At 71.5% G+C, this 56089-nt stretch carries 53 protein-coding genes and 2 pseudogenes (1 of these 55 cut by a window edge); 21 read left to right on the top strand and 34 right to left on the bottom strand.

Features of this window, described 5'->3' with window-relative positions; genetic code table 11:
• From ACWEOZ_RS19920 to ACWEOZ_RS19895, 6 genes are all read left to right on the top strand, one after another.
• A protein-coding gene (locus ACWEOZ_RS19920) for a UbiA family prenyltransferase (protein ID WP_451912151.1) crosses the window boundary here: on the top strand, positions 1-457 show its 3' portion. The gene continues 380 nt to the left of window position 1, outside the view; 457 of the gene's 837 nt are visible here — the last part of the coding sequence; its start codon lies beyond the left edge, outside the window; its stop codon occupies positions 455-457.
• 81 nt (positions 458-538) lie between these two features.
• On the top strand, positions 539-1306 hold the full coding sequence (locus tag ACWEOZ_RS19915) for a hypothetical protein (RefSeq protein ID WP_451912150.1): 768 nt from the start codon (positions 539-541) through the stop codon (positions 1304-1306).
• A gap of 39 nt (positions 1307-1345) precedes the next feature.
• Positions 1346-2767 (top strand): DNA repair protein RadA, encoded by a 1422-nt coding sequence (gene radA, locus ACWEOZ_RS19910; RefSeq protein ID WP_451912149.1) that lies wholly within the window; start codon positions 1346-1348, stop codon positions 2765-2767.
• Positions 2768-2867: 100 nt separating this feature from the next.
• Positions 2868-4052: a DNA integrity scanning diadenylate cyclase DisA gene (disA, locus tag ACWEOZ_RS19905; protein WP_433722811.1), complete on the top strand. Its 1185-nt coding sequence runs from the start codon at positions 2868-2870 to the stop codon at positions 4050-4052.
• Between the two features lie 13 nt (positions 4053-4065).
• A complete protein-coding gene (locus ACWEOZ_RS19900; protein WP_451912148.1) occupies positions 4066-4497 on the top strand; it encodes a DUF6924 domain-containing protein in 432 nt (143 codons plus the stop codon).
• On the top strand, positions 4494-5021 hold the full coding sequence (locus ACWEOZ_RS19895) for a GNAT family N-acetyltransferase (protein ID WP_451912147.1): 528 nt from the start codon (positions 4494-4496) through the stop codon (positions 5019-5021). The genes ACWEOZ_RS19900 and ACWEOZ_RS19895 overlap by 4 nt, the downstream gene beginning before the upstream one ends.
• A gap of 193 nt (positions 5022-5214) precedes the next feature.
• Here ACWEOZ_RS19895 and ACWEOZ_RS19890 read toward each other — a convergent pair whose 3' ends face one another.
• The 3 genes from ACWEOZ_RS19890 to ACWEOZ_RS19880 form a co-directional block, all read right to left on the bottom strand.
• Complete coding sequence (locus ACWEOZ_RS19890) at positions 5215-5988, bottom strand: adhesin (protein ID WP_451912146.1); 774 nt, start codon at positions 5986-5988, stop codon at positions 5215-5217.
• Positions 5989-6069: 81 nt separating this feature from the next.
• Positions 6070-6621, bottom strand: a complete 552-nt coding sequence (locus ACWEOZ_RS19885) for a peptide deformylase (RefSeq protein ID WP_451912145.1) — start codon at positions 6619-6621, stop codon at positions 6070-6072.
• Complete coding sequence (locus ACWEOZ_RS19880) at positions 6618-7121, bottom strand: glycine cleavage system protein R (protein ID WP_451912144.1); 504 nt, start codon at positions 7119-7121, stop codon at positions 6618-6620. The genes ACWEOZ_RS19885 and ACWEOZ_RS19880 overlap by 4 nt, the downstream gene beginning before the upstream one ends.
• 25 nt (positions 7122-7146) lie before the next feature.
• On the opposite strand from ACWEOZ_RS19880, the gene ACWEOZ_RS19875 reads away from it, so the two are divergent.
• Positions 7147-8049: an A/G-specific adenine glycosylase gene (locus ACWEOZ_RS19875; protein WP_451912143.1), complete on the top strand. Its 903-nt coding sequence runs from the start codon at positions 7147-7149 to the stop codon at positions 8047-8049.
• 19 nt (positions 8050-8068) lie between these two features.
• On the opposite strand, the gene ACWEOZ_RS19870 is transcribed toward ACWEOZ_RS19875, so the two are convergent.
• From ACWEOZ_RS19870 to ACWEOZ_RS19820, 11 genes are all read right to left on the bottom strand, one after another.
• Complete coding sequence (locus ACWEOZ_RS19870; RefSeq protein WP_451912142.1) at positions 8069-8638, bottom strand: DUF4291 domain-containing protein; 570 nt, start codon at positions 8636-8638, stop codon at positions 8069-8071.
• 97 nt (positions 8639-8735) lie between these two features.
• A complete protein-coding gene (locus ACWEOZ_RS19865) occupies positions 8736-11258 on the bottom strand; it encodes an ATP-dependent Clp protease ATP-binding subunit (RefSeq protein ID WP_360546070.1) in 2523 nt (840 codons plus the stop codon).
• Positions 11259-11612: 354 nt separating this feature from the next.
• Positions 11613-11966: a histone-like nucleoid-structuring protein Lsr2 gene (locus tag ACWEOZ_RS19860; RefSeq protein WP_212987871.1), complete on the bottom strand. Its 354-nt coding sequence runs from the start codon at positions 11964-11966 to the stop codon at positions 11613-11615.
• Between the two features lie 133 nt (positions 11967-12099).
• Complete coding sequence (gene lysS / locus ACWEOZ_RS19855; RefSeq protein WP_451912141.1) at positions 12100-13608, bottom strand: lysine--tRNA ligase; 1509 nt, start codon at positions 13606-13608, stop codon at positions 12100-12102.
• 52 nt (positions 13609-13660) lie between these two features.
• Positions 13661-14419 carry a type III pantothenate kinase gene (locus ACWEOZ_RS19850; RefSeq protein WP_212987869.1) on the bottom strand — a complete coding sequence of 253 codons (759 nt, stop codon included), beginning with the start codon at positions 14417-14419 and terminating at the stop codon, positions 13661-13663.
• A 117-nt stretch (positions 14420-14536) separates the two neighbouring features.
• Positions 14537-15400 carry a carboxylating nicotinate-nucleotide diphosphorylase gene (gene nadC / locus ACWEOZ_RS19845; RefSeq protein WP_451912140.1) on the bottom strand — a complete coding sequence of 288 codons (864 nt, stop codon included), beginning with the start codon at positions 15398-15400 and terminating at the stop codon, positions 14537-14539.
• Complete coding sequence (locus ACWEOZ_RS19840) at positions 15397-17043, bottom strand: L-aspartate oxidase (protein ID WP_451912139.1); 1647 nt, start codon at positions 17041-17043, stop codon at positions 15397-15399. The genes nadC and ACWEOZ_RS19840 overlap by 4 nt, the downstream gene beginning before the upstream one ends.
• A 62-nt stretch (positions 17044-17105) precedes the next feature.
• Positions 17106-18041 (bottom strand): septum formation family protein, encoded by a 936-nt coding sequence (locus ACWEOZ_RS19835; protein WP_451912138.1) that lies wholly within the window; start codon positions 18039-18041, stop codon positions 17106-17108.
• A gap of 89 nt (positions 18042-18130) precedes the next feature.
• On the bottom strand, positions 18131-18559 hold the full coding sequence (panD, locus tag ACWEOZ_RS19830) for an aspartate 1-decarboxylase (protein WP_451912137.1): 429 nt from the start codon (positions 18557-18559) through the stop codon (positions 18131-18133).
• Positions 18556-19392: a pantoate--beta-alanine ligase gene (panC, locus tag ACWEOZ_RS19825; RefSeq protein ID WP_451912136.1), complete on the bottom strand. Its 837-nt coding sequence runs from the start codon at positions 19390-19392 to the stop codon at positions 18556-18558. The genes panD and panC overlap by 4 nt, the downstream gene beginning before the upstream one ends.
• Positions 19389-20276: a Rossmann-like and DUF2520 domain-containing protein gene (locus ACWEOZ_RS19820; RefSeq protein WP_451912135.1), complete on the bottom strand. Its 888-nt coding sequence runs from the start codon at positions 20274-20276 to the stop codon at positions 19389-19391. Before ACWEOZ_RS19820 ends, panC begins: the two co-directional genes overlap by 4 nt.
• 147 nt (positions 20277-20423) lie before the next feature.
• Between ACWEOZ_RS19820 and ACWEOZ_RS19815 the strand changes: the two genes are divergently transcribed.
• Positions 20424-21401 carry an SAM-dependent methyltransferase gene (locus ACWEOZ_RS19815; RefSeq protein ID WP_451912243.1) on the top strand — a complete coding sequence of 326 codons (978 nt, stop codon included), beginning with the start codon at positions 20424-20426 and terminating at the stop codon, positions 21399-21401.
• Positions 21398-22540 (top strand): NADH-quinone oxidoreductase subunit D-related protein, encoded by a 1143-nt coding sequence (locus ACWEOZ_RS19810; RefSeq protein ID WP_433722839.1) that lies wholly within the window; start codon positions 21398-21400, stop codon positions 22538-22540. The genes ACWEOZ_RS19815 and ACWEOZ_RS19810 overlap by 4 nt, the downstream gene beginning before the upstream one ends.
• A gap of 4 nt (positions 22541-22544) precedes the next feature.
• Here ACWEOZ_RS19810 and ACWEOZ_RS19805 read toward each other — a convergent pair whose 3' ends face one another.
• The 4 genes from ACWEOZ_RS19805 to ACWEOZ_RS19790 form a co-directional block, all read right to left on the bottom strand.
• Positions 22545-23576, bottom strand: coding sequence for a hypothetical protein (locus ACWEOZ_RS19805; RefSeq protein WP_451912134.1), 1032 nt, complete (start codon positions 23574-23576; stop codon positions 22545-22547).
• A gap of 1233 nt (positions 23577-24809) precedes the next feature.
• Entirely contained in the window at positions 24810-25808 is a 999-nt protein-coding gene (locus ACWEOZ_RS19800) for a glycine betaine ABC transporter substrate-binding protein (RefSeq protein WP_451912133.1), read from the bottom strand.
• Between the two features lie 162 nt (positions 25809-25970).
• Positions 25971-26687: an ABC transporter permease gene (locus tag ACWEOZ_RS19795; RefSeq protein ID WP_451912132.1), complete on the bottom strand. Its 717-nt coding sequence runs from the start codon at positions 26685-26687 to the stop codon at positions 25971-25973.
• Positions 26684-27424, bottom strand: coding sequence for an ABC transporter permease (locus ACWEOZ_RS19790; protein ID WP_451912131.1), 741 nt, complete (start codon positions 27422-27424; stop codon positions 26684-26686). Before ACWEOZ_RS19790 ends, ACWEOZ_RS19795 begins: the two co-directional genes overlap by 4 nt.
• Before the next feature lie 2 nt (positions 27425-27426).
• Between ACWEOZ_RS19790 and ACWEOZ_RS19785 the strand changes: the two genes are divergently transcribed.
• Positions 27427-28440, top strand: coding sequence for an ABC transporter ATP-binding protein (locus ACWEOZ_RS19785; protein WP_451912130.1), 1014 nt, complete (start codon positions 27427-27429; stop codon positions 28438-28440).
• A 181-nt stretch (positions 28441-28621) separates the two neighbouring features.
• Here ACWEOZ_RS19785 and ACWEOZ_RS19780 read toward each other — a convergent pair whose 3' ends face one another.
• The 7 genes from ACWEOZ_RS19780 to folP form a co-directional block, all read right to left on the bottom strand.
• On the bottom strand, positions 28622-29113 hold the full coding sequence (locus ACWEOZ_RS19780; RefSeq protein WP_451912129.1) for a hypothetical protein: 492 nt from the start codon (positions 29111-29113) through the stop codon (positions 28622-28624).
• Between the two features lie 79 nt (positions 29114-29192).
• A complete protein-coding gene (locus tag ACWEOZ_RS19775) occupies positions 29193-29477 on the bottom strand; it encodes a hypothetical protein (RefSeq protein WP_360546100.1) in 285 nt (94 codons plus the stop codon).
• Positions 29478-29508: 31 nt separating this feature from the next.
• Complete coding sequence (locus ACWEOZ_RS19770; RefSeq protein ID WP_451912128.1) at positions 29509-30771, bottom strand: ABC transporter permease; 1263 nt, start codon at positions 30769-30771, stop codon at positions 29509-29511.
• Positions 30772-30847: 76 nt separating this feature from the next.
• On the bottom strand, positions 30848-31327 hold the full coding sequence (locus ACWEOZ_RS19765) for a DUF3180 domain-containing protein (RefSeq protein WP_451912242.1): 480 nt from the start codon (positions 31325-31327) through the stop codon (positions 30848-30850).
• Positions 31328-31362: 35 nt separating this feature from the next.
• Positions 31363-31890 (bottom strand): 2-amino-4-hydroxy-6-hydroxymethyldihydropteridine diphosphokinase, encoded by a 528-nt coding sequence (gene folK / locus ACWEOZ_RS19760; RefSeq protein ID WP_451912127.1) that lies wholly within the window; start codon positions 31888-31890, stop codon positions 31363-31365.
• Positions 31887-32246 (bottom strand): dihydroneopterin aldolase, encoded by a 360-nt coding sequence (folB, locus tag ACWEOZ_RS19755; protein WP_451912126.1) that lies wholly within the window; start codon positions 32244-32246, stop codon positions 31887-31889. Before folB ends, folK begins: the two co-directional genes overlap by 4 nt.
• Complete coding sequence (gene folP / locus ACWEOZ_RS19750) at positions 32243-33076, bottom strand: dihydropteroate synthase (protein WP_451912241.1); 834 nt, start codon at positions 33074-33076, stop codon at positions 32243-32245. Before folP ends, folB begins: the two co-directional genes overlap by 4 nt.
• Before the next feature lie 389 nt (positions 33077-33465).
• Between folP and ACWEOZ_RS19745 the strand changes: the two genes are divergently transcribed.
• From ACWEOZ_RS19745 to ACWEOZ_RS19715, 7 genes and pseudogenes are all read left to right on the top strand, one after another.
• Entirely contained in the window at positions 33466-33759 is a 294-nt protein-coding gene (locus tag ACWEOZ_RS19745; RefSeq protein WP_451912125.1) for a hypothetical protein, read from the top strand.
• Between the two features lie 16 nt (positions 33760-33775).
• Positions 33776-34138, top strand: a complete 363-nt coding sequence (locus tag ACWEOZ_RS19740) for a hypothetical protein (RefSeq protein ID WP_203768762.1) — start codon at positions 33776-33778, stop codon at positions 34136-34138.
• Between the two features lie 1435 nt (positions 34139-35573).
• Positions 35574-38132, top strand: a pseudogene (locus ACWEOZ_RS19735) (ATP-binding protein); the annotation flags it as partial.
• A gap of 1 nt (position 38133) precedes the next feature.
• Positions 38134-40089, top strand: coding sequence for an MFS transporter (locus ACWEOZ_RS19730; protein WP_451912124.1), 1956 nt, complete (start codon positions 38134-38136; stop codon positions 40087-40089).
• 15 nt (positions 40090-40104) lie between these two features.
• Complete coding sequence (locus ACWEOZ_RS19725) at positions 40105-40647, top strand: hypothetical protein (protein WP_451912123.1); 543 nt, start codon at positions 40105-40107, stop codon at positions 40645-40647.
• The gene (locus ACWEOZ_RS19720; protein ID WP_451912122.1) at positions 40644-41792 is read left to right on the top strand and encodes a M23 family metallopeptidase; all 1149 of its coding nucleotides are present in this window, start codon (positions 40644-40646) and stop codon (positions 41790-41792) included. The genes ACWEOZ_RS19725 and ACWEOZ_RS19720 overlap by 4 nt, the downstream gene beginning before the upstream one ends.
• 11 nt (positions 41793-41803) lie before the next feature.
• The gene (locus tag ACWEOZ_RS19715; RefSeq protein ID WP_451912121.1) at positions 41804-42388 is read left to right on the top strand and encodes a hypothetical protein; all 585 of its coding nucleotides are present in this window, start codon (positions 41804-41806) and stop codon (positions 42386-42388) included.
• Positions 42389-42392: 4 nt separating this feature from the next.
• Here ACWEOZ_RS19715 and ACWEOZ_RS19710 read toward each other — a convergent pair whose 3' ends face one another.
• The gene (locus ACWEOZ_RS19710; protein ID WP_451912120.1) at positions 42393-42917 is read right to left on the bottom strand and encodes a hypothetical protein; all 525 of its coding nucleotides are present in this window, start codon (positions 42915-42917) and stop codon (positions 42393-42395) included.
• Positions 42918-43072: 155 nt separating this feature from the next.
• On the opposite strand from ACWEOZ_RS19710, the gene ACWEOZ_RS19705 reads away from it, so the two are divergent.
• From ACWEOZ_RS19705 to ACWEOZ_RS19695, 3 genes are all read left to right on the top strand, one after another.
• The gene (locus ACWEOZ_RS19705) at positions 43073-45658 is read left to right on the top strand and encodes an FtsK/SpoIIIE domain-containing protein (protein ID WP_451912119.1); all 2586 of its coding nucleotides are present in this window, start codon (positions 43073-43075) and stop codon (positions 45656-45658) included.
• Between the two features lie 86 nt (positions 45659-45744).
• Entirely contained in the window at positions 45745-46425 is a 681-nt protein-coding gene (locus ACWEOZ_RS19700) for a hypothetical protein (RefSeq protein ID WP_451912118.1), read from the top strand.
• A gap of 12 nt (positions 46426-46437) precedes the next feature.
• On the top strand, positions 46438-46698 hold the full coding sequence (locus ACWEOZ_RS19695) for a hypothetical protein (protein WP_212987844.1): 261 nt from the start codon (positions 46438-46440) through the stop codon (positions 46696-46698).
• Positions 46699-46701: 3 nt separating this feature from the next.
• Here ACWEOZ_RS19695 and ACWEOZ_RS19690 read toward each other — a convergent pair whose 3' ends face one another.
• The 7 genes from ACWEOZ_RS19690 to dacB all read right to left on the bottom strand — a co-directional run bounded on the left by ACWEOZ_RS19690 (position 46702) and on the right by dacB (position 54456).
• Positions 46702-47103, bottom strand: a complete 402-nt coding sequence (locus ACWEOZ_RS19690; protein ID WP_451912117.1) for a RidA family protein — start codon at positions 47101-47103, stop codon at positions 46702-46704.
• A 28-nt stretch (positions 47104-47131) separates the two neighbouring features.
• Complete coding sequence (gene folE / locus ACWEOZ_RS19685; RefSeq protein ID WP_451912240.1) at positions 47132-47803, bottom strand: GTP cyclohydrolase I FolE; 672 nt, start codon at positions 47801-47803, stop codon at positions 47132-47134.
• The gene (gene ftsH, locus ACWEOZ_RS19680; protein ID WP_451912116.1) at positions 47800-49833 is read right to left on the bottom strand and encodes an ATP-dependent zinc metalloprotease FtsH; all 2034 of its coding nucleotides are present in this window, start codon (positions 49831-49833) and stop codon (positions 47800-47802) included. Before ftsH ends, folE begins: the two co-directional genes overlap by 4 nt.
• Before the next feature lie 381 nt (positions 49834-50214).
• Complete coding sequence (gene hpt / locus ACWEOZ_RS19675) at positions 50215-50790, bottom strand: hypoxanthine phosphoribosyltransferase (protein ID WP_360827483.1); 576 nt, start codon at positions 50788-50790, stop codon at positions 50215-50217.
• A 127-nt stretch (positions 50791-50917) separates the two neighbouring features.
• Positions 50918-51892 (bottom strand): tRNA lysidine(34) synthetase TilS, encoded by a 975-nt coding sequence (tilS, locus tag ACWEOZ_RS19670; protein WP_451912115.1) that lies wholly within the window; start codon positions 51890-51892, stop codon positions 50918-50920.
• Positions 51893-51903: 11 nt separating this feature from the next.
• Positions 51904-52962: a zinc-dependent metalloprotease gene (locus ACWEOZ_RS19665; protein WP_212987840.1), complete on the bottom strand. Its 1059-nt coding sequence runs from the start codon at positions 52960-52962 to the stop codon at positions 51904-51906.
• A 60-nt stretch (positions 52963-53022) separates the two neighbouring features.
• Positions 53023-54456: a D-alanyl-D-alanine carboxypeptidase/D-alanyl-D-alanine endopeptidase gene (dacB, locus tag ACWEOZ_RS19660; protein WP_451912114.1), complete on the bottom strand. Its 1434-nt coding sequence runs from the start codon at positions 54454-54456 to the stop codon at positions 53023-53025.
• Positions 54457-54972: 516 nt separating this feature from the next.
• On the opposite strand from dacB, the gene ACWEOZ_RS19655 reads away from it, so the two are divergent.
• Complete coding sequence (locus tag ACWEOZ_RS19655; RefSeq protein WP_023562899.1) at positions 54973-55476, top strand: inorganic diphosphatase; 504 nt, start codon at positions 54973-54975, stop codon at positions 55474-55476.
• A 59-nt stretch (positions 55477-55535) separates the two neighbouring features.
• On the opposite strand, the pseudogene ACWEOZ_RS19650 reads toward ACWEOZ_RS19655, so the two are convergent.
• A pseudogene (locus tag ACWEOZ_RS19650) lies at positions 55536-56089 on the bottom strand (type VII secretion integral membrane protein EccD); the annotation flags it as partial.

Here is a 56089-nt window from a genome sequence, read left to right as displayed (position 1 = left end):
GCTGTCCGTCCTGCCGTATCTGGTGGCTTTCGGGCTGATGCCCGCCTTCGTGGTGCTCGCCCTGCCCGGGCATCCCTGGCCGCCGGCCTGGCTGGTCGCCGCCGGCGCGCTGCTCGGCGGCGGGGCGCACTTCGCCAACGTGCTGCCCGACCTCGCCGACGACGCCGCGACTGGCGTCGTCGGGCTGCCGCACCGCCTCGGCGCGACCGGATCCCAGTTCGCGGCGGCGGGTCTGCTGCTGGCCGCGACCCTCACCCTGGTCTTCGGACCGGACGGGCCGCCGTCGTGGCCGGGCCTCGCGGTCGCCGCGGCCGCCGTCGTGGTCCTGCCGCTGGGCTGGTACGCGGGTCAGCAGGCCCTCCGCCGTGGCACCCGGCAGGTCGCCATGTTTCGATCGGTCATCGTGGTGGCACTCCTGGACGTCGTGCTGCTCGTGTTCAGCGGCCGGGTGGTGTGAATGGACGGGTCGCCGTACGCGCCGGATCCACGCCCTCTAGGCTGATCCGCGGAGCATTCTCGAGTTTCTTGGAGGACTGTGATGCGCTCGCCGGGAACCCGCCGCGCCGCTGTGGCCACGGGTGTCGCCACGCTGGCCGCCATCGCACTCGCCGGCTGCAGCGCCGGCCAGGTCGCCGAGACCTCTGTCAAGAACCCGTCGGTCTACGGCGTGAACTCACAGAACTCCGATGCCTCGGTCTACATCCGCAACCTCGCGGTCGCGTACGACGGCACCACCGGTTACCCGGCCGGTGCCACCGCACCCCTGCAGCTGGGCCTCTACAACCAGACCCGGCAGGCCATCACCGTCCTGATCAGCAGCCAGCCGGCCACCGCCGCCACGGAGAAGGACGCCGTCGTCTCCGCGCGGTCCGTCGGCCTCGTCGGCGGCGCCTCGACCGCCCCCTCCGCGCCGTCGACGGCCATCCCGGAGCCGTCCGGCAGCCGGCCCTCGGACACCGAGGACGACCAGAACAGCAACCAGATCCCCAGCCCGGACCCGAGCACCAACCCGAGCCCGGGCGAGGCGCCCTCGACCGCGCCCACCCCGGCGGGGGCCACGGCGCGGCCGGCCCGGATCGAGATCGGACCGCTCGGCGCGGCCACCTTCCTGCCCGCGGACGCCGAGAAGCTGCAGGCCATCGGCCTGAGCGGCAAGCTCGTCCCGGGTCAGTCGATCAACCTGGTGTTCGAGTTCAGCAACGGCGCGCAGCCGCTGGTCCTGCAGGCGCCGATGGCCATCCCGCTGAGCCCGGCGTCGCGGGCGCCCGGCCTCGCTCCCGAGGAGAATCTCGGCGAAGGGGAGTAAGTCCCCGCTTTGTCATACCGGCGGGCTAGCGTGACTGGTGTGACGACTTCCCGCACTCCGTCCCGCGCCCGCTCTGAGCCGCGGCCTGCCTATCAGTGCGACGCGTGCGGGCACCAGCCGCCCAAGTGGCTGGGCCGCTGCCCCGAGTGCAACGAGTGGGGCTCGATCATCGAGTCCACCTTGACCGGTCCCGTGGTGTCCGGCCGGGTGGTCAGTTCGCGGATGCCGTCCGAGCCGGCCCGTCCCATCAAGACCATCAGTGCCGCCCCGGCCAAGGCCGTGCCCAGCGGCGTGAGCGAGCTCGACCGGGTGCTCGGCGGCGGTCTGGTGCCGGGCGCGGTGGTGCTGCTGGCCGGCGAGCCCGGCGTCGGCAAGTCGACCCTGCTGCTCGACGTCGCCCAGCAGTGGGCCGCCGGCACCAACACCCCCTCGCTGGTGGTCAGCGGCGAGGAGTCGGTCAGCCAGGTGCGGCTGCGCGCCGAGCGGCTCGGCGCGCTGCACGACAATCTCTATCTCGCCTCCGAGAGCGACCTCGGCGCGGTCCTCGGCCACCTCGACGCGGTCAAGCCCGGCCTGCTGATCATCGACTCGGTGCAGACCATCTCCGCCCCGGGCACCGAGGGCGTGCCCGGCGGTGTCACCCAGGTCCGCGCCGTCACCGCGGCGCTGGTGAGCATCGCCAAGGAGCGCGGGGTGGCCACCGTGCTGGTCGGGCACGTCACCAAGGACGGCTCGGTCGCCGGGCCGCGGGTGCTCGAGCACCTGGTCGACGTGGTGCTGCACTTCGAGGGCGACAAGCACTCGTCGCTGCGCCTGGTCCGCGGCGTGAAGAACCGCTACGGCCCGGCCGACGAGGTGGGCTGCTTCGAGATGCACGAGACCGGCATCGTCAGCCTCGCCGACCCGTCCGGGCTGTTCCTCACCCGCTACAACGAGCCGGTCCCGGGCACCTGCGTCACCGTGGCGATGGAGGGCCGCCGGGCGATGGTCACCGAGGTGCAGGCCTTGATCGGCGCCCAGGTGCAGGGCTCGCCCCGGCGCACCGTCTCCGGGCTCGACAGCGCCCGGCTGGCCATGGTGCTGGCGGTGCTGCAGCGCCGGATGGAAAAGATCAAGCTGCATGACCGGGAGGTCTTCGCGGCCACCGTCGGCGGCATCCGGGTCACCGAGCCGTCGGCCGACCTGGCGATGGCCCTGGCGGTGGCCTCCGGCGCGCTCAACCTGGCGATGGCCCCGCACCTGGTGGCGATCGGCGAGGTCGGGCTGACCGGCGAGGTCCGCCGGGTCGGCGCGATCGGGCGGCGGCTGGCCGAGGCGGCCCGGCTGGGCTTCCGGTTCGCTCTGGTCCCACCCGGGTACGGCACCGGCGAGGGCGACAGCCCACCCAAGGGCATGCGCGTCGTCGAGGTGGGCGACCTGCAGACCGCGGTGCAGTGGGCAGCCCGGGCGTCCGCCGAATGAGCCGCGCCGCACGCTCACCGGCAGTGACCGTCGATCACGCTCTGGAGCCCCGGCCGAACCGCGGCTCGTTGACCTGGATACGAGTCCGTAGAATGTACAGGTGCCGCTCGACCGCGATGCCTCATCAAACCGCCATGCCAATGGCGCTGCTGCCGGCGTCAACGGTTCGGCAGCCCGTCCGATGACCCCGACGACGCCCGGCCTGACCGGCGGTGGAGTCAGCGGAGATCCGCTGCGCGCCAACCTCGCCCTGATGGCTCCGGGCACCGCCCTGCGCGACGGCCTCGAGCGCATCCTGCGCGGCCGCACCGGCGCGCTGATCGTGCTCGGTTACGACGCGGTGGTCGAGCAGATCTGCACCGGCGGTTTCCCGCTCGACGTGGAGTTCTCCGCGACCCGCCTGCGCGAGCTGTGCAAGATGGACGGCGCGGTGGTGCTCTCCAGCGACGGCACCCGCATCGTCCGGGCCGCCGTGCACCTGATGCCCGACCCGGGCATCCACTCCGAGGAGTCGGGCACCCGGCACCGCACCGCCGAGCGGGTCGCCAAGCAGTCCGGCTTCCCGGTGATCTCGGTCAGCCAGTCGATGCACATCATCGGGCTGTATGTGAACGGCCAGCGGCACGTTCTGGACGACTCCGCGGCCATCCTGTCGCGCGCCAACCAGGCCCTGGCCACCCTCGAGCGCTACAAGCTGCGCCTCGACGAGGTCTCCGGCACGCTCTCCGCGCTGGAGATCGAAGACCTGGTCACCGTCCGCGACGCGGTGGCGGTCGTGCAGCGCCTCGAAATGGTCCGCCGCATCGCCGACGAGATCTCCGGCTACGTGGTCGAGCTGGGCACCGACGGCCGCCTGCTGGCCCTGCAGCTCGACGAGCTGATGGCCGGCGTCGACTCCGACCGCACGCTGGTCATCCGGGACTACCTGCCGACCGGGCGCAAGGCCCGCACGCTGGACGAGGCCCTGGTCGAGCTCGACCTGCTGACCGCCACCGAGATGATCGACCTGGTCGCGGTGGCCAAGGCGATCGGCTACGCGGGCGCCTCCGACGCCCTGGACGCGGCCGTGAGCCCCCGCGGCTTCCGCCTGCTGGCCAAGGTGCCCCGCCTGCCGGCCCAGATCGTCGAGCGTCTCGTCGACCACTTCGGCAGCCTGCAACGCCTGCTCGGCGCCACGGTCGAAGACCTGCAGGCGGTGGAAGGGGTGGGCGACGCGCGCGCCCGCGGAGTCCGCGAGGGCCTGTCCCGCCTGGCCGAGGCCTCGATCCTCGAGCGTTACGTCTAGGCTTCGCTTCACCATGACTGCTATCCCCACACCCCTGCCCGCGCCCAACGACCTGACCTCCCTGGTCCTGCGCGCGGACTTCAGCGACGATGCGGCCTGGGACGAGCTGCGGGCAGTGATGCGCAGCGAGGGAGCCCACCGCAGCGCCACCTACGTCAGCGACCCGGCGTACGCGGGGGTGACGATCCAGAACCTGGTGGAGGCGGACGCCGCCGCGAGCGAGGACGACAAGCTGGCTTACCTGTTCCTGGCCGACCAGGTCGCCCTGACCGACGACGAGCACCCGCTGCTCGCGATCGACCTCGCCGAGGAGCCGGGCCGGACATTCCGGGTACGGCCGGCGTCGTTCACGGACGTCTCGGCCAACCTGGCTATCGGCAACATGGACTTCGCCGATTTCGCGGACGACACCGACGACACCGGCACGTACCACGGCTCCGAATGAGCGCCGACCAGCCGACAGTGCGCTTCGTACGCCTGCCACCCCCGGTCCTCGAAGCACTGCTGGCCGGCGACCTGGCGGCTGCCAGCACGGCGACCGGCATCCCGCTCACGAAGTGGTTCCTCAGCGATGAGGTGACCTGGCTCTGGCGCCTGCGCCTCGACCAGATCGCCGGGGACCCGACGTCCGCCGACTGGATCGTCCGCGCGGCTGTCTCCGTGCCCGACGGTGTGGTGGTGGGGGCGGGCGGCTTCCACGGGCCGCCGGACAGCGCCGGCATGGTCGAGATCGGCTACAGCACGGACCCGGCTCACCGCAGGCGCGGATATGCGAAGGCCATGGTGACCGAGCTGCTGCGCTGGGCGGCTGCCGAGGAGTCGGTGGTGACTGTGCGGGCGAGCATCAGCCCGCAGAACGTCGCCTCGCTGGCGACCATCGCGGGGTTCGGCTTCGAGCACGTCGGCGAGCAGTGGGACGAAGAGGACGGCACGGAGTTCCTCTACGAGCGCCCGGCCCGGCCGGCATAGCCCGGCCACGGGCCTGGCTTCTCACCAGCTCCCGGCTCACTCCAGTCGCTCAACGCGTGGTAATTCGACCGCGCCCGCGCCTGCGACCCGCCGGCACAACCCGTTCGAAAACCTGACCGGCAAGCCTGGTGTGAACCTCGTGCGGGTGAGAAGTCAGGCGCCGCAGAGCGACGGACCTACCCGACGCGCTCGGTCAGGCGTTGATGGTGATGGTGACCGGGGCGCTGACCTTGGCGCCCAGCCGGAAACGCAGCTCGTAGACGCCCGCGGCCGGGGCCGTGCCCGTGGCCAGTCCGCCCGCGCACTTGTTGGCCTGCTTGCCGTTCCAGGTCACGTTGTATTCGCGTTCCCCGCTCGGCGGGAATGTGCGGACCTCGGAGCCCTTGACGGTGCTGCAGGTGTCCGAGGACCAGACCCGGCCGGCGCCCTGGCCGAGGTAGAGCTCCTGGAGGTCCGGGCCCACGTCGCGGGTGCACGTACGGGCCGAGATGTTCTTGATCTTGAGGCGGACGGCCAGCGGGGCACCACGGCGGACCGTGGTCACGGCTGGGATCGGCGTCAGGGACATCTCCGCGTCGGTGCACACGCCACCGGCCGCCGCCACGTTCGTGTCGGTCGTGCCGCCCTGCACACCGCCCTGGGTGCCGTCGCCCGGGTTGGCGCCGGTGCCGGCCGACGGGTTGGCGCCCGCGCCGCTGGCGGTCAGCTCGCCCGGGTCCGGCAGCGACGGGTTGCCCGCGCCCGGCCCGGGGTCGGTGAAGGACGGCTCTTCCTCGGGGGTGTTCGACGCCGAGGAAGGCGTGAGCGGCGCCTGCGAGGAAGCGCCCTTGCCGCGATTGCTGTCCTTGTCGTCCCCGCCGGAGCAGGACACGAACAGCACGATGACGCCGAGCAGCAGTGCTCCGAGCACCACAGCGCGACGCCGCCAGTACACGGCGGAAGGAAGGGGACCGACCGTCGAACGCATGATGGGTGCACGGTATCCCCGCGAAGGGGGCATGACTGCCGCGACGCGCCGATAATGCGACACCGTCTCGCGCGCTGATCGTTAGAGATAGACCTTGCGCTGGTAGACGGCGTGCGCACCGGCGACCCGGTCGAGGAAGAGTTTTCCGGCGCAGTGGTCGATCTCGTGTTGCAGCGCCCGCGCCTCGAACGCGTCCGTGGTCAGCCGCACCGGCTCACCCGTACCCGGAAGGACGGCCTCGACCACCACCCGGCCGGCGCGTTTCACGTCGCCGGTCAGATCCGGCACGGACATGCAGCCCTCCCGGCCCGGCCGCCACCGGCTCGCCTCGACGACCCGGGCGTTGCACAGCACGAACGTGCCGTGCGCGGTCACCGTCTTCGGGTGCTCGGTCACGTCCACGACGAACACCTGGGCACCCACCCCGACCTGGGGCGCGGCCAGGCCCACGCAGCCCGGCGAGACCCGCATGGTGGCGACCAGGTCCGCGGCGAGCTGCACGACCGCCGGGTCGGCCGGGTCGACCTCGGCGCCGACGCTGCTGAGCACGCCGGCCGGGGCGGTGACCACGGGCAGCACCTTGCCCTCGACGCCGAGCACGTCGGGTTTCCAGTCGGCCAGGGCGTCGCTCACAGGACGTCCGACTCGGCCCGTCGCAGGGTCACCTCGACGCCCAGCTCCTGCGCGGCCACGGCGAGGCGGGCGGCCAGGTCGTCGCCGGCGCCCGGCGGCAGGTCGACCTCGGCGATCAGGACGTAGAGCGGTCCGGTCAGGCGGGTGGTGAGGTCGGTGATGTTGCCGCCGGCGGCGGCGACCACCCGGGTGACGGCCGCGACGATCCCGAGCCGGTCGGCCCCGTGCACGCTGACCAGGTACGGCTCCCCCGCCGCGTCCGTGTCCGCCTCGGGAGCAACCGCCCGGACGGCCGCCAGCAGCCCGCTCAGCGGGGCCAGCGCCTTCTCCACATCGTCGGCGGCGGCGCCGGTGCAGATCAGGGTCATCGCGAAGTGTCCGCGCAACCGGGTCATGGTGGAGTCGGACAGGTTGGCCCCGACCCCGGCGAGTGCCTCGGAGACGTCGGCGACGATGCCGGTCCGGTCAGGACCGATGACGGTGATGGCAAGCTCGTTCACTCCGGCATCCTAAGCTGGTGCGGTTATGACGCTCGCCGACTCGGTCATCAAGTGGTACGACGCCAACGCCCGCGACCTGCCCTGGCGGGTCCCCGGCACCAGCGCCTGGGCGGTGCTGGTCAGCGAGGTGATGCTGCAACAGACACCGGTGGTCCGGGTGACCCCGGCCTGGCAGGCGTGGATGACACGCTGGCCGGAACCGGCGGCCCTGGCCGAGGATCCCCCGTCCGAGGCCATCCGGATGTGGGGCCGGCTGGGCTATCCGCGCCGGGCGATGCGGCTGCACGCGTGCGCGGTGGCCATCGTGGAACGCCACGGCGGGCAGGTGCCCGACGACCTGGAGCAGCTGCTGGCGCTGCCCGGCGTGGGGATGTACACGGCCCGGGCGGTGGCGACCTTCGCGTACGGGCAACGCCACCCGGTGGTGGACACCAACGTCCGCCGGGTCGTGTCCCGGGCGGTCGCCGGTGACCCGGACGCCGGGCCGACCACGACGACGGCTGACCTGGCCGCGATGGCGGAGCTGCTGCCGACCGAGCCGGCCCACGCGGCCCGGGCGAGCATCGCCTTCATGGAGCTGGGGGCGCTGATCTGCACGGCCCGCTCACCGCGCTGCCCGGACTGCCCGTTCGAGGCGGTGTGCGCGTGGCGGCAGAGCGGGGCGCCGGCGCCGGCGGGTCCGACCCGGCGGCCGCAGAAGTACGCGGGCACCGACCGGCAGGTCCGGGGACTGCTGCTGGAGGTGCTGCGGCACGCGACCGGGCCGGTGCCCCGGCAGCGGCTGGACGCGGTCTGGGCGGACGAGGTGCAGCGGGCGCGGGCCCTGTCCGGGCTGGTCACGGACGGGCTGGTCGAGCCGCTGGACTCCGACGCGGACCGCTTCGTGCTGGCCGGCGACCATCCACCCCGCTTCCCACCCCTGACCTAGCCCCGCACGGTCGGCCTGGTCACGCCGCGATGGCGGTCGCCAGGTCGGCCGGGAGCGGGTAGGGCCGCTCCGGCGGCAGCAGAGCCGGGTCGCGGGTGGACTGCACGCGATGGGCCAGGTCGGTCACGTCCCGGATCGAGACCGTCCACTCGTCCACGTACCGGGGGACGGCCTCGCCGCCCAGGCCGAGCTGCAGCGAGCGGTACGGCAGCGCACCGAGCTGCATCGTCCGCTCCGGGTCCCACTGCACGCGCACGGGACTTCGCCGCAACCGCCGCGCCCACTCGTCGTGCGTCTCGCCGCCGCTCTCGTAGTGGCTGATGCACGCGTGCGCCAGCGCCCACTCGAACCCGGCCCGGGTGATCTCCACGGCGAGGACGCGTTCCTGACCGGGCTTCGCGCCCCAGCCGCAGCGGTACATCATCCACAGGAACGACGGCTTGATCCACGTCATCCGGTCCCGCTTGAACGGCGCCACGAAGCGGCCGGCGCGCACGGCCGGCTCGGCAATGCTCGCGGAGTACGCCTGGTAGACGGTGATCGTGTCGGCCGTGTGGACCGCTCGGATCTGCCGTTGAGGTACCTGCATGCGGTTGATGATCGGCCGGGGCGCCGTACCGCGGCCAGTGAATAAACGCGGAACGGCCCGGCGCCGAAGCGCCGGGCCGTTCCAGAGATCGTGCTGCTTACTCCTCGGTCGCGGCCGCGCCGAGGTCGGCGGGCACCGCGTCGGGGACCGTGGCACCGCGGTCGGCACCGGTGAAGGTCAGCTTCGACTTCTCGATGTTCTCCGGATCGCCCTCGCAGTCCACCACCACGATCTGGCCGGGGCGCAGCTCGTTGAAGAGGATCTGCTCGGACAGGGTGTCCTCCAGCTCGCGCTGGATCGTCCGGCGCAGCGGCCGGGCGCCCAGGACCGGGTCGAAGCCCTTCTTCGCCAGGAACTTCTTCGCGTTGTCGGTCAGCTCGAGACCCATGTCCTTGTTCTTGAGCTGGGTCTCGATCCGCGCGGTGAAGATGTCGACGATGTGCAGGATCTCGTCCTGGCGCAGCTGGTGGAAGACGATCGTGTCGTCGATGCGGTTGAGGAACTCCGGGCGGAAGTGCTGCTTCAGCTCGTCGTTGACCTTGACCTTCATCCGGTCGTAGTTGCTCTCGACGTCCTCCGACGCCTGGAAGCCCAGCGACACCGCCTTGGCCACGTCACGCGTGCCCAGGTTGGTGGTCAGGATGATCACCGTGTTCTTGAAGTCCACGATGCGGCCCTGACCGTCGGTGAGGCGGCCGTCCTCCAGGATCTGCAGGAGCGTGTTGAACACGTCCGGGTGGGCCTTCTCGATCTCGTCGAAGAGGACCACGGAGAACGGCTTGCGGCGGACCTTCTCGGTCAGCTGGCCGCCCTCGTCGTAGCCCACGTAGCCGGGAGGGGCACCGACGAGGCGGGACACCGTGTACCGGTCGTGGAACTCGGACATGTCGAGCTGGATCAGCGCGTCCTCGGAGCCGAAGAGGAACTCGGCCAGCGCCTTGGAGAGCTCGGTCTTACCGACACCCGAGGGGCCGGCGAAGATGAACGAGCCCGAGGGGCGCTTCGGGTCCTTCAGGCCGGCGCGGGTACGCCGGATCGCCTTCGAGACCGCCTTGACCGCGTCCTCCTGGCCGATGACCCGCTTGTGGAGCTCGTCCTCCATGCGGAGCAGCCGGGAGGTCTCCTCCTCGGTCAGCTTGTAGACCGGGATGCCGGTCCAGTTGCCGAGGACCTCGGCGATCTGCTCGTCGTCGACCTCGGAGACGACGTCGAGGTCGCCCGCCTTCCACTCCTTCTCCCGCTGCGCCTTCTGGCCCAGCAGCTGCTTCTCTTTGTCGCGCAACTGCGCGGCCCGCTCGAAGTCCTGCGCGTCGATCGCGCTCTCCTTGTCGCGGCGGACCTGGGCGATGCGCTCGTCGAAGTCGCGGAGGTCCGGCGGTGCGGTCATCCGGCGGATGCGCATCCGGGCACCGGCCTCGTCGATCAGGTCGATCGCCTTGTCCGGCAGGAAGCGGTCCGAGATGTACCGGTCGGCCAGCGTCGCCGCGGCCACCAGGGCGGCGTCGGTGATGCTGATCCGGTGGTGGGCCTCGTAGCGGTCCCGCAGGCCCTTGAGGATCTCGATGGTGTGAGCCAGCGACGGCTCACCCACCTGGATCGGCTGGAAGCGGCGCTCGAGCGCGGCGTCCTTCTCGAGGTGCTTGCGGTACTCGTCCAGGGTGGTCGCACCGATGGTCTGCAGCTCACCACGGGCCAGCATGGGCTTGAGGATCGAGGCGGCGTCGATGGCGCCCTCGGCGGCACCCGCACCCACCAGGGTGTGGATCTCGTCGATGAACAGGATGATGTCGCCGCGGGTGCGGATCTCCTTGAGCACCTTCTTGAGGCGCTCCTCGAAGTCACCGCGGTAGCGGGAACCGGCGACCAGCGCGCCGAGGTCGAGCGTGTAGAGCTGCTTGTCCTTGAGCGTCTCGGGCACCTCGCCCTTGACGATGGACTGCGACAGCCCCTCGACGACGGCGGTCTTGCCGACGCCGGGCTCGCCGATCAGCACCGGGTTGTTCTTGGTACGGCGGGAGAGCACCTGCATGACCCGCTCGATTTCCTTCTCCCGGCCGATGACCGGGTCGAGCTTGCCCTCGCGGGCGGCCTGGGTCAGGTTGCGTCCGAACTGGTCGAGCACCAGGGAGGTCGACGGGGCGGCCTCGCCCGCGGCGGCTCCGGCGGCCGCCGGCTCCTTGCCCTGGTAGCCCGAGAGCAGCTGGATGACCTGCTGACGGACCCGGTTGAGGTCGGCGCCGAGCTTGACCAGCACCTGGGCGGCGACGCCCTCGCCCTCACGGATCAGCCCGAGCAGGATGTGCTCCGTGCCGATGTAGTTGTGGCCGAGCTGCAGGGCCTCGCGCAGCGAGAGCTCCAGCACCTTCTTGGCCCGCGGCGTGAACGGGATGTGCCCGCTCGGCGCCTGCTGGCCCTGACCGATGATCTCCTCGACCTGCTGCCGGACACCCTCGAGGGAGATGCCGAGGCTCTCCAGAGCCTTCGCGGCAACGCCTTCGCCCTCGTGGATGAGACCGAGCAGGATGTGCTCTGTCCCGATGTAGTTGTGGTTGAGCATCCGGGCCTCTTCTTGGGCCAGGACGACAACCCGTCGCGCTCGGTCGGTGAACCGCTCGAACATGCCCTCGTGCTCCTCACGTGCCGTGCGCCAATGAACTGGCGGGGCCAGCGCACGGGTATCGGTGATACCTGTGCTCTCTCACTCTATCGCCGCCGGGAGACTCTGCTGGGCCCTCGAGCCCTCTGGGGACGTCCTGCGCCGATGTTCTCCCCAACTTCGCACGCTCAACGGCTGTTCCCCACCCTTGCGGAGTACGCGCACAGCGAAATCCCGCGCGCCCGAAGCCCCGTCCACAGCCTGTGGACAACGCTCGTCACCCTGTGGATAACTTACGCAAGGTCGGCGAAGAGCGCGCGAAAAGCCGAAGGGTCCGTGACGCTCGCGCGCCCCGGACCCTTCAACAGGCCGATCGGCTCAGCGGCCGGGCCCCTTGGCGTGGAACTCGTCCACGATCTCCTGCGGGATCCGGCCCCGGTCGGAGATGTCCTTGCCGGCCTTCTTGGCCCACTCCCGGATGGCCTTGTTCTGCTCGCGGTCCGCGGTCGCACCGCCCCGGCCGCGGGCGGCCCGGCCGCCGACGACGACCCCACCGCGCGCGACCTTGGACCCCGCGCCCACGTACGGCGCGAAGATGTCGCGCAATTTCGCCGCGTTCGACTCGGACAGGTCGATCTCGTACTGAATGCCGTCGAGGGCGAACTTGACGGTCTCCTCGGCGTCACCGCCGTCGAGGTCATCGACCAGCTTGTGAATGATCTGCTTGGCCACGCGCCGTTATCCTTCCGAACACAGGTTCTCTGTTCACCCAATCCACGTGAACAATAACGCCCGGGCCGCGTGATCCGTCAATGGCGGGCAGCCGATTGCCACGGTACCGATGTAAATCGTGTCCCGGTACGCCCTACTCCGGGCGTACCAAGGGGAACAGGATCGTTTCCCGAATGCCCAGCCCGGTGAGCGCCATCAGAAGCCGGTCGATTCCCATTCCCATGCCACCGGCGGGCGGCATTCCGTACTCCATCGCGCGCAGGAAATCCTCGTCGAGCTGCATCGCCTCGGCGTCGCCGCCGGCGGCCAGCAACGACTGCGCGACCAGGCGCTCGCGCTGCACCACCGGGTCGACCAGCTCCGAGTACGCGGTGGCCAGCTCGAATCCCATGACGTAGAGGTCCCACTTCTCCGTCAGACCGGGCTCGGAGCGGTGCGCCCGGGTCAGCGGGGTGGTCTCCTCGGGATAGTCGCGGACGAAGGTCGGCTGCTGCAGGGTGTGCTGCACGAGGTGCTCGAAGAGTTCCTCGGCGAGCTTGCCCGGGCCCCACTTCGGGTCGACGGAAAGGTCATGCTTTTCGGCATACCGCTGCAGGCTCGCCAGATCGGTGCGGACGGTCACTTCTTCACCGAGCGCCTCGGACAGAGAACCGAAGAGCGTCACCGAACGCCACTCGCCGCCGAGGTCCAACTCGGTGCCGTCGAAGTGCGTCACGATGTGTGATCCGGCGGTTGCGTTCGCCGCCTCCTGAATCCACTCGCGCACCTGCTGCTGCATGACGTTGTAGTCGGCATACGCCTGGTACGCCTCGAGCATCGCGAACTCCGGCGAGTGCGTGGAATCCATGCCCTCATTGCGGAAGTTGCGGTTGATCTCGAAGACCCGTTCGATGCCGCCGACCACGGCCCGCTTCAAAAAGAGTTCGGGGGCGATACGCAGATAGAGATCTATGTCGAGTGCGTTGCTGTGCGTCACAAACGGGCGCGCGGTGGCCCCGCCGTGCAGCAACTGCAACATCGGCGTCTCCACTTCGAGATAATTGCGCGCGAACAGCGACTCGCGGAGGCTGCGAACCGCGGTCGCCCGGGTCCGGACCATCTCCCGGGCCTGCGGGCGCACGATCAGGTCGACGTAGCGCTGCCGGACCCGGGTCTCCTCGCTCAGCGGGCGGTGCGCGACCGGCAACGGGCGCAGGGCCTTGGCGGTCATGGTCCAGGACGAGGCGAGCACGGAGAGCTCACCCCGGCGGCTGGTGATCACCTCGCCGGTGATGCCGACCAGGTCACCCAGGTCGACCAGGCGCTTCCACTGCTCGAGGGCCTCGGCGCCGACCTTGTCGAGCGACAGCATGGCCTGCAGCTCGGTGCCGTCGCCGTCGCGCAGGGTGGCGAAGCAGAGCTTGCCGCCGTTGCGGACGAAGATCACCCGGCCGGTGATGCCGACCGTGTCGCCGGAGGCCGTGTCGGTGGCCAGCTCGGCGTACTTCTCCCGGAGCTCGGCGAGCGTCGCGGTGCGCTCGAAACCGACCGGGTACGGCTCGACGCCCTCGGCCAGCAGCCGGTCCCGCTTCGACCGGCGGACCCGCATCTGCTCGGGTAGGTCCTCGGCGGGGTCAACGGCTGGGGCGTTCTGCTCGGTCACGGCACGACTCTCTGTAGGGGTTGGGGTTGCGCAAGAGCCTACTAAGGCCGGTTCAGACGTTCCGCTCATATACCATCCGCAGCCCGATCAGCGTGATCATCGGCTCGTGCGCGGTGATCGTCCGGCAGGCGTCCTTGACCAGCCAGGCCAGGCCGCCGGTGGCGATGACCGAGCGTACCGACCCGATCTCGGCGGTCATCAGCTCGACGATCCGGTCCACCTGGCCGGCCACGCCGTAGTAGAGGCCGGACTGCAGGCACTCCACCGTGTTCTTGCCGATCACCGAGCGGGGCTTGGCCGGCTCGACCTTGCGCAGCTGGGCGGCCCGGGCGGCCAGCGCGTCGAAGGAGATCTCGATGCCCGGCGCGAACGCCCCGCCCAGGAACTCGCCGCGCGCGCTGATCACGTCGAAGTTGGTGGTGGTGCCGAAATCGACCACGATCGAGGGACCACCGTAGAGGGCGTGCGCGGCCAGCGTGTTGACCACCCGGTCCGCGCCGACCTCCTTGGGGTTGTCGATGGCCAGCTGCACCCCGGTCTTCACGCCCGGCTCGACGATCACGTTGGGCAGGTCGCCGTAGTAGCGCCCGAGCATCGTCCGCAGTGATCGCAGCGCCGCCGGCACGGTCGAGCAGGCGGCCACCCCGGTGATCTCCACCGCGTCCCCGGCCAGCAGGCCGCGGAACATCAGCCCGAGCTCGTCGGCGGTGGACCGGGCATCGGTCTTGATCCGCCAGTTGTGGACGAGCTTGTCCCCGTCGAAGGTGGCCAGAACAGTGTTGGTGTTTCCGATGTCAATGCAGAGAAGCATCAAAATCCCGATCGATCGAAGGTACGGGCGTCGGGCTCCACAACCGCAGCACCGGCGACTACACCACACCAGTCTTGGTCACGCCGGGCGGGCCGCCCCGCCGGGCGGCCCAAGCTCTCAGCGGGGGCGGAGGTCCAGGGCGATGTCCAGGATCGGGGACGAGTGGGTCAGCGCGCCCACCGAGAGATAGTCCACGCCCGTGCTGCCGTAGGCCCCGACCGTCTCCAGGGTCAGATTGCCGGTCGCCTCCAGCTCGGCCCGGTCACCGACCGCGGCCACCACCTCGCGCAGCAGCTCAGGAGTCATGTTGTCGCAGAGCAGGAAGTCGGCGCCGGCCTCGACCGCCTCCCGGGCCTCGGCGAGCGTGGTCACCTCGACCTGCACCGGTACGTCCGGGAAGGTCGAGCGGACCAGGCGGTAGGCCGCCGTGATGCTGCCGGCCGCGAGCTTGTGGTTGTCCTTGATCATGGCCACGTCGTAGAGGCCCATGCGCTTGTTGGTGCCGCCGCCGACGCGGACCGCGTACTTCTCCAGCGCGCGCAGGCCCGGGGTGGTCTTGCGGGTGTCCAGCACCGTCGCCTTGGTGCCGGCCAGCTCATCCGCCCACTTGCGGGTGTGGGTGGCCACTCCGGACATGCGGCAGAGCAGGTTCAGGGCGGTGCGCTCCGCGGTCAGCAGCGAGCGGGTCGGGCCGGTCACCACGGCGAGGACGTCGCCGCGGACGACCCGGGTGCCCTCCTCGATGCGCTGGTCGAAGGTGGCCGTACCGCCGGAGGTGGCCGCGAAGACCTGGGCCGCGACCGGCAGGCCGGCCACCACGCCGGGCGCGCGGGCCACCAGCTCGGCCGTGTCGACCTGGTCGCCCGGGATGGTCGCCTCGCTGGTCACGTCGCGCGGCGGGTCACCGAGATCCTCGGCCAGCGCCGTGTAGACGACCCGCTCCACCTCAGCCAGGTCCAGGCCCACCGTGCGGTCCGTCATGCCATCTCCTCGAAGGTCTGGGTGATCGTTCCCTTGGGGTCGATCGCGTCCAGCAGGTGCCCGCGCCACTCGTCCAGGGCGTTCGGGTAGTCCTCGCGCCAGTGGCAGCCGCGCGTCTCCCGGCGTTCGGCCGCCGAGGCCACCAGGGTGGCCGCGACGGTCAGCAGGTTGGTGGCCTCCCAGGCCGCGTTGTGCGGGGTGCCGCGCTGCTCGCCGAGGCGGGCCAGCTCCTTCGCCGTGGCGGCGAGCGAGTCGGCCGAGCGCAGCACGCCGGCCCCGCGGGTCATCGACCGCTGCAGGTCGCCGCGGATCGCCGGCGCGACGACCCAGCCGGGCTCGCCGGCCGGGGCCACCGGGTCGGCCTGCGGGGGCAGCTCGGCCACGATGTCGTCGGCGATGCGCCGCGAGAAGACCAGGCCCTCCAGCAGCGAGTTGCTGGCCAGCCGGTTCGCGCCGTGCACACCTGTGCAGGCCACCTCGCCGCAGGCGTACAGGCCCGGGATGGAGGTGCGGCCGCGCAGGTCGGTGCGGACGCCGCCGGAGGCGTAATGAGCTGCCGGGGCGACCGGGATGAGCTCCGTCGCCGGGTCGACGCCGGCGGCCCGGGTGGACGCCACGATCGTCGGGAACCGCTGCTCCAGGAACTCCTTGCCCAGGTGCCGCGCGTCCAGATAGACATGGTCGGCCCCGGTGGCCCGCAGCACCCGGTGGATGCCCTTGGCCACCACGTCGCGCGGGGCCAGCTCGGCCAGCTCGTGCTGGCCGACCATGAACCGCTTGCCGCTCTCGTCGACCAGGTGGGCGCCCTCGCCGCGCAGCGCCTCGGAGATCAGCGGTCGCTGCACCGAGCTCAGGCCGGCCGTCATGAACGACGTCGGGTGGAACTGGACGAACTCCACGTCGGTGACCTTGGCGCCGGCGCGCAGGGCGAGCGCCACGCCGTCGCCGGTGGAGACCGCCGGGTTGGTGGTCGAGGCGAAGATCTGGCCCATGCCGCCGGTGGCCAGCACGACCGCGCGGGCCAGGATCGCGCCGACCCCGTCCTCGCTGCCCTCACCCAGCACGTGCAGGGTGATGCCGCAGGCGCGGCCGTCGGCGGCGCGCAGCAGATCCAGCACCAGGGCGTGCTCGACCAGGCGGATCCACGGGTCGCGGTGCACCGCCTCGTGCAGGGCCCGCTGCACCTCGGCACCGGTGGCGTCGCCGCCCGCGTGCACGATCCGGTCGGCGCGGTGCCCGCCCTCGCGGGTCAGCATCAGCGAGCCGTCGGCGTTGCGGTCGAATTCGGCGCCCATCCGCATCAGCTCGCGGATCCGGGCGGGGCCCTCCTCGACCAGGACGCGTACCGCCGCGGGGTCGCACAGGCCGACCCCGGCGATCTCGGTGTCGAAGGCGTGCGCCCCGGGGGTGTCCAGCGGGTCGAGCACGGCCGCGATGCCGCCCTGGGCCCAGCGCGTCGAACCGTCGTCGATGTTGACCTTGGTGACGACGGTGACGTGCAGGCCCGCCTCGCGCAGGTGCAGGGCGGCGGTCAGGCCCGCGACGCCGGAGCCGACCACCAGCACGTCGGTGGTCTCGGTCCAGCCGGGCTCGGCGGCGGCCAGACGGCGGGGTAGCGCCGGAAGGTCGGCAAGATGCGACATGCGCTCAGTCAACATCGCGCGGGCGCGGAAATCACGGGCGGGGCGGCAAGAAGTGCCGGGCGTTACTGGTACTGGACCGGCATGGCCTTGCCGCCCTTGCCCTTCAGCGAGGACGTGAGGGTCGTCGCGTCCAGCCACAGGTAGCAGCGCACGCCGCGGTCGCCCAGTTCCCAGACGTCGTTCCCGCCGGGCAGCGAGATCACGCCGGCCCGGAACTGCAGGTCGTCGTCGTCCGGCACGCCGACGTACGAGGCGATCCGGCTGCGGCACCCGTCGTGGAATTTGTCCCACTGCTCGGCGGTCCGCGGGTAGCCCGCCTTGCCGGCGTCCCAGATCCCGACGAACTCGGCGTTGTGCTTGGCCGAGCACTCCCGGGCCGGCATCGTGCTGATCTTGCCGTCCTCGTCGAGCAGCACGTTGTAGCAGGTCAGCAGCAGCGGCGAAGCACGCTCGTCGAGTGCCCCGCGCAGGCTGCCGACCCGCTGCACCAGGCCGCCGTCGTCCTCGACCGAGCTGCTCACCAGCACCTCGCAGCGGTACCAGCGGGCGCCCCCGGCCCAGGCGGCCCGGGACGGCTGGGTCACCCCGATCCACAGCCGGGCGGTACGCCACGGCCCGCCCACGTACGCCGTGGTCCTGGCATCGCAGTCCTGGTACGCCGCCCGCGCCCCCGCCGAGTCCTGCGCCGGCGGATCGGACGCCTCGGCGGCAGGGCTGGGGTACGTGCCGACGTACACGGTCTCGGTGCGGTGCTTGAGCTTGCAGTCGACCTCCTCGTACGTCGACCGGGGCCCGAACGTGGTGAAGTTGGCCAGATGACACGTCTCCGCGGCCGGGGTGAAGCCGGTCGGTACCCCGATCGCCGCCCAGCCGTCGGTGAGGTCCCCGTCGACGCCGGCCGGATTGCCGCACCCGGCGGCGAGGGCCAGCGTGAGCAGGCTCAGCGCCGCCGCGACCGGCCACCGCCGCGTACGGCGCAGCCGGGGCAGGTGTCGCATGAACCGAGCCTCCCGGGAGCCGGCCGATGTCCGATTTGTCGATCATAGGGCAATCGACCGGACCGGGACGGCGGGACGGAGAACCTCGGTCAGCCGGCCAGCAGGGCGCCGTCCGCGCGTACCGGATCACCGGCCATGCCGTCCGCGACCGCGGCCGGATCCGTGCCCAGCTCGATGATCTTGTTGGCCGCGTCCACGTGCACGACCCGCGGCCGGTACGACCGGGCCTCCGCGTCGCTCATCTGCCCGTACGAGATCAGGATGACCAGGTCGCCGGGGTGCACCAGGTGGGCGGCGGCGCCGTTGATGCCGATGACGCCGGTGCCGCGCTCGCCCGGGATCACGTACGTCTCCAGCCGCGCGCCGTTGGTGACGTCGACGATCGCGACCTGCTCGCCGGCCAGCAGGTCGGCCGCCTCCATCAGGTCGAGGTCCACGGTCACCGAGCCCACGTAGTGCAGGTCGGCCTGGGTCACCGTGGCCCGGTGGATCTTGGATTTGAGCATGGTGCGGATCATCGGGCGGCCTTCCCCAGCAGGACCGGGACGTTGTCGATCAGCCGGGTGCTGCCGACCTTGGCCGCGACGAGCAGCCGCGCGGGACCGTCGGCCGGCGCCGGGCCGAGCAGCGGGTCGGTGAGCGCCAGATAGTCGACCTGCACGCCGGGCTCGTCGGCGAGGATCTTGCCGGCCGCCTCCAGCACGCTCTGCGCGTCCGTCTGCGCGGCGCCCTCTCGCAGGGCGTGCGACAGCGCCAGGGCCGCCACTCGCTGCTCGGCCGACAGGTAGCGGTTGCGGCTGGACAGGGCCAGGCCGTCGGCCTCCCGGACCGTGGGCACGCCGACGATCTCGACGCCGATCTCCAGGTCCTTGGCCATCCGGGTGATCAGGGCCAGCTGCTGGAAGTCCTTCTCACCGAAGAACGCCAGGTCGGCCCGGGTCAGCAGGAGCAGCTTGGCGACCACCGTGAGCATCCCGGAGAAGTGTCCCGGGCGGCTGGCGCCCTCGAGGATCTCGCCCGTCGCGCCGGCGTTCAGCGTCACCTGCGGCGTGCCGCCCGGATACATCTCGTCGCGGTCCGGGGCGAACACCACGTCGACCTGCTCGGCCCGGCACGCCTCGACGTCGGCGGCCAGGGTGCGCGGGTACTTGTCGAAGTCCTCGTTCGGCCCGAACTGCAGCGGGTTGACGAACACCGTGACGATGACGAAGTCGCCCCGCTCCCGGGCCACGCGCATCAGCTGCCGGTGCCCCTCGTGCAGGGCACCCATGGTCATCACGACGGCCACCCGGCCGGTCGCGGCGGCGCGGGCGGCGGCCAGCTCGGCCCGGGTGTGGATGAGCGCGGTCATGAGGGACTCCCTACGGTCGCCTGGGCGAGAACATCCATCAACAGCGTCGCGTCCTGCGGCCGCAGCCGCCCGGCGGCGATGGCCCGGTCGGCGGTGCGCCGGGCGAGTGCGAGATACGCCGGTACGGACTCCGGCGCGATCCGGCTCAGGTGCTTGCCCACGGTGCCCGCGTCACCCCGCGACACCGGGCCGGTCAGCGCGGCATCGCCGAGGCTCAGCGCGTTGTCCAGGGCGGCGTGCAGCAGCGGCGACAGCACGGCCTCCGGGTGCTCGACACCGGCCGCCCGCAGCAGATCGGCGGCCTCGTTGACCAGCGTGACCAGATGGTTCGCGCCGTGCGCGAGGGCCGCGTGGTAGAGCGGGCGGGCGTCCTCGGCGATCCACTCCGGCACCCCGCCCAGGTCGGTGACCAGCCGCGCGGCTAACGCACGGTCCCGGGCGGTGACGCCCCAGGCGATGCCGGGCAGCCGGCCGAGGTCGGTGTCGGCGCCGGTGAAGGTCATCGCCGGGTGCAGCGCGAGACCGTCACGATCACCGAGCACCGCCAGGCCGTGCGCGCCCGAGGTGTGCGCCACGACCGTGCCGGCGCCCAGCGAGCCGGTCGCGACCAGGCCGGACACGACGGCGGCGAGGTGGTCGTCCGGAACGGCGAGCAGCAGAAGATCGGTGGCGGCCCGGGCGACCTCGTCGGCGGGCAGGATGGCGGCCTGCGGCAGGAGGCGCTGGGCGCGCTCCCGCGAGGCGGCGGAGACGGCGGCCGCGGCGACGATCCGGTGCCCGGCGTCCGCCAGGGCGGCACCGAGCACGGCACCCACCCGGCCGGCTCCGACAACACCCACGACCAGGGGGCGAGCGCGCTTTCCGGCGCGCGGCACAGCGCTCATAGAAAGATCCAGTCCTCGTGGCAGGGGTACCGGTCGATCGCAAGTATGCGCCGATGTAACACGCCCGTGACAAGGGCGTGTGAACAACTGCACCGGGCGTTCACGCCTAGATTGGCCAGCGTGACGAGCCTGGGTTGGCGAGCGGCGATGACCACTGCCCTGTACGGACCGGACGGCTTCTTCACCCGGGCCGGCGAGGGGCCCGCGGACCACTTCCGGACCAGCGTGCACGCCTCGCCACTGTTCGCCGGGGCGCTGCTGCGGCTGATCAGCGAGGTCGACGCCGCCCTGGGCCGGCCGGCCACCCTCGACGTCGTCGACGTGGGCGCCGGTCGCGGTGAACTGCTCGCCGCCCTGCACGCCCTGGTCGATACCGACCCCGCGCACGGCCTGGCCCACCGGATCCGCTTCACCGGGGTCGAGGTCGCGGCCCGGCCGGCGGGTCTGCCGGCCGGCATCTCCTGGCAGCGGTACGTGCCCGAGCACGTCACCGGGATGCTGCTGGCCACCGAGTGGCTGGACAACGTGCCGCTGGACGTGGCCGAGGTCGACGCCGAGGGCCGGCCCCGGCGGGTGCTCGTCGACCCCGCCACGGGCGAGGAGATGCTCGGCCCCGACGTGGACGCGGCCGACCGGTTCTGGCTGAGCCGCTGGTGGCCGTCGGCCCGGCCCGGCGACCGGATCGAGCTGGGCTGGCCCCGCGATGTCGCCTGGGCGGACGCGGTCGCGGCGGTCCGGCGGGGCTGCGCGCTAGCGATCGACTACGGGCACGTGCGCTCGGCGCGGCCATCGCTGGGCACTCTGACCGGCTACCGGGAGGGAAGGCAGGTGCCGCCCCGGCCGGACGGCAGCACTGACGTGACGGCCCACGTGGCCGTCGACTCAGCTGCGGCGGCGGCCGGGACCGCGTACCGGATCATCAGTCAGCGGGCCGCCCTGCGCGGCCTGGGCATCGACGGCGGCCGGCCACCGCTGGACCTGGCCCGCAGCGACCCGGCGGCCTACCTGCGGGCGCTGAGCTCGGCGGGCGCGGCGGCCGAGCTCACCGACCCGGCCGGGCTGGGCGGGCACTGGTGGCTGCTGCACGAGGTCGGCATCGAGCTCCGTGGGACGATGACGGCATGAGCGACCTGCGGGAGATGACCGTCGGCACCGGGTCCGGGTTGGACACCGCCGACATGGTGCTCAACATCGGCCCCCAGCACCCGTCCACGCACGGCGTGCTGCGGCTCAAGCTCACCCTCGACGGCGAACGCGTGGTGTCCTGCGAGCCGATCGTCGGCTACATGCACCGCGGCGCCGAGAAACTCTTCGAGGTGCGCGACTACCGGCAGATCATCGTCCTGGCCAACCGGCACGACTGGCTGTCGGCGTTCTCCAACGAGCTGGGCGTCGCCCTCGCCGTGGAACGCCTCATGGGCATCGAGGTGCCCGAACGCGCGACCTGGCTGCGGATGGCGCTCGCCGAGCTGAACCGGGTGCTGAACCACCTGATGTTCCTCGGCTCGTACCCGCTGGAGATCGGCGCGATCACCCCGATGTTCTACGCGTTCCGCGAGCGGGAGACGCTCCAGGCCGTCATGGAGGAGGTCTCCGGCGGCCGGATCCACTACATGTTCAACCGCGTCGGGGGGCTCAAGGAGGAGGTCCCGGCGGGCTGGACGTCCCGGGCCCGTACGGCGATCGACGAGGTGCGCCGCCGGATGCCGGACATCGACCGGCTGATCCGGCGCAACGACATCTTCCTGGCCCGCACGGTCGGCGTGGGCGTACTGACCGCGGAGCAGGCCGCGGCGTACGGCGCCTCCGGCCCGGTGGCCCGGGCCAGCGGCCTCGACCTGGACCTGCGGCGCGACGAGCCGTACCTGGCGTACGACCAGCTGGACGTGCCTGTGGTGACCCGGGAGGCCGGCGACTGCCACGCCCGCTTCGAGGTGCTGCTGGACCAGGTGTACGTGTCCCTGGACCTGGCCCAGGCCTGCCTGGACCGGGTGGACCAGCTCAGCGGCCCGGTGAACGTGCGCCTGCCGAAGGTGGTCAAGGCGCCGGAGGGCCACACGTACGCGTGGACCGAGAACCCGCTCGGCATCAACGGCTACTACCTGGTGTCCCGGGGCGAGAAAACCCCGTGGCGCCTGAAACTGCGCACGGCGTCGTACGCCAACGTCCAGGCACTGGCGACGCTGATCCCCGGCTGCCTGGTGCCGGATCTGATCGCGATCCTCGGGTCGATGTTCTTCGTGGTCGGGGACATCGACAAGTAGCCGGCTACCGGCGGCCCCGCGGCTCACGGCCGCGCGGCTCACGGCTGCGCGGCGTCCGGCCGGGCGGGGCGGCCATCGAGTCGGGGCCGTACTGGTCGGCAGGCCGGCTTTCGGGCTGTTCGGTCTGCAGGTTTTCTTTGTCGAGCACGAAGCCGCCGGACGAGTCCTGGGCGAAGAAGGGCGAATCCGCACGGCCGAAGCCGCTGGTCCTCGGACGGTCGTCGGCGGTGGGGTCGGGATAGTGGTAGACGCCGGTTTCCGGCCGGTCCCGGGCCGCGGGATCGGCGTGGCCGTAGTCGGCGGGGGTTGAGTTCCAGGCCTCGGCGCCGGTTTCGTCGTAGCCGTGGCTCTGGTTGTCATAGCCGTGGCTTTGCTCGTCGTAGCCGTGGCTTTGGTTGTCGTAGCCGTGGCTTTGGTTGTCGTAGCCGCTGTGGCCGCCGTCGAAACCGGACCGGGCGTCGAAGCCGGACCGGGGGTCGAAGCCGGCGTGGCCGTCATAGCGGGACTCGTGATCGAAGCCGGCGTGGCCGCCAAAGCCGGACCCGGGTTCGAAGCCGGCCTGGGCATCAAAGCTGGACTCAGCGTCGAACCCGGACCGGGCGTTGAAGCCGGACTGGGCATCGAAGCCGGACTGGCCGTCGAACCCGGACGAGGCATCAAAGCCGGCTGGGGCGTTATGGCCACCCGGGACGGCGTAGCTGCCGGGGACGTCATAGCCGGCGCCGTAGGACGCGGTGCCGTGCGCTGGCGGCTCCGGTAGGGCGCTCAGGCCGTAGCGGGCGATGTCCGTGCCTGTGTCAGGGGCCGCATGCCGTCGGGACGGTCGCTGCGCCGCCGGGACCTCCGTCGCGTAGCCGGCGTCCGCGGTGGCGGGAGCGTCGTATTCGGCGGCTGCCCCACGCTCGGCCCAGGCTGACCCGGACAATCCGGGGCCGTAGGGGCCGGAGTGCCCAGCCGAGTCGGCATATCCATCGGGGTTCGCGGGCGGCACCACCCCGGCCGCGCGCTGACGCGGCGCGGCACCGGCGGGTCGCACCGAGGCCACTGCTACCGGCGCCGAAACAGCAGCGGCTCCTGAGGCCCTGGCCCCCGGCATGGGCGTCACGGCCGGGACCACGGACGCGGTCGCCACCACCGGCCGGGCGGTGCCGACGGACCCAGAGGCGGGTTCCGGATCCGGCAACCACCCACCGGCTTGCTCGTGCCCAGGCGCAGCTGGCGCCCCCGGCGCAGGAGCCGACGCCCGGCTGCCGGGCCGGGACCCCTGCACCACGCCGCCTGCGGTCCCGGGCACTGCGGCCGACGCCCGGCCGCCGGAACCGGACAACCCAGCCTCGCGACCGGCCCCCGGCACCGAACCACCGGCCCGGGCCGCCACGTGCGCCGCGCCCGCAGCGGACCCCGGCACGGCGGCCGATGCCCGGCCACCGGTCGTGTGCCCAGCCGGCGCCCGACCACCACCATTCGGCTCGGCACCTACCGGCCCAGCCGCACCCACCGCGCCAGGAGCACTCACCGGCCCGGCCGTAGCCCTAGACCCCGCCGCACCCACCGGCCCAGCCGCGCCCACGACGCCAGACGCCCCCACCCGGTCGGCCGCAGCCCTAGACCCCGCCGCACCTACCGGCCCAGCCGCACCCACGGCGGCAGACGCACCCATCCGCCCGGCCGCAGCCCTCGACCCCGCCGCGCCAACCGGGCCAGACGCGCCCACCGGGCCAGGCCCACCCATCGGCCCCGCCGCACCGACCGGCCCGGCCGTGCCCATCGGTCGCGGTCCCGCTGGAGCCAGCGCAGCAGCCGGCGACCCGGCCGCCCGCATCCGGGTCATCTCGTCCTGCAAGGCCTTGACCCGCTGACCCGTCCCCCGGGCGCTGGCCGCGATCTCTTCTCGGAGCTCGTCGCGCATCGCCGTGACCTGGTCCTCGACGTCCATCTTGAGCAGCACCGGGTCGTTGCGGACCAGCAGCGCCGCGCCGATCAGGACCACGCAGACGGCGATGAGCAGGACCGCGAAGCGGATCGAGTTGTCGCTGCCGCCGAGCAGCGCGACGAGGGCGGCGACCGGGGCCAGGCCGACGCCGGCCCAGATCAGGGCCGTGAGTAGGCGGGCGTTGGGCTGCGCCTCGGGGTCCCGGTCAGGCATGGTCGCAGATGCTACCGAGAGCGGCAGCCGTCACGAAACGGGCAGATGCGGGGCATCGCTCTTGCGATGCCCCGCATCCGGGGTGATTCGGCCGGTCCGTGAGGAACCGGTGACAGGTGGTCGTCAGCCGGCGGCCAGGGCGCCGTCCGAGCTGAAGACCAGGCCGACGCTGATGGTGCCCTGCTTGAGGCCGGTCTTGGTGAGCGGGCCGCCCGCGTCGAGCGAGCTGAACTTGCCCGCCTCGAACTTGTAGGTCTCCACGAGGCCCTGCTGGCACTTGGGCCGCTGCGGGCACTCCGGCGGGCCACCGAGGACGGTCGCCGCGCCCGAGCACTTGGCCGCGAGGTCGGACAGGGTCTTGACGGAATACTTGGTGGAGAAGGCCTCCGTGGTGGCGAAGGCGTTCTGGTCCTGCGCCGCGGAGGGCTTGCCGAAGACCAGGCCGACCTTGCCGCCGAGGGCGGTCAGGTTGGTCATCGTGGTGTCGAGCTGCGGCGAGGAGGGGTCCTTGGCGCTCTTGCCGTCGACCTTGCCGGACAGGAACGTCGCCAGGGTGGCCGCGTACTCCGGGACGACGTCGATGTCGCCCTTCTCCAGGGCCGGCTCGTACAGCTCGCGGTTGCCGATCTGCTGGACCTTGACCTTGTAGCCCGCGGCCGTCAGGGCGATGTTGTAGAGCTCGCCGAGGGTCGCGTTCTCGCTGAAGTTGGCCGCGCCGACCGTCAGGTCGCCGCCGGGGCCCTTCTCGATGCCGGTGGTGATGGAGTTGGCCGTGGCGAACTCCTCGGCGGCCGCCTTGGACGACTTGCGGTCGATGTCGACGGCCTTGTTGAGCTCGATCAGCTTGGTGGTGTCGAGCGCCGCGGAGACCTTGTCGAGCGCGGCGATGAGCTGCGGCGACGAGGCCTTCTTGTTGATCGCGGGGACGATGTTGTCGGTGTTCTGCAGGTTTTTGTCGTCGGTGAGGACGACGAGCTTGTCGCCGGCGACGGGGGCGCAGCCGTTGCCCGCGGCGGAGCTCGCGGGGGCCTCCGTGCCGGAGGAGCCGGACTCGCCGCAGCCGGCGAGGATTACGGCGGCGGTCATGAGGGTGCCGGCCGTCAAGAGCAGGTGTCGACGCATACTGCCGCCTTCTGTGTCCCGGCACGGCCAGGGGCCGCGCCGCGTGTCCGACGGGCAGTCGGTGTCCGATGCCCGTGTGTTTTCAGTTTGCCGGGCGCGCTGAGCGGCCCATGTTCATTCCTACTCGCAGGGTCCGACAAGTTTCGTAACGATGCGAGACCATTACCCGGCCGGGGCCGCTGCGGTGGGCCGGCGGCGCCGGTCCGTCCGGAGCGCAGCCGGTGTCACCAGTCGTTGTACGCCTGCGAGCACCGCTTCCACCAGCAATGCGAGCAGCGCCACAGCGATGCCGCCGGCCACGATCTGCCCGCCGCCGCCGTTGCTCATGCCGATTCCGAAGCCTGCGGAGATGATCTCGCCGAGCCCGCCGCCGTTGACGAACGCGGCCAGCGCGGCGGTCGCCACCACCTGCACGGCCGCGGTGCGCAGCCCGGCCGCCAGGTACGGCACCGACAACGGCAGCTCCACCCGCCGCAGCACCTGTCGGCCGGAGAGCCCCATCCCGCGCGCCGCTTCCCGGGTCTCCGGGTCGATCTGGCGCAGCCCCGTGTACGCGTTGGCCAGCAGCGGCGGCACCGCGAAGACGGCCAGCGCGACGACCACCGGGGGCTGGCCGAAACCGAGCGGGGTCAGCGGCAGGATGGTGAGCAGGGCCAGGGTGGGGATGGCCAGGGTCAGGTTGGCGAAGGTGAGCACCGCGCCGCCGCCCCGCCCGCGATGGCCGAGCCAGATGCCGAGCGGCCAGCCGATGACACAGCCCAGCAGCACCGCCCACAGGCTGATCAGCAGGTGCTCCTGGAGGCGGTCCAGCAGGCCGCCGGGGTTGGTCCAGTTGAGCGGGTCGTTGAACCAGACGAAGCCCTCTTGGAAGTAGTTCACGAGCTGCGCTCCCTCGCCCACGGGGTGAGCAGCCGGCCCATTCCGGCCAGGGCCAGGTCGAGGACCAGCGCCAGGCCGACGCAGAGCAGCGTCCCGGTCATGATCTCGGCTTTGTAGAAGTTGTTCCGGAAGCCGCCGAGGATCATCTCGCCCAGGCCGCCCTTGCCGATCAGCGAGCCGACTGTGACCAGGGCCACGGTCGAGACGGTGGCCAGCCGCAGGCCGGTGAGGATGCCGGGCAGGGCCAGCGGCAGCTCGATGCGCCACAGCCGGCCGAAGCGCCCGTAGCCCATGCCGGCCGCCGCGTCGCGGACCTCGGCCGGGACCTGGGTGAGCCCGGCCAGCGAGTTGCGGGTGAGCACGAGCAGCGCGTACAGCACGAGGGCGATCAGCACCGACGTGTCGCTGGTCGTGCCGACCGCCGGCGCGACCAGAGCGAGAAGTGCCAGCGACGGGATCGTGTAGAGGACGCCGGAGAGTGCAAGAATCGGGCCGGTCAGTGGTCGCCACCAGTAGGAGACGACCGCCAGCGGCAACGCGACGATCAGCGCGATGATCACCGCACGGGCGGTGAGACCCGCGTGGAACTGCAGTGCGGACAGGATCTCGCCGGCGTTGTCGTGGACATAGCGCCACGAGAACCACGGATTTCCCGGCCCGTCATCGGCGGGGGCGGCCAGCTCCCCGGGAGCAGCGAGGGGCCACGCCGGCACCGGGGCCCTCGACAGGAAGGACATACGTGGACGCTACCGCGATCAACGACTCCGGCGCTGGCCGGACCGCGGCGTCTATCACGCTCGAGAACGTCGGGAAGGTCTATCCGGACGGGACCGTGGCGGTCGGCGACATCAGCCTGGAGGTGCGGGCGGGTGAGCTCGCCGTGCTGATCGGGCCGTCCGGGTGCGGCAAGTCCACCGTGCTCCGCATGATCAACAGGCTGATCGAGCCGTCCAAGGGCCGCATCCTGATCGACGGCGCGGACGTCTCGCAGCAGGACCCGGTCGAGCTGCGCCGGCAGATCGGCTACGTGATCCAGAACGTCGGGCTGTTCCCGCACCAGAGCATCCGCACCAACATCGGCACGGTGCCGCGGCTGCTGGGCTGGAACCGCAAGCGGATCAAGGACCGCGCGGACGAGCTGCTCGAGCTGGTCGGGCTCGACCCGAAACGCTACGGCGGCCGCTACCCGCACGAGCTCTCCGGCGGCCAGCGCCAGCGGGTGGGCGTGGCCCGGGCCCTCGCGGCCGACCCGCTGGTGCTGCTCATGGACGAGCCGTTCTCCGCGGTCGACCCGATCGTGCGCGGCCGGCTGCAGGAGGAGTTCCTCCGGCTCCAGGAGGCGGTCCGCAAGACCATCGTGCTGGTCACCCACGACATCGATGAAGCCGTACGGCTGGGCGACCGGATCGCGGTGCTGGCCGAGGGCGGCCGGCTCCTGCAGTACGCGACCCCGGCCGACCTGCTCAGCAAGCCCGCGTCGGCGACGGTGAGCGAGTTCGTCGGCACCGACCGGGGGGTACGGCGGCTGGCGGTCACCCCGGTGCGCGACGTGATGCGTCCCGTCGGGCAGATCGAGGAGATCGAGCGCCTGCCCACGGTCGACGTCTCCGGCACCCTGTACGACGCGCTCGCCGTGATGCTGACCAGCGACTCGCTCAACGTCGTGGTGATCTCCGACGGCAAGCCGGTGGGTGCGGTGTCCCGCTCGGCCCTCTTCGACGCGCCGAACGCGGAAGCGGCGGCGCCGGCCTGACAGCGAGCTCGGCCTGACAGCGAACCGCGGCGTGACCGGAGGACGGGGAGATCGTCCGGTCACGCCGCGGGGTGTCGCGGCGGTGCGGTGCCCGCGGGGGGCGGCGGTCACCTTGGTGCCGCGGCGGGCCCGGATCGTACGGCGGCGCGGGACGCCGCACGGCCGGGCCGGGAACGAGGCTCTAGTGGGTGCCGCGCCGGCCACCGAGGGTGGCGAGTCCGATGATCCAGCCGACGAAGAGGCCGTAGGTGGCGCCCTCCCCGGCGGTCCGGAACGCGCCCAGCAGCGACGGGTTGGCCAGGAACAGCGTGGTCAGCAGGGCGGCGAAGCCACCGGCGAAGATGTAGGACGCCCAGCCGGCGAAGAACTGGCTGATCGTGCCGCGGGCCCGGGCCAGCTGGGAGCCGGGCAGCAGGTAGAGGAAGACCAGCGTCAGCACGACCACCAGGATCGCCTTGAGGTCGCCGATCACGATGGAGCGCAGCGAGTCGTCGGAGTCGAAGCGCCAGTGCGGCCAGGCCAGCAGGCGCAGCCACCAGCCACCGGCGGTCTCCGGGTTGGTGTTGTCCTGGACCCAGTCGGCGTACCACGGGCTGCCGAAGACCAGGACGAGTATCAGCGCGGCTATCGTGCCCGCGCCGGGCGCAGTTTTGTAGCGGTTGGTGAGAGCCATGAACCCGCTATTTCCCTGCGGATTCCGCTCGCCAAACGCGCCGGAACTGATATCCGTGAATGTGTGCCTTGCGGTGGTGTCAGTGCTTTTGCAGGTAATCGATGAAGGCTGCCCGAAGCAGCGGCTCCTGCTCCCCGTACCCGTGCCCGGTCAGTTCACGCCACAGAGCGACCGCTTCTTCGATCGTCGGGCCCACCGTGTTCGGTGCGCCGTCCAGCGACGCCGCCTCGTCCGCGTCGGGCAGGTGCTTGAACACGGACCAGAAGAAGCTCAGGTCACGGTGCTCCCGCGCCTTCGCGAAGGCCCGCTCACGCAGTTCCTCGGTGGGCAGGGCGTCCAGTTCGGCGAAGGTCGAGTCGGTCATGACTGCCAGCATAGGGCGCAACGGCGCACCCTCAACGGGCACTGCCCCACGGCCCCTCGTCCCAGCGCAGGGGCTTGCTGTCCGGCGGCTCGGGCGAGGTGGACCAGCTCTGCGGCATGTCCGGGGTCCACGTGGTGCCGGCCGAGGCCGCGGCGTTCCAGTCCGCCGCCGCGGGCACCGGCAGCGGGCGCCCGTACGTCTCGACGAGCCGGGTGACGATCAGGCCGCCGCCGACCGCGCAGGCCGCGATCGCGAACAGCGCGATGTCGAAGTCGCGGCGGGCCGCGTAATCCAGGAAGAGTGTCAGCCCGGCCACCGCCAGCAGGGTGCCGAAGATGCCGCCGCGCCGGCCGTACGCGCTGGTGCCGGCGAGCAGCGCCGCACCGAAGGCGAGGCCGGTCCATTCCAGGCCGGTGCCGGGCACGATCGGCGCGGTGGACTGGGCCGCCTGCAGGATGCCCGCGCCGACCGCGAAGACCGAGGAGAGCACGAGGGCGGCGATCACCGGGAACGCCGCGGCCACCCCACGCCGCTGGGCCGGGTCGCCGGCCGGCCGCTGCCGGCCGACCAGCCGCCGGATCGGCATCACGGTGCCCAGCGCGCCGCCGATGACGGCCAGCAGGGCGAAGCCGCCGAAGAGGTAGAACGCCTGGTTGGCCGGGTCGTAGTCGGCCTGGACGGTGACCGGCGCGGTGCGCAGCTGGTCGTAGACGACGACGCCCATGGCCCCGCCGAGCGTCGCGGCCCAGCCGGGCACGTGCAGCACGAGCACGAAGACGGCCACGATCAGGCCACCGGCGGCCGCCACGATCAGCGCCGGCACGGCCGCCTGGACCAGTCCCTCGTCACCGTTCTCGGCGAAGTGCAACGCGGCGCCCAGGGCGATCGGTCCGACCGCGAGATTGGGCACGCCGGCGCGCAGCGTCAGGCCGGCGCCGAGGGCGAGCAGGCCGATCGAGGCACCGGTGATGAGCAGGGTGTCCAGCGCCGGGCGGCGCAGGCTGGCCGGGTCGAGCCGATAGAGCAGGTACGCGATCGCGGCGACCGCCAGCAGCAGGACGATCTCCCAGCCGATGTGGATGCCCAGCCGGTCGCGCCCGTCGTCGAAGTCCCCGCCGCGGCGACCGTAGTCACCGGCCGGCTCGACGAGCTGCACACCCTCGCCCTCGTCGGGGTCGAGGTCACGCCGCCGGGCCCGGAAGTCGGTGGCCGCGATGCCGGCCCGGTACGCCGCCGGGTCACTTTCGCCCTGGTCACCGGTATTACGCCGATATGTGGTCTCGTCGTAGGCCATCTCGCACACCTCCTTCGCCGCCGGCACAGCATACGGAAACGAGGGGCCCTCAGTTCAAGTCCCGGATCGGACTCGATCAGGACCGTCCGGCCTGCTGTCCCGGGCCGCCACTGTCCTTCTGGTCGGGTTTCTCCGGCACCCGGCACGAACGTTCCAGCCACAGCGCCGCGCCGACGAGCGCGAGCGCCGCGACCACCCCGGCGATGGCGGCCGGGACGTCGTCACGAGCAGCCCGGGTCGGCTCCAGCGCCAGCCAGGCCAGCAGCCCGGCGGAGAATCCCCCGAACAACGCGCCGGCCAGTGACGACGCCTTGGCCAGCACCGCGTACCGGGCGACGGCCAGCGGATCGACCCGGGGGGCGCCGGGCTTGCGCTGGATCCGGGCCGCGGTGTTCTGCGCGAGGGTCGCCTCGACGACGGCCAGCGTGCCGAGCACGATGATCGGCAGCCAGGGCAGCCGGGGCATCTGCGAGTACAGGGCGCTCAGCAGCAGCCAGCCGACCGCGGCGGCGGCCAGCCCGGCCACCACCAGGACGGACAGGCTGGTCGGCCGCATCGACGGATCGGGTGCGCCACCGCCGGGGTTACTGCTCACTCTTGTGACTCTAACGGCAGATCGGGCCGCGGGGTCAGCGCGTTCGCGTCGGCGGTGAGCTCCGGGGCGTTCAGCAGGTCGGTGACCCAGCCGTGCCCGGGCAGCTGGGCGTAGGGCTGCAGATCGAGCCAGGGTTTGAGCACGAACGCGCGCTGGTGGGCCCGGGGATGCGGCAGGGTCAGCTCGGGGTCGTCGCTGAGCACGGGCGTGCCGTCGTCCTGCCACACCGCGATCACGTCCACGTCCAGCGTGCGGGGGCCGAAGCGCCGCTGCGGGTCCCGGACGCGGTCCGCGGCCTGCTCGACCGCGCGGACCCGGGTGAGCCAGCCGGCCGGGTCCGCCGCCGGGTCCACGGCCAGGACCACGGCATTCAGGTACGCCGGCTGGTCGACGTCACCCCAGGGCGGCGTCTCGTAGACCCCCGAGACCAGGACGACGCTCTCGCCGAGCTGCTCCACCGCGCTTTTCAGGTACGCGTACCGGTCGCCGAGGTTGCTGCCCAGCGAGAGGATCGCCCGGGTCATCGGGCCCGCCGGAGGGTGACCGCCACGTCGGCGAACTCGAGCGGGATCGGCGCCTGCGGCTTGTGCACGGTGACCGTGGCCGCGGTGACCCGGGAGTCAGCCAGGCAGACCGTCGCGAGCCGGTCGGCCAGCGTCTCGATCAGGTTGACCGGCTCGCCGGCGATCACCTCGGCCAACCGGCCGGCCAGCTCGCCGTAGTGGACGGTGTCGGCGACGTCGTCGCTGGCCGCCGCCCGGGCCAGGTCGAGTTCCAGCTCGACGTCGACCACGAAGTCCTGGCCGTCGCGCCGTTCGAAGTCGAAGACCCCGTGGTGGCCCCGGACGCGCAGGCCGTGCAGGGAGATGCGGTCGCTCACGGCGTACCCCCGGATGTTGACGTTGATCGGGAAAGGCGCGGGCTGCCGGTGGCGCGCCACACGGCCAGGGCGTCGACGGTGGCGCGTACGTCATGGACCCGGACGCCCCACGCCCCGGCCGCGACCGCCAGCACCGACGTGGCGATCGTCGCCGCTTCGCGGCCGTCCACCGGCCGCGGCTCGCCGTCCGGCCCGGCGAGCAGCCGGCCCAGGTAGGTCTTGCGGCTGGCCGCGAAGAGCACCGGATGACCGAGAGCGATCAGCTCGTCCAGGTGCGCGCTGAGCGCCCAGTTGTGCTCGGCGTGCTTGGCGAAGCCGATCCCGGGATCGAGGATCAGCCGCCCGGGGTCGACGCCCGCGGCGACCGCGGCGTCCACCCGCTGCAGCAGCTCGGCGCGGACCTCGGCGACGACGTCGTCGTAGTGCGCCAGGTCGAGCATCCGGCGGGAGTGCCCGCGCCAGTGCATGAGGATCCACGGGCAGCCGGCCTCGGCCACGACCCGGGCCATGTCCGGATCGGCCAGCCCGCCCGAGACGTCGTTGACCAGCACGGCTCCGGCGGCCAGGGCCGCGGCGGCCACCTCGGCCCGGGTGGTGTCGATGCTCAGCGGTACGCCGGCGCCGGCCAGCGCCTCGATCACCGGCAGCACCCGTGCGGTCTCGGTCGGACCGTCCACCCGATCGGCGCCCGGCCGGGTGGATTCGCCGCCGATGTCGATGATGTCGGCTCCGTCCCGGCGCAGCGCAACGGCGTGCTTGACAGCGGCGTCGAGATCGGCATACCGCCCGCCGTCGGAGAAGGAATCCGGGGTCACGTTGAGCACGCCCATCACGACCGGGTGATCTTGCTGCAGCAGCGGATCGCCGCTGACCTGCGCGGTCGTTGCGATACCGGTCGGATCAGTCACGGGAAGAAGGTACCGGGCCTCTGGTTTTAGAACATGTGTACGATGCAACGTGACTCATCTTCAGTCATGTCTTTACCTTGGGTAACGAATCAGGCAGCTTGTAGGTAAGAAGTACGGCCCGTACTCTTCGGAACTGGGCATCATTGAAGGACCGAAGAGAGCAGACGGGCTTTGGGTAGGACAGGAGCGCCCTGAACAGCTCACTCGACGCGGTGAGCTGGAAGTAGCACCATATGGGCGTTGCCGTCAGCGAGGCTTTACAACTGCAGTGTGCTCGGCGCCCTCACGCCGGGCACCCGGGAGGTTTACCGATGATCGCCACACAGATCGCCACGCAGGTCGCAGCGGCCCTGCAGCAGGGCACCCTGGCCGCACCCGAGCCCAAGGGCATCAACACCGAGGGCGTCGTCACCTTCTTCGCCAGCAACATCGCGCCGATCCTGCTCGCCGTCCTGGGCATCATCTTCATCGGACGGGCCAGCCGCGGCGAGATCTCGAAGGTGCTCACCAGCTCCGCGATCGCCATCGTCGGCCTCGCGTTCATCGCCGGCGCCGCGACGTTGTTCTTCGTCGGCGACTACCTCATCAGTCTCATCTTCGCCTGAGGCCGCGGGCAGACACATGCGGCTGCGCACCGATGACGACATCTACCGGGCACGCCTTGTCTATCTGGGCCCGCCCGGATACACGCTGCCCATGCATCTGCCGTATGCGCAGTATGGGATGTTCGTCCTACTAGTGCCTTTGTTCGTGTTTCTGCACTACCTCATCACGTTCCAGATCGACGCCTTCCCCGCCTGGGAGATCGCGCTGGCCATGGTCACCACCTCCTACGTGTTCCGGCACGTCGACCCCGACCGGCCGGCCCGGATGGTCATCCGCACCGCACTGACCGATTGGCGCCGCACCCGCGAGCCCGCCGTCGAACAGCGCGACCCGAGACTTGTCGCCACGCGCATCAGGGTTCGGGAGGAGTTGGTATGACCAGTTTCGCCAATCTCGTCGCATGCCCGAACGGGGCCCGTTCATGACCGCTACCCCACCGCCCGGGCATTCCCGCGCGGAATCGTCCCTCCCGGGCAGGCAGAGTAACGCTGTGCGATCAGACAACCACTCTCCGGAGGAGGGCGCTGATCAGGTGCCGGGTCCGGGCCACGGCGCCGTCGCGGTCTTCCAGAGCCCGCAACCGGTACGCCCGCGCGCCAACGGCGCTCCGCCGGTCGACCCGATGGACATCGATTCACCGTTCCTCGATCTCTTCGGCGCGCCGGCCCAGCCGGCCGCCCCGGTCGCCGAGCCCGAGCCACCCGCCGACGACCCGGACGTGGATTTCGACTTCGGGTTCGACTTCGACGGCGTGGACGCAAGCAGGCAGACCTCCGGGGCCCCGGGAGTGCCCACCAGTCCGGCTGCGCCGTCCGCCGGATCGACGACAGCTCCCGGCTCCGCCGGGTCTTCGTCGGAGGCCCCCGGATCCATGGCAGGACCTGCCGGGCCGGGACTTGCCGAGACCGCTCCGGGCCCTGCCGAGACCGCCTCTGGTCCTGCCGGACCTGCTTTGGGCCCTGCCGGGTCCACCTACAGCCCTGGCGGGTCCGCCTCCGGGCCTGCCGGACCCGCCTACGGTCCTGCCGGGTCCATCTCCGGTCCTGACGGATCCGGGGCGGGTCTCGCCATGCCCGTTTCGGGCGTTGCCGGATCCATCTCGGATCCTGCCGGGCCCGATTCGGACGCCCACGGGTCCGCCTCTGGTCCCGCTGGCTCGGGGGCTGCCGGATCCGCCACGGCTCGCGGCGGTTTCACCGCAGCTTCCAACGGGTCCGTCTCGGCTCTGGCGGGGCCTGGGGCGGGGATCCAAGGCACGGCGCCAGGTCCTGAGGCGAGTGCACCGGCGTTCACCGAGCCTGCGTCCGGCATCAACGGGCAGGCTTCCGGTCCCAACGGGCAGCCCTCGGCCCGCAACGGGCGCTCTGCCGGCCGCGGTGGGGATTCGGCGGTCGCGCTGCCGCCCGTACCGTCGTCGAACGGTGCCGGGCCGGCCGATGCGCCGGTCTCGCCTTTCCTGCGGGCCCCGGCCGGGCCGCAGGCCGATTTCTACGACGAGCGCGAAGCGCCGGAGTCCGACTTCGAGGACTGGCCCGACGACGTCCACCCCGGGATTTCCCCGGCCCCGGCACCGCAGCCCGTTCAGAGCCCGCCGCTGTGGCAGACCGCCGCGACGCCCGGGGTGACTCCGGTGGCGGCCGTCGAGGCGTACCACCCGGGCGCGCCGGCCGAGGCCGATGGTCGCGCCGACCTGCCCGCGCCGATGCCGGAGAAGGCGCCGGCCAAGCGCCGCGGCCGCCGCAAGGAGCCGGCCAACCTGCCGGCTGTGCGGCCGAAGAAGAACGAGGTCAAGGCGGCGCCGCTGCGCCCGCACAAGCTCAAGTTCAGCGACCGCGACCCCAGCATCGAGCTGGAGATCAGCGAGATCGCCGGGCACCTGACGTTCACCCAGAGCACGGTGACGGCGTGGTATTCGCTGCCCGAGGTCCGCTGGGCCTTCCGCCCCGACGCCGAGCGTGAGGCGCTGCTCTCCGCCATCTCCGAGCAGTACGCGGGCCTGGCCGGCTTCCGGCTGCATCTGCGGCGCACCAACCGGCCGTTCCCCGCCGACGAGTGGGCCCGCACGGTCGACTCGCACACCGCCAAGCCGCTACCCGACGTCGCGGGAGCCACCTCCTGGTCGGACCACCTCGTGGCGGCGCAGCGGCACCTGCTCTCGGTCAACCACGCCGAGGGCCAGACCTACCTGGGCGTGACGTTCGCCCGGCGCTCGCTCGGCGACACCTTCTCCGAGCGCATCCTGCGGATGTTCGGCAAGGGCACCTCCGACGGGGAACGACGCAAGCTCGGCCGTACGGTCGAGCAGTTCGACGAGGTGCTGAACGCGTTCGGTATGCGCGGCCGGCGGGTCACCCCGCAGGAGCTGGAATGGCTGCTGTTCCGTTCGGTGGCGCTCTGCATGTCGCCCCCCGGCCCGCTGTCGCCGATCTCGAACGGCCACTGGGAGCGCGGTGACCTGCTCGCGCTGACCGAGCAGGTGGAGCGCTACCGCACCCCGTACGGCTCGACGGTCAAGCTGGTCAACCGGATGACCGGCGAGGAACGGCACGTGGCCGTGCTGTCCGTGGGCCGGATGGAGCCGCTGGAGATCCCGGAGAAGCACGAGCCGTGGATGCACTTCCACGAGCGGCTGCCGTGGCCGATGGAACTCTCCTCGCGCATCGACATCCTCGGCTCGAACAGCTCGTTCAAGAACCTCGAGCACCGGCTCCGGATGATCCGCTCGCAGCAGCTCGACTACGCCGAGCACGGCATCGACGCCCCGCCCGAGCTGGAGCGTCTGGCCAAGCGAGCGCTGGTGATCGGCGACGAGATGACCACCGGCCTGCCGGTCGAGTCGGCCCGCGCGCACGGCTGGCACCGGATCGCCGTCGGCGGCCGCACCCGCGAGGAGTGCCTGGAACGGGCCCGGCGCCTGATCCAGCTCTACTCCCGCGAGCTGCGCATCTCGCTGCAGCACCCGAAGAACCAGGACCAGCTGGCCCGCGAGTTCATCCCGGGCGAGCCGATCGCCAACACCGGCTACGTGCGCCGGATGCCGGTTAAGCTGCTGGCCGCGGCGCTGCCCCAGGCCGCGTCCACGGTGGGCGACCGGCGGGGAGACCTGATCGGGCGTACGTCGGGGACGTGCCGCCGGCCGGTGTTCCTGGACCTGCACTTCCCGATGGAGGTCCGGGAACGCTCCGGCCTCGGCGTGCTGGTCGCGGAGCCCGGCGGTGGCAAGTCGACGCTGATGGGCGCGCTGGGCTACCTGAACGCGCGCCGCGGGGTGCAGGTGACGCTGCTCGACCCGTCCGGGCCGCTGGCCCGGCTGTGCGCGATGCCGGAGCTGCGGCCGTACTCCCGGGTGCTGAACCTGACCGGCTCGGAGCAGGGGACGCTGGCGCCGTACGCGCTGATCCCGACCCCGGTCCGCAGCGAGTTCCCGGCCGGCCCCGGCGGCGACCGCGAGTACGAGATCGCGGTCTCCAACGCCCGGGCCGAGCGCCGCATGCTGGTCCAGGACATCTGCTCGATGCTCGTCCCGCCGCAGGTGGCCAAGGAGGCGTCCACGGCGACCCTGCTGCGGCACGCGGTCCGCCAGGTGCCGGCAGAAGAGACCTCCACCCTCGACGACGTCATCGCCTGCCTGCAGGGCCTCGACGACGACGGCAAGGAACTGGCCAACCTGCTCCTGGACACCGCCGAGATGCCGCTGGCGCTGCTGTTCTTCGGCCGGCCCCCGGCGCACCTGCTCAGCGCCGACTCGGCCCTGACGGTCATCACGATGGCAGGCCTGCGCCTGCCGGACATGAAGATCGAACGCGAGTACTGGTCGGCGGAGGAATCGCTGGCGCTGCCGATGCTGCACACGGCCCACCGCCTGGCCGTGCGCCGCTGCTACGGCGGCTCGATGGCCTCCCGCAAGATGGTCGGCCTGGACGAGGCCCACTTCATGGAAGGCTGGCGCTCCGGCCGGTCGTTCCTGGTCCGCCTGGCCCGCGACTCCCGCAAGTGGAACCTGGCGGCCTTCGTGGCCTCCCAGAACCCCCGCGACATCCTCGGCCTGGACGTGCAGAACCTGGTCTCGACGGTCTTCGTGGGCCGCATCGCCGAGGACCAGGAGATCGCCTCGGAAGCACTGCGCCTGCTCCGGGTCCCGGTCCACGACGGCTACGAAGCGACGCTGGCATCCCTGTCGCAAGCCGACACCTCATCGTCGGCCCGCCTGGGCTTCCGCGAATTCGTGATGCGCGACGTCGACGGCCGCGTGCAGAAGGTCCGGGTCGACGTGTCGTACGTCGACGGCCTGCTGGACTACCTCGACACGACCCCGGCGGCCGCCAAGGCGACGCCGACGGCGATTCCGTCCTTGTCCGACCTGGAGGTCTGAGATGGTACGGCGGGGATGCGCGCTGGTGCTGGTGATGCTCGTGGGGGTGGTGGCGAGTGTCGCTTGGGCGGTCGCCGCGCCCTCGGCCGCTACGGCGGGGCCCCTACGAGCGCCGGGTGGCGCCTGCAACGTGGAGGAGTGGGGCAATGACATCCCGGGCTGCGTCAACCGGCTCAAGGCGGTCTCCGCGGACCGGGTGACCTGCTTGAAGCCGCCTACGCCCAGCGCGCCGGACTCGGGCCTGGCCGGTTGGTTCGCCGAGCGACCCGCCTCGTCCAAGCTCAACGGCCCGCAGGGCATCTACAGCCAGTACGGCTACGCCGGTTACAGCTTCTCCACCTACGACCTCGACGGTGGTTGCGCGGGCACGCTGACCGAGCCGGAGAGCAAGTTCGAGACCACGGTCGCCAACGGCGAATTCATGATCGCCACGGCCGTCATCGGCGCCTCGAACGCCCTGCGTGAACGCGCCTGGGATCCGCAGGCTCTGTGGGGCTGGGCCGACCCGCTGGTCGACCAGGCCACCAAAGCGGTCTACGAGAAGGTCTTCAGCGTCTTCGGGGTCATCACGCTCGCCGTGGTCGGTCTCTACCTGATCTGGCGGTCGCAGCAGGCTGACATGGGCGCGGCCACGACAACCGCGGGCTGGGCGATCTTGATCATGGTCGCCGTCACCGCCATCGCTGCCTGGCCCGTCAAGTCGGCGAACATCGCCGACCAGTCTCTGATCACCACCCTGGGTGTGGTGCACGACGCGGTGGGGCCCAGGGCGCAAGAAGGTCTGTGCGACGACCCCACTCCTGGTGCCTGCGACGACAACCGGCCGCCGGCTGTGCGCGCCAGCGACACGGTGACCGAGACCATGCTCTACCGCAACTGGCTCCGCGGGGTCCTCGGGTCGGCGGACAGCGTCACAGCACAGAAGTACGGCCGGGCTCTCTACGACGCCCGCTCCTTCAGCTGGGGCCAGGTCCAGAAGATGCGCGACAACCCGGATACCCGGCCGCCGACCATCACGGCGAAGCAGGATCAGTGGAAGCGGGTTGCCGAGACGATCCGCGTCGAGGATCCCGAGGCCTATGACTACCTCCGGGGCGTCAACGGCATGGACCGGATCGGTGCGGGCTTCATCGCCGTGCTGGCCGCGCTCATGTTCGCCATGTTCGACCTCACCGCGTCGCTGCTGGTCCTGCTCGGGTTCCTGATCTTCCGATGGGCGGTCATCGCCGCGCCCATCCTCGGCACCGTCGGCCTGCTTCGACCTGCGAGTTCGGGCATCCGTCGCCTGGGCAACGCCGTCGTTGCGGCGATCTTCAACATCGCCATCTTCGGCACCGGTGCCGCCATCTACCTCTTCGCGGTTGACCTGATCATGAATACGGCCAGCCTCGCCGGTTGGTTGCAGGTGGTCCTGGTCTGGCTCGTCGGAGTGGTGGGCTGGCTGCTGCTGCGGCCGTACCGGCGGATCACCCAGCTCGGCGGCAAGGACGGCACCGCGGCAATCACCTCCGCCGGGTCCTGGCACCGGCGGTTCTTCCAGGACATGCGGGAGGCCGCCAAATTGGACGTGGTCGACGCCGGGGGCACGAACGAGCCACTGATCGGCAAGGGTCGCGCGGTCTATGTGGACCAGAGCAATCTGCGTCCTGAGGCTCGGCTTGAAGACCCGACGCACGCCGCAGCCGCCCGCGGCGACCAGAGCCTGGCCACGGCACCGGGCAGGAGCAGCGCGCCGGCGGTCCGACCGGACGGCAACGAGACCGTCCGCGAGCAGTCGGAGCCACAGGAACGCACCCCTGTCCCGGTCGCGGCGTCGGCCACGCGGCAACGCCGACAGGCCACCTGGACCGAGCCGGATGTGGCCGAGCCGGCTTCTTCCTTCGCGATCTACCGTCCCGAGACCGGCAGCACGACCCGGGAACCGGCTTCCCCGCGCGTGCGCACCGAGGCCAAGTGACAGCCGATGCCGAGGATGCTGGAACGTAGTCTTACCGGACTATTCCGCTCCCGATGGGGAGTCGCCCTGGTCATCGCCGTGTTGGTGCTGGCGATCGTCGGGATCGGCCGCATCTTCTCCGACGGGAACGGGCCGGCACCGATCACCGACGCCGTGCCGCCCGGCCCGACCGCCACCATCGACCCCAGCCAGGACGACGACGGGGTCGTCGTGGACGACGACCCTCCCCCGTCGCCCACCGCCGGCTCGGGCAGCGCCGAGCCGGAGGCGGTCGCCTACGCGTTCGCGGCTGCCTGGGTCGACCACAAGAACGTCTCGGCCAAGACCTGGCACAACGGCCTGGTGCCGAACGCGACCGAGGACCTCGCGGACGAGCTGAACGGCGTCGACCCGGCCGATGTGCCGGCCGACAAGCTCGTCGGCCGGCCGGAGCTGGTCCCGATCGGTGACGGACTGGTCAATGCCGTGGTCACGGTGGACTCCGGGAAGCTCACTCTGCAGCTGGTGGCCCCCGACGGGCGCTGGCTGGTGAATGACGTCGATTGGGAGGGCCCGTGAAGCTGCCGCGGCCGCGCGGGGTGGCCCTGCTCGTCGCCCTGACCGCCACGTTGGCTCTGCTCTGCTGCGGCGGCGCCATCAGCGCGCTGGTGATGCAGGAATTCGACAAGAAGGAGGAGAACCTCAGTCTCCGCAGCGCCAACTGCGGCGCCGACGGGCCGGTCGATCCGGAGGGCAAGCTTCCCGCGGTCGGGGCCTACAGCGCCGAACAGATGAAGAACGCGGCAATCATCATCAACGTCGGCAAGCAGCTGAAGCTGCCGCCGCGCGCCTGGGTGATCGCAGTGGCAACGGCGATGCAGGAATCCAACCTGAAGAACCTCGGCAACCTCGGCAAGCGCAACGACCACGACTCGCTGGGACTGTTCCAGCAGCGCCCGAGCAGCGGCTGGGGCACGCCGGCGCAGGTCACAGACCCGGTCTACGCAGCGACCAAATTCTACGGAAAGCTGCGGAAGGTGAAGAACTGGGACAGCCTGGCGCTGACCCGGGCCGCCCAGCGGGTTCAGATCAGCGCCTATCCGGGCGCCTATGCCAAGCACGAGCCCATCGCCACTCAGATTGTCAATCTGCTCGCCGACGGCGCGGCGAACGCGGTCGGCAATTCGCTCGCCATGACCTGCCCCGAGATCGGCGAGGTGTCCGCTTCCGGCTGGACCAGCCCGCTCGCCGCCAGCGGCAAGGGCTTGAAGCGAAGCCAGAAGATGGTCGTGGGCTCCGGGTTCCGCACCGCGAGCCGGCCGCGTCACCAGGGCGTGGACCTCATCATCGGCACCGGCAACCCGGTACGGTCGGCGGCCAGCGGGGTCATCTCCCGGATCAAGTGCGACGAGACGTTCAGCGGGAGGAAGGACTGTGACGTACCGGGCTATCCCGGCAAGGGCGGCTGCGGCTGGATGCTGGAGATCCGGCACGCCGGCAAGATCATGACCCGCTACTGTCACCTGGTCCGCCGGCCGGACGTCCAGGTGGGTCAGAAGGTCACGGCCGGCCAGGTCGTGGCCACCAGCGGCACCAGCGGCAACTCGTCAGGTCCGCACCTTCACTTCGAGGTGCACCTCAATAACGACCGGTCCAGTGCCAGTGCGGTGGATCCGGTGCAGTTCATGGCGGAGCACGGCTCACCGCTCGGCGCCGCACAGTGACCGGTGGTTCGATGCCCGATCCGTTCGCCGGCTCCGAGTGGACCCCGGATCCGCCGCGGCCGGTGGCACCGACGGCAGCAATCATGGCCGGCCGGTTGCGTGGCCGGCGGGTGCTCATCGGGTTGCCCGGCCACGGCTGGCGGGGTGACCTGCGGGCCGACGAGAAAGTCGTGCAGGGCAGCCGGACCTACGTGCCGGTGATGCCGGAGGCCGAGTGGTACCGGGCTGAGGCGGAGCAGACCGAGGTCTTCGCGCCGCTCGTACCGGTCGAGCGGGTCTGGGTCGAGGACCTCGGGATGGCGGCCATCAGCGCGCCCGGTGACGTGATTTCCCGCTTGGTGTCCCTGGACGAGCCACCGCGCCGCAATCCGGTCGCTGCTCTGGACGCGCCGGCCCTGACCGGCCGGCGGGTCGTACAACTGCTGGAGGACGGCGGCGAGCGCCGTGACCTGCGCGCCGTCACCGAGCTGCACACCAGCAGCGAGGGTGACATCTGCGCGCGTGTGACGACTGAGCTGGACTGGTACCGCTGGGGGTGGAGCGGCAAGACCCCCAGCACGCTGGAAGTTCCGGTCCAGCTGCTCTGGGTGGAGTAGCGGCTCAGGACACCTTTGCGGTGTTGCATACGCGCCAGCCGTCCTGGTCGGCCAGCCCGAAGGACCACGTCTCGGTGCGGCTGCTCAGCGCCGTGCCGTTCGAGGATCCGGCGATCACCAGGTCGGTCGAGACCTTTCGCCGGCCTTCCTCAGTGCCCGAGACCGTCAGCGTGCTCCAGGAAACACTGACGGTGACATCGAACTCTTTCTCACGGTTGATCAGCTCCGTGCGCAGCGCCGAGATCCCGGACAGGTCCAGGCCTTCCTTGCAGGTGAACAGCGCGGCCTCCTGGTCATCGCGCTTGACCATGTAAGCCTGCAGGAACTGGTCCACCACCGCGTCCGGCTTGGTTCTTTCGATTTTTGTCGCCTCGTCGTAGAACGAGATGAACACGCCGACCCCGCCCAGACACAGCAGCGCCACGATGCCCGCCGCCATCGCGAGAATGAGCCGTAGTCGCCGGTTTCGCGGCTTTCCTGCCGCGGGCGGCGGCGCCACGGGCTGCGGGGTCGGGTTCGGGGGCTGCACCCCTATGAGGTTAGTGCGTTCCGCTGTGGACGGGCGGTGGGCAGCCCGCCGGGTGGTGCGCTCTGCCCGTACTGGGAGAATTGCGCATCGGCTGCGCGACGTGGTCCTGCGGCCGCTGCAAGGTACGGTTTGAGCGCACACACGGAGGTGAGGCGGTGGAGTCGACGCGGCGCATCGATCAGGCCGCTGCCCTGCACCGCCAGGCGGAGGCCACCGTTGAGGCGGCCGCCGCGGCGCTGGAGTCGCAGGCGCCGTCCGCTGTCGACCCGCTCGAGCAGCATCATCTGGCCGAGGAGTTGCGGGCCGCCGCGAGTGAGCTGGCTCCCGGCTGGCTCGGCGCGCCGCTTGACGCCCAGTCGGCGACCACGCCGCTGGGTGGTTCCTATCCGCCGCAGTTCGTGCGGCTCGGGATGGCGCAGCCGCTCGACGACGCCCGTTTTCCCGCTGTCATCCCGCTGCTCGGCACCGGGCATCTCACCGTCGACGCGGACGCACGCGACCCGCGGGTCGCCGGACTGCTGCGCTGCCTGCTGCTGCGCCTGCTCGCGACCGCGCCCGCCGGGTCGCTGCTGGTCCGTGCCGTCGACGGTACGGGCGGAGGCACCGTCTTCTCCCCTTTTGCCGCGCTCGCCGACGCGGGTCTGCTGTCCCCGACCGCCACCGACCGCGCCCAGCTGCGGGACGTGCTCACCGAGGCCGAGAAGTGGCTGCGGCCCGTTCGCGGGGGTGCGGTCCGCCGGGGCCGGCGGGACAGGATGATGCTGCTGGTCATCGCCAGCCTGCCGGAGCTGACCGAGGGCGCCGATCTGGTCCGGATCGCCGCGCTGGCGCAGCAGGGGCCCGAGTCCGGCCTGCACCTCATCGTGGCCGGCTGGCCGCCGCCGCCGTTGACCGCGGAGACGACCCAGGCGCCGCTGCCCCGCACCACCCAGGTTTCGCTGCGTAACCCGTACGCGGTGGTCGGCGACCCGCCCGGGGCGACCTTCGGCTCCATCCCGGAGGCCCTCTGGTTGAATGCCCCGGTTTTCCTCGACGAGGATCCGCCGCCGCACCTGGTCGACGCGGTGTGCCGGGAGCTGGCCGCCCATTCCGCCGCGGCTTCGCAGGTGACGCTGGCTGATCTGCTGCCCGACGCGGGTGAGGAGATCTGGACCGGGGACGCCGCCGACGGGATCGGCACCACGGTCGGTCACGACGGCGACACGCCGCTGGTGCTGCGGTTCAACGACCTGACTCCACACTGGATGGTCGGCGGCCGGTCCGGCGCCGGCAAGACGGCCTTCCTGATCAATGTCCTGTACGGGCTCGGCACCCGGTACAGCCCCGACGAGCTGGGTCTCTACCTGCTCGATTTCAAGGAAGGCGTCTCGTTCGCCGAGTTCGTGCCGACCCAGCGGGACCGCACCTGGCTGCCGCACGCCCGGGCCGTCGGCGTCGAGTCCGACCGGGAGTACGGCCTGGCCGTGCTGCGGGAGCTGGACGCGGAGATGACCCGGCGTTCGGTGGCGTACAAGCGGGCCGGGGTGACCCGCTTCGCCGATCTGCGCGCTGTGGCCGTCGAGGAGGGCCGCGGCCGTCCCATGCCCCGCATCCTCTGCGTCATCGATGAGTTCCAGGTGCTGCTGGCCGGCAACGACCCGATGGCCGGCGAGGCGGTCCATCTGCTGGAGTCGCTCGCCCGCAAGGGCCGCTCGTACGGCATCCACCTCATCCTGGCCAGCCAGACCGTGCTCGGCGTCGAGGCCCTGTACGCGAAACGCGACTCGATCTTCGGCCAGTTCCCGGTGCGGATCGCTCTCCCGGGCGGCGGCGATGTCCTGGAGCCCACCAACGACTCCGCGGCCGGCCTGCCCCTGGGCACCGCGGTGGTCAACACGGCCGGCGGGCTCGGCGGCCCGCGGGGTGCCACCCGGGGCCACGAACGCATCGTGCGCTTCCCGGATCCGCACGCCGACCGGGCCGTGCTCAGCGACCTGCGGCACAAGCTGTGGGGCGCCCGCGACCCCGAGGCCACCCCGCCGCGCATCTTCGCCGGTTACGCCCGCCAGCATCTCGCCGACGACCCCACCTACCGGGCCGCGCTCGCGGGTCGTGGTGGACGCCCGGCGGCGCTGCTCGGCCGGGTCATCGACGTCGGCCTGTCGTCCGCGGCGTTCCCGCTGGACTCGTCGCCGGGGCGGCACCTGGCGGTCTTCGGCTCGCGGCCGGACGGTGCCGAGGTGCTGGAGGCCGCCGCCCGCAGCGTCGCGGCGTTCCACTCACCCCGTACCACGAGGTTTGTCATCTGCTCGCTGGTCGCCGAGGGCGACGAGATCGCCAAGGCCCTCGCCGTCGAGATCGGCCACCGCCAGGAGGTGGTCGTGGTCGACGCGGCCGGCCTGGCCGCGGAGATGGATCTCGAGCGGCCCGGCTACCGGGTCGTGTTCGGCATGGACGCGCTCAGCCCGGGGACGCTGCCGTCGCTGCGCCGGGTGCTGCGCGAGGGGCCGGGGCGTGGCGTGCACCTGCTGTCGTGGTGGCGCGGGCTGCGCCGGTTCAGCGAGGAGACGGGCGGCAGCGCGGGCCGGGAGGACGTGGCCGGCCTGGTGTTCCTGAACGTGCCGCAGCAGGACGTCTGCATGATGGTCGGCAAATCGCTGGACTGGCAGCCGCGGGAGAACAGGGCGCTGCTGCACGACCGGCACGCCGACCGTACGGTGACGATCGTGCCGTTCGTCGAGCCCGAGAGTGACCAGGCATGACCGCCTGCACCGAAGCTGCACCCGGCCGCGGCGATCGACGGCCGGGCCGGCGAGGGCCAGAAGGGCACGCCCATGGGTAGCTCAGCATGACCGAGCGCACCGACGGCTTCGACGCCGTCCCGGATCCGCACGGCGAGTCCGGCCCCTGGGCCGCCTACGTGGCGGCCGCCCAGCGACTCGACGCCGTCCGGCGGGCCGCCGCCTCGACCGCCGGCGAGCAGGCCGCCACGCTGCAGGCCGCGCAGCAGGAGCTGGCGTCGGTCCGGGCCCGGCTGGCGCCGCAGCGCGCCCGGCTGGTGCAGGACCTGGGCGTGCCGGTGGCCGCACTGACCGCCCAGCCCGGCGAACGCGCGCTGGCGGCGCAGAGCGTGGCGGCCGGTCCCGAGGCGGTCCTGGCGGCGCTGCGGCAGGCCCGCGGCACCGCGGACGCGGCCGACGCGGCCATGCTCAACGGTTCCGGTCCGGCGGCGCCGTGGCGGCCGTGGGCCCGCAACCTGCTGGTGTACGGGCCGTTCGCCGCCGCCGTGCTGATCGTCCAGATAGTGCTCTACCTGATCGCTCCGTCCGGCTCCCTGCCCACGTACGCGCTGCTGTGCGGGCTGAGCATGCCGTTGCTGGCGTTCGGGCTGGGCTGGCTGACGATCGGCTTCGTCTACGGCGGCGGCCCGGCGAAGGTGGACCGCACGCCGATCGTCGGCGCGATCGCATGCCTGACGCCTGTGCTGCTGACCTGCATGGGTGTCGGCCTGCTCGCGTTCATCCGGTGAGGAGGGGCTGACATGGCCAGCGTCGAAGAGGTCAAGGCCAACGTGGCGGCGTCCGTGGACGGCACCCAGCGGGCGGTGGCGAGCATCCAGCAGGTCACGGACCAGCTGGACGACGCGCTGGCTCTGCTGCGGATGACGGCCATCGGGTCGTTCCATCCGTCGGTGGCCACCGCGATCGCCCAGCTGGAACAGGCCCGCACCCGCCTGGACGAGGCCCAGACCCTGGCCCGCTCGGCGATGGACAGCGCCGACGCCTATCGCATGATCGTCTGACGCTCAGCCGGACAGGGCCGCGGTGAGGTCGATCTCGATGAGCTGGCCGCCGAAGCCGAGAGCGGCCACTCCCAGCAGCGTGCTCGCCGTCGTGAACGCGGGCGCCAGCTCCGAGGCCATCAGCCTGTCCCACACGCCGGCCAGGACGGCGGACTCATTGCTCACCACATAGATCACCGAACGGGCCACGTCAGAGGGCTTCGCACCGGCCGCGGCGAGCACGGCCAGGCAGTTGGCGATGACCTGGTCGGTCTGCGCCGCGTAGTCACCCGGGCCCACGACTGTGCCCGTGACGTCGAGGGGGCACTGGCCCGCCAGGTGGGCGAGGCGGCCGGCCGAGGTGATCGTGACGTGGCTGTAGCCGGGCGGCTCGTGCACGCCGGCGGGGTTGAACTTCTCCAGCATCGCGCCAGTATCGCGAAACGGCCGGCGATCAGCGCGCGTTTATCAGCGCCATCGCCTCGGCGCGGACCTTGCCGTCGCTCTGGAACGCGCCGCGGACGGCCGAGGTGACCGTGCGGGCGCCGACCTTGCGGATGCCGCGCATCTCCATGCACATGTGCTCGCACTCGAGCACCACGATGACACCGCGGGGCGCGAGCTTGTCCATGAGCAGGTCGGCGATCTGCGAGGTGAGCCGTTCCTGCACCTGCGGACGGCGGGCGAAGACCTCGACCAGCCGGGCCAGCTTGGACAGCCCGGTGATCCGGCCGTCGACCCCGGGGATGTAGCCGATGTGCGCGACGCCCTTGAACGGCAGTAGGTGGTGCTCGCAGAGGCTCATGAGCTCGATGTCGCGCACGAGCACGAGCTCCTCGTGGTTCGCCTCGAACGTCGTGGTCAGCACCTTGGCCGGGTCGACCCGCAGACCGGCGAAGAGCTCCGCGTAGGCCCGGGCCACGCGGGCCGGGGTGCGCTGGAGACCGTCGCGGTCCGGGTCCTCACCGATGGCGATGAGGATCTCCCGGACCGCTTTCTCGATGCGGGCCAGGTCGACGGCCTGCTCGACCGGGGTGCCGGTGAGCTTGCCGTCGACCAGACGCGCGGCGAGGTAGTCAGGCTCGTCGGAGTCGTTGGGCTCCGTCGAGCTGCCGTCGGTGATCAGTGGTTGCCTTCCACCGAGCCGTTCGGCGTGCTGCCCGCATTCGGGTTGACGCCGCCCACGGCGACCTGGCCGTCGGCTTCCGCCTGGGCCTTGAGCTTGTCCCGCTCGGCGGGGGTGAGGACCGGCGGCGCCTCGGACGGGAGCCGCTTGCCGAAGCCGTTGAACGGGGCCATCGGCGGCCGCTTCTGCACCCGGGCGCAGATGCGGTTCATGTCCTCCTGGGTGATGGTCTCCTTCTCGATGAGCTCGAGGACCATGTTGTCCAGGACGTCGCGGTACTCGACCAGGATCTCCCAGGCCTCGTCGTGGGCCAGCTCGATCAGGGCCCGGACCTCGGAGTCGATGTCGGCGGCGACCGCGTCCGAGTAGTCCTTCTCATGGCCCATGTTGCGGCCCATGAACGGCTCGTCGCCGCTGGTGCCGTACTTGACGGCGCCGAGCTTGGAACTCATGCCGTACTGGGTCACCATGGCGCGGGCCAGGCCGGACGCCTTCTCGATGTCGTTGCCGGCGCCGGTGGTGGGCTCGTGGAAGACGAGCTCCTCCGCCGCACGGCCACCGAGCGCGTACGCCAGCGTGTCGATCATCTCGGCGCGGGTCTGGGTGTACTTGTCCTCGGTCGGCAGGACCAGGGTGTGCCCCAGCGAGCGGCCACGGGGAAGGATCGTCACCTTGTGCACGGGCGCGGAGTGCGGCAGCGCGTACGCCACCAGCGCGTGCCCGCCCTCGTGGTAGGCGGTGATCTTCTTCTCGTTGTCGCTCATCGCACGGGAGCGGCGCTCCGGGCCGGCGATGACCCGGTCGATCGCTTCCTCGAGGTAGAAGTTCGAGATCGCGCGCTTCTCGTTACGGGCGGTCAGCAGCGCGGCCTCGTTGATCACATTGGCCAGGTCGGCGCCCGAGAAGCCGGGCGTGCGGCGGGCCACCGAGTCGAGGTCGACATCCGGCGTGAACGGCTTGCCCTTGGCGTGCACCCGCAGGATGGCCTTGCGACCCTCCATGTCCGGGTTGTCCACCGGGATCTGCCGGTCGAAGCGGCCCGGGCGCAGCAGCGCCGGGTCGAGGATGTCCGGCCGGTTGGTGGCGGCGATGAGGATGACGCCACCCTTGGTGTCGAAGCCGTCCATCTCGACGAGCAGCTGGTTGAGCGTCTGCTCGCGCTCGTCGTGACCGCCACCCATGCCGGCACCGCGGTGCCGGCCGACCGCGTCGATCTCGTCGACGAAGACGATCGCCGGGGCGTTGGTCTTGGCCTGCTCGAACAGGTCGCGGACGCGGCTCGCGCCGACACCCACGAACATCTCGACGAAGTCGGAGCCGGAGATCGAGTAGAACGGCACCCCGGCCTCACCCGCGACGGCCCGGGCGAGCAGGGTCTTACCCGTGCCCGGCTGGCCGAAGAGCAGCACGCCCTTGGGAATCTTGGCCCCGAGCGCCTGGTACTTCGCCGGATTCTGCAGGAAGTCCTTGATCTCCTGGAGCTCCTCGACGGCCTCGTCGGCCCCGGCCACGTCCGCGAACGTGGTCTTGGGCATGTCCTTGGTCAGCATCTTGGCCTTGGACTTGCCGAAGTTGAGCACGCGGGAGCCGCCGCCCTGCATCTGCGACATGAACAGCAGCAGCAGGATGACGAGGATGGCGATCGGCAACAGGTTGACCAGCAGGCTCAACAGGATGCTGTCGCCGGACACGGTGGCGTTGACCGTGCCGGTGATCCGGCCGGCGGTCTTGGCCTCCTGGACGTCGGCCCAGATCTCATCCGTGAGTTCGTACGGATACTGGGTCTCGATCTTGTCCGTGGACTTGCTGTCGAACCGCTCCGGTGTCGCCAGTTCGAGCTGGAGCGTCTGCTCCTTGTCCTCCTGGATGACCTTCTTGATGCCGGGCTGGTTGAGTCGCTCGAGGACGACGGAAGTATCAACTCGCTGGTAGCTCGGACCATTGGTGAAGAATGAGCTCAGCGCAATCGCACCGATGATCACCAGAATGATCCAGACCACCGGGCGGCGGAAGAAACGCGTACGTTCCATACTGTTGTCGGGCGCCTGATGCGCCCGGACCCTCCTGATCGGCGTCCTGGTCACCTGGGTTGACTTGCCTCCGCCACCGGGCGCCGATGATGGCTTCCCCGCGGTGGAGACATTGCCGCATCGATAACCTGAAGCCGCTCCGGCAAACCCCACCGGTGCGACCGCTACCGATCCGACCCCTCCGGCGCTTGTGACACTGCGCCATCGGTCACTCGACCGTACACCGTGGCCGCCTCTTGCGACTGGTCCAGCCCGGCCCCCGGGACCCCTCCGGTCACCCCCTGTTCATGCCGGAGCCCCGGTTAAACAGGCACAGAATCGGACAATACAGCCCGGTTACGGACCATGCCGCCGATTCCTGAGAGTCAGCTGGGAGACCGTTCAGCTACGGGCGTACACCTCTGGCTTGAGCACTCCGACGTACGGAACCTCCCGGTAACGCTCCGAGAAGTCGAGTCCGTAGCCGACCACGAACTCGCTGGGGATGTCGAAGCCCACGTACTTCGTCGGCACCGGCACCTTGATCGCGTCCGGCTTGCGGAACAGCGCCACCACCTCGACGCTGGCCGGCTGCCGGGACTGCAGGTACTTCATCAGCCAGGACAGGGTCAGGCCGGAGTCGACGATGTCCTCGACGATGACCACGTGCCGGCCGGTGATGTCGCGGTCCAGGTCCTTGAGGATGCGCACCACCCCGGAGGAGGTCGTGCCGGAGCCGTAGGAGGAGACCGCCATGAACTCCATCTCGGAGGAGGGGCCCTGCCGGCCCAGCGCACGCGCGAAATCCGCCATGAACATGACCGCGCCCTTGAGCACGCAGACCAGCAGAATGCCGCCCTCAGCCTCCGCATAGTCCGCGGCGACCTGCTTGGCCAGCTCTTCGGTCTTCTCGCGGATCTGCTCCTCGGAGATGATCACGCGGTCGATGTCGGCGTCGTACCAGGAGCCGTCTGCCATGCGCCTAGCGTGCCGCATGAACGTGGCCGGTCGTGGCCGGGGGCAGCGGTCCGTGCCCGTCCAAGCGCTGGTTATGGGGCGAATCAGGCCCTGACGTCCGGCCCGGGAGCACGGACAGTGACAACTGTCACAAGCAGGCGGGCACCAGGTCACCCGCTCGGCGACCCACGACGATCCCCCCGGGCAGCGACGCGGGGCCCTGGCCGTGCCAGTCGGTCACCAGCGCGTCCAGCGCGAGGACGTGCCGGTGCGAGAGCGCAGCGCCCGGCGCACCCAGCTCGCGGACCCAGGCGTGCAGCACCCGGCTCCGGACGGCCGCGGGCATCGCGGCCAGGTCGCCCACCGACAGGCCGGCGCCCGACCGGCACGCGCCGAGGGCCTCGGCGGCGACCCCGTCGAGGTAGCTGACATCGGTGGCGACCAGCGAGGCGGTCCGCGCCAGGTTGGCGACCACTCCCGGGCCCAGCGCCGCGATCAGCGCCGGCAGGGCGTCGGCCCGGACCCGCGACCGGGTGTACGCGGGGTCGGTGTTGTGCGGGTCCTCCCAGGCCGCGAGCCCGAGAGCGGCACAGGCCTTCCGCGTGTCGGCCCGGGTGACGTCCAGCAGCGGCCGGACGAAGACACCTTTCCGGTACGGCATCCCGGACAGCCCTCGCGGTCCCGCGCCCCGGGCCAGCGCGAGCAGCACGGTCTCGGCCTGGTCGTCGCGGGTGTGCCCGAGCAGCACCGTCGCCGCGCGGTTTCGCTCGGCGACGGAGGAAAGAGCCTCGTAGCGCGCGTCCCGGGCCGCAGCCTCGGGTCCGCCGGGACGGCCGGTCACGTCGACGGTGGCGATCTCCACCGGGGCCAGCCCGGCCGACCGCGCCCAGTCGGTCACGGCGGCGGCCCGGGTGGCGGAGCCGTCCTGCAACCCGTGGTCGACGGTCACCAGCCCGGCGCGCAGACCGAGGCGGGGCGCAACGAAGGCCGTCGCGGCGGCCAGAGCGAGCGAGTCGGCCCCACCGGAACACGCGACAAGAACAAGCTGCCCGGCCGCGCCGGAGCGCAGCGCCCGGCGGACTGCGTTGCGGACGGCCGCGACCGACGGCGCGATCCTGGCCACGGCCGGGACCGCTAGGAAGCCAGCCCGACCGGCCCGTGCACCCGGGCCACCCAGGCGTCCGGGTCACCCAGCTCGTCCAGCCGGGGCAGGGTCAGCGGCGAGTCGAAGATCTTGTTGAAGCCGGCCATCCCGACCCGCTCGACCACGCCGTGCACGAACTTGTGGCCCTCCGCGTACTGCCGCATCTTGACCTCGATGCCGAGCAGCCGGCGGATCGCCTTCTCCAGCGGGTTGCCGCTCTCGCGGCGCTGGTTGAACTTGGCCCGGATGGACTCGACCGAGGGGATGACCTCGGGCCCGACCCCGTCCATGACGAACTCGGCGTGGCCCTCCAGCAGGGTCATCAGCGCGGTCAGCCGGTCCAGGACCGCCTTCTGCGCCGGGGTCTGCACCAGGTCGATGACCGAGGAGCGGCTGTCCGGGTCGCGCAGGGCGTCGGAGAGGGTGGCCACCCCGCGGCGCATCCGCTCGAGGATGTGCTCGCCGTTCTGGGAGGCGTCCACGAACGCCTGGACCTCGCCGAGGAAGTAGCCGCGCATCCACGGCACGGCCGTGAACTGGGTGCGGTGGGTGACCTCGTGCAGGCAGACCCAGAGCCGGAAGTCGCGCGGGTCGGCGCCGATCTTGCGCTCGACCTCGACGATGTTCGGGGCGTTGAGCAGCAGCTGGCCGGGCTCGGCGGAGAACACCTCGTACTGGCCGAGGACCCGGCCGGACAGGTAGGCCAGCACGGTGCCGGCCTGCACGCCGGTGACCCGGGAGCCGATCGCGTCGGCCACCGCTCCGGGCTGCTTGTCGCCGGAGAGCCGGGTCACCAGCGGAATGATCACGTGCTTGAGGCCGGCGATGTTGACCGCCGCCCAGTCCTTGCGGTCGACGACCCGCACCGGCGGGGCCTCGACCTGGGCCGTCAGCCCGGTGTAGGCCGCGACGTGCCCCGCGGCCTCCTCGGTCAGATCGCGCAGCTGCGCCACCACCTGCGTGGCTTCCTCGTAGGACACCGCGGGTCCGGATTTCGACAGCGCGCCCGCGGTGGCGGCGGCCAGATCCCAGTCAACGAACTGCGCCATGTCGTCCACCGTACCCGCGTCCGACCAGCCGCCGGCCCTGAGAAAACCCCTAGGGCAGCCCTAGGTGCAGCCGCAGGTGACCAGCTTGGCCGCGATCTTGTCGAGCGCCTGCCGGGCGGCGACCGACTCGCCGGTGCGGTCGGCCATGATCGCGAAGACCAGCAGCCGGCCGTCCCCGGTGACCAGCTGGCCGGAGATCGTGTTGACGCCGGTCAGCGTGCCGGTCTTGGCCCGGACCAGGCCCTGGCCCACCCGGTTGGGCGCCGGGGTGACGAACCGGGTGCGCAGCGTGCCGGACCAGCCGGCCACCGGCAGTCCGCCGAACATGGCGCTGAGCTCGGGATTCTTGCCGCTCGCGGCCAACTTCAGGGTCTCGGTCAGCAGCTTCGGGCTGATCCCGTTGCGCCGGGACAGGCCGCTCGCGTCGTACAGATCGGCCTCGTCGGCCGGCAGGCCCAGCTCGCCCAGCTTGGCCACCATCGCCTCGGCCGCCCCTTCGAAGGACGGCGCCTTGCCCGCGGCCAGCGCGACCTGGCGGGCCAGCGCTTCGGCGATCACGTTGTCGCTCTGCTCCAGCATCCAGTCGACCACGTGCACCAGCGGCGGCGATTCGACCTTGCCCAGCTCCGCGCCGGGAGCCGGGGCCGCACCGGCAGCCGCAGACGGCGCGGCCGAGGGTGCGCCGGACTCGACGGCGGCGGGCGCTTTGCCCTTGGTCACCTTGCCCGGCGCGAGGCCGAGCTGCTTGGCGAAGGCGCGGCCCGCGGCCAGCGCCGGGTCCGAGAAGCGGGGATCGCCACCGAACTCGTTGTGCACCGGCGCGATCCGGCCGGCGTTGGTCATCAGCGGCTGGATCTTGGCCACCTGCCCGCCGCCGATGACGTCGCCGTCCCAGCCGAGCGCGGTTAGCGGGCCCTCGTACAGCGAGGTGTCGATGGTCACCTTGGTCGGGGCCTGCCCGCCCAGTGCCGTCTTGACCTGGGCGGCCAGCTTGTCGAGCCGGGCCGCGCCGGGGAACTGGCCCTTCGCACCCACCGACAGGGTGGGGTCGCCGCCGCCGATCAGCACGACCTCGCCCGGCTGGGCGCCGGCCACCGCACGGGTGGCGAGCCGGTGGGCCGGTCCGCGGGCCGCCAGCACGGCGGCCGCGGTGAGCAGCTTGGTGGTGGAGGCGGGCGTGGTCATGGTGTCCGCGTTCTGCTCGAACAGGGACTCACCGGTCGCGACGTCGGCGATCGACACGTTGACCCGCGGGCCGAGCGGGCCGGCCTTGAGCAGCGACGCGATCGCCGCGCGGACCCCGGCGGCGGTGGGCGCGGTGCCCGAGGTGTCCGCCGCGGCCAGCACGGGCGTCGGCGTCGGGTCGGGAGTGGGGGCCGCCGAGGGGCTCGAGGCGGGGTCTGCCGACAGCCAGCCGTCCACCGGACCGGGCCGGACCACCAGCACTCCGGCCGCGGCGACCACGACCAGCACGAGGGCTGCAAGAAGCGACAAGACGACGGTACGCCGCGACTTACCCGTACCCGGCTCCGCCGCTGCCGGTACCCCGCCCGGGGGAACGGCCGGGCCCGGTGCCGGACTTCCGGGCTGACCCGGCGGGTCGGCCGGGGGTTGCGCCGGCGCTGGAGTCACCGGGGCCGGCTGGGGCGCAGGGGCCCCCTGAGCAGCCTGGGGCTGCGGATGAGCGATGTTCAGCGGCACCGAGGCGCGACCGTAGGTCGTCCCGGCGGGACGTGGTGCCGGTGGTGTCACCGGCGCCGCGGCCGGCGGCACACTGGCCCGCCCTACCGGCGAATGACCGTTTTCCGGTCCTGACACGCCGTCGTACTCAGGAGTGTTCTGTGAATCTTGCCTCCCCACGAGCCCCTCCTCCGTACGTGGCGTCAGACTTAGGGGAGACTACAAACATCCGGCACACCGGTGCGCGCGGATCCTCGGGGCCGATTCCTGCTCCCGCTCCGTCGCCACGCCCTGCCGGGTCCGACTGCGGGGCTAACAAGGGAGCGAACGATGGATTTCGACGTCTTGGTTGAGATCCCCAAGGGCCAGCGGAACAAGTACGAGGTCGACCACAAGACCGGCCGGATCCGACTGGACCGGACGCTCTTCACCGCGACGCAGTATCCGGCTGACTACGGGTTCATCGAGGGCACTCTGGGGCAGGACGGCGACCCGCTGGACGCCCTGGTGCTGATCCAGGAGCCGACCTTCCCCGGCTGCCTCGTGCGGGCCCGGGCGATCGGCATGTACCGGATGACCGACGAGAAGGGCCGCGACGACAAGGTCCTCTGCGTGCCCTACGAGGACCCCCGCCAGGAGCACCTGCGCGACATCCACCACCTGGGCGAGTTCGACCGGATGGAGATCCAGCACTTCTTCACGGTCTACAAGGACCTCGAGCCGGGCAAGTCGGTCGAGGGCGCGACCTGGACCGGCCGCGTCGAGGCCGAGGAGGAGATCCGGGCGTCGTTCAAGCGCGCGGAGGCCGCGGAGCACCACGACGAGGGTCACTGATCTGACACGAAGACGCGGCGGCCGGGCTTTCGCTCGACCGCCGCGTTTTTCGTGCCCGGTCAGATGTTGAGGTTGCTGGCCATGCCGTAGAGGCCGATGACGGCGCACGCCACCGGGATGACCGCGACCACCGCGAGGGTGTCCAGCAGGTCGGCGGCCCGCCCGAGGTACGGCGACGGGGGCCGGCGGGTCCAGGTCGCCCCGGCGGCGACCGCGGCCAGCGCCACCAGCAGCACCGTGACACCCAGGCCGAGCAGCATCGCCTCGCCCGCGCCCCAGAGCAGGTCGACGCCCAGGGTGAAGAGCCCGAACAGCCCGGCGGAGATCAGCGGGAGCCGCTGCCGCAGGGTGACGAACAGCCGGCAGCGCAGCAGCAACGCGGCCACGGCGAGACCGGTCAGGATCTGCGCGGACAGGCCGCCGTCCGACGCCAGCACCACGAAGGCACCCACGCAGAGCAGGGCGTGCCCGATCAGCAGGCCGGTGAGCAGTTCCTCGGTGCGGCTGACCGCGGCGAAGACCCGGGCCCGGTCCGGCCGCTCCCGCGCCGCGTCCATCGCCGAGCTCTGGGCCGGGGCGCCGGTGAAGCTCTGCTCCGCCTCGCTGCCGGTGG

Source organism: Actinoplanes sp. NPDC004185, assembly GCF_053603475.1.
Note: the sequence above shows the minus strand (reverse complement) of the source record. Positions and strands in the feature narration are given on the sequence as shown.

Bases quoted from the DNA above. Each gene is read 5' to 3' on its own strand.
- ACWEOZ_RS19915 (WP_451912150.1), top strand. From the start codon at position 539: ATGCGCTCGCCGGGAACCCGCCGCGCCGCTGTGGCCACGGGTGTCGCC.
- ACWEOZ_RS19900 (WP_451912148.1), top strand. From the start codon at position 4,066: ATGACTGCTATCCCCACACCCCTGCCCGCGCCCAACGACCTGACCTCC.
- ACWEOZ_RS19895 (WP_451912147.1), top strand. From the start codon at position 4,494: ATGAGCGCCGACCAGCCGACAGTGCGCTTCGTACGCCTGCCACCCCCG.
- ACWEOZ_RS19890 (WP_451912146.1), bottom strand. From the start codon at position 5,988: ATGCGTTCGACGGTCGGTCCCCTTCCTTCCGCCGTGTACTGGCGGCGT.
- ACWEOZ_RS19875 (WP_451912143.1), top strand. From the start codon at position 7,147: ATGACGCTCGCCGACTCGGTCATCAAGTGGTACGACGCCAACGCCCGC.
- ACWEOZ_RS19870 (WP_451912142.1), bottom strand. From the start codon at position 8,638: ATGCAGGTACCTCAACGGCAGATCCGAGCGGTCCACACGGCCGACACG.
- ACWEOZ_RS19865 (WP_360546070.1), bottom strand. From the start codon at position 11,258: ATGTTCGAGCGGTTCACCGACCGAGCGCGACGGGTTGTCGTCCTGGCC.
- ACWEOZ_RS19850 (WP_212987869.1), bottom strand. From the start codon at position 14,419: ATGCTTCTCTGCATTGACATCGGAAACACCAACACTGTTCTGGCCACC.
- nadC (WP_451912140.1), bottom strand. From the start codon at position 15,400: ATGACGGACCGCACGGTGGGCCTGGACCTGGCTGAGGTGGAGCGGGTC.
- ACWEOZ_RS19840 (WP_451912139.1), bottom strand. From the start codon at position 17,043: ATGTCGCATCTTGCCGACCTTCCGGCGCTACCCCGCCGTCTGGCCGCC.
- ACWEOZ_RS19835 (WP_451912138.1), bottom strand. From the start codon at position 18,041: ATGCGACACCTGCCCCGGCTGCGCCGTACGCGGCGGTGGCCGGTCGCG.
- panD (WP_451912137.1), bottom strand. From the start codon at position 18,559: ATGATCCGCACCATGCTCAAATCCAAGATCCACCGGGCCACGGTGACC.
- panC (WP_451912136.1), bottom strand. From the start codon at position 19,392: ATGACCGCGCTCATCCACACCCGGGCCGAGCTGGCCGCCGCCCGCGCC.
- ACWEOZ_RS19820 (WP_451912135.1), bottom strand. From the start codon at position 20,276: ATGAGCGCTGTGCCGCGCGCCGGAAAGCGCGCTCGCCCCCTGGTCGTG.
- ACWEOZ_RS19815 (WP_451912243.1), top strand. From the start codon at position 20,424: ATGACCACTGCCCTGTACGGACCGGACGGCTTCTTCACCCGGGCCGGC.
- ACWEOZ_RS19810 (WP_433722839.1), top strand. From the start codon at position 21,398: ATGAGCGACCTGCGGGAGATGACCGTCGGCACCGGGTCCGGGTTGGAC.
- ACWEOZ_RS19800 (WP_451912133.1), bottom strand. From the start codon at position 25,808: ATGCGTCGACACCTGCTCTTGACGGCCGGCACCCTCATGACCGCCGCC.
- ACWEOZ_RS19790 (WP_451912131.1), bottom strand. From the start codon at position 27,424: ATGTCCTTCCTGTCGAGGGCCCCGGTGCCGGCGTGGCCCCTCGCTGCT.
- ACWEOZ_RS19780 (WP_451912129.1), bottom strand. From the start codon at position 29,113: ATGGCTCTCACCAACCGCTACAAAACTGCGCCCGGCGCGGGCACGATA.
- ACWEOZ_RS19775 (WP_360546100.1), bottom strand. From the start codon at position 29,477: ATGACCGACTCGACCTTCGCCGAACTGGACGCCCTGCCCACCGAGGAA.
- ACWEOZ_RS19770 (WP_451912128.1), bottom strand. From the start codon at position 30,771: ATGGCCTACGACGAGACCACATATCGGCGTAATACCGGTGACCAGGGC.
- ACWEOZ_RS19765 (WP_451912242.1), bottom strand. From the start codon at position 31,327: ATGCGGCCGACCAGCCTGTCCGTCCTGGTGGTGGCCGGGCTGGCCGCC.
- folK (WP_451912127.1), bottom strand. From the start codon at position 31,890: ATGACCCGGGCGATCCTCTCGCTGGGCAGCAACCTCGGCGACCGGTAC.
- folP (WP_451912241.1), bottom strand. From the start codon at position 33,076: ATGGGCGTGCTCAACGTGACCCCGGATTCCTTCTCCGACGGCGGGCGG.
- ACWEOZ_RS19745 (WP_451912125.1), top strand. From the start codon at position 33,466: ATGATCGCCACACAGATCGCCACGCAGGTCGCAGCGGCCCTGCAGCAG.
- ACWEOZ_RS19740 (WP_203768762.1), top strand. From the start codon at position 33,776: ATGCGGCTGCGCACCGATGACGACATCTACCGGGCACGCCTTGTCTAT.
- ACWEOZ_RS19730 (WP_451912124.1), top strand. From the start codon at position 38,134: ATGGTACGGCGGGGATGCGCGCTGGTGCTGGTGATGCTCGTGGGGGTG.
- ACWEOZ_RS19725 (WP_451912123.1), top strand. From the start codon at position 40,105: ATGCTGGAACGTAGTCTTACCGGACTATTCCGCTCCCGATGGGGAGTC.
- ACWEOZ_RS19715 (WP_451912121.1), top strand. From the start codon at position 41,804: ATGCCCGATCCGTTCGCCGGCTCCGAGTGGACCCCGGATCCGCCGCGG.
- ACWEOZ_RS19700 (WP_451912118.1), top strand. From the start codon at position 45,745: ATGACCGAGCGCACCGACGGCTTCGACGCCGTCCCGGATCCGCACGGC.
- ACWEOZ_RS19695 (WP_212987844.1), top strand. From the start codon at position 46,438: ATGGCCAGCGTCGAAGAGGTCAAGGCCAACGTGGCGGCGTCCGTGGAC.
- ACWEOZ_RS19690 (WP_451912117.1), bottom strand. From the start codon at position 47,103: ATGCTGGAGAAGTTCAACCCCGCCGGCGTGCACGAGCCGCCCGGCTAC.
- ftsH (WP_451912116.1), bottom strand. From the start codon at position 49,833: ATGGAACGTACGCGTTTCTTCCGCCGCCCGGTGGTCTGGATCATTCTG.
- hpt (WP_360827483.1), bottom strand. From the start codon at position 50,790: ATGGCAGACGGCTCCTGGTACGACGCCGACATCGACCGCGTGATCATC.
- ACWEOZ_RS19665 (WP_212987840.1), bottom strand. From the start codon at position 52,962: ATGGCGCAGTTCGTTGACTGGGATCTGGCCGCCGCCACCGCGGGCGCG.
- ACWEOZ_RS19655 (WP_023562899.1), top strand. From the start codon at position 54,973: ATGGATTTCGACGTCTTGGTTGAGATCCCCAAGGGCCAGCGGAACAAG.